This window comes from Pseudomonas sp. WS 5078, assembly GCF_012985745.1.
Taxonomy (GTDB): domain Bacteria; phylum Pseudomonadota; class Gammaproteobacteria; order Pseudomonadales; family Pseudomonadaceae; genus Aquipseudomonas; species Aquipseudomonas lundensis_A.
Window position 1 is genome coordinate 1 of record NZ_JAAQWX010000010.1, and the last position, 57,671, is coordinate 57,671.

At 59.2% G+C, this 57,671-nt stretch carries 49 protein-coding genes and 1 pseudogene (1 of these 50 running past the window's edge); 29 read left to right on the forward strand and 21 right to left on the reverse strand.

Translation table 11 applies throughout. The features are described from left to right. From HBN68_RS22260 to moaC, 4 genes and pseudogenes are all read right to left on the reverse strand, one after another. Positions 1–161, reverse strand: a pseudogene (locus HBN68_RS22260) (hypothetical protein); the annotation flags it as partial. Between the two features lie 106 nt (positions 162–267). Continuing rightward, on the reverse strand, positions 268–738 hold the full coding sequence (gene moaE / locus HBN68_RS14360) for a molybdopterin synthase catalytic subunit MoaE (protein WP_094992634.1): 471 nt from the start codon (positions 736–738) through the stop codon (positions 268–270). A 2-nt stretch (positions 739–740) separates the two neighbouring features. Beyond that, complete coding sequence (locus HBN68_RS14365) at positions 741–986, reverse strand: MoaD/ThiS family protein (RefSeq protein ID WP_094992635.1); 246 nt, start codon at positions 984–986, stop codon at positions 741–743. Continuing rightward, positions 983–1,456, reverse strand: a complete 474-nt coding sequence (gene moaC, locus HBN68_RS14370; RefSeq protein WP_094992636.1) for a cyclic pyranopterin monophosphate synthase MoaC — start codon at positions 1,454–1,456, stop codon at positions 983–985. Before moaC ends, HBN68_RS14365 begins: the two co-directional genes overlap by 4 nt. A gap of 200 nt (positions 1,457–1,656) precedes the next feature. On the opposite strand from moaC, the gene HBN68_RS14375 reads away from it, so the two are divergent. From HBN68_RS14375 to ribD, 6 genes are all read left to right on the forward strand, one after another. Beyond that, positions 1,657–2,103, forward strand: coding sequence for a DMT family transporter (locus tag HBN68_RS14375; protein WP_094992637.1), 447 nt, complete (start codon positions 1,657–1,659; stop codon positions 2,101–2,103). A gap of 91 nt (positions 2,104–2,194) precedes the next feature. Beyond that, positions 2,195–2,932: a class I SAM-dependent methyltransferase gene (locus HBN68_RS14380; protein WP_094992638.1), complete on the forward strand. Its 738-nt coding sequence runs from the start codon at positions 2,195–2,197 to the stop codon at positions 2,930–2,932. A gap of 92 nt (positions 2,933–3,024) precedes the next feature. Next, a complete protein-coding gene (locus tag HBN68_RS14385) occupies positions 3,025–3,975 on the forward strand; it encodes an SUMF1/EgtB/PvdO family nonheme iron enzyme (protein ID WP_094992741.1) in 951 nt (316 codons plus the stop codon). A gap of 39 nt (positions 3,976–4,014) precedes the next feature. Further along, complete coding sequence (gene ribA, locus HBN68_RS14390) at positions 4,015–4,614, forward strand: GTP cyclohydrolase II (protein ID WP_169965108.1); 600 nt, start codon at positions 4,015–4,017, stop codon at positions 4,612–4,614. A gap of 136 nt (positions 4,615–4,750) precedes the next feature. After that, entirely contained in the window at positions 4,751–6,451 is a 1,701-nt protein-coding gene (locus HBN68_RS14395; protein ID WP_094992640.1) for a WD40 repeat domain-containing protein, read from the forward strand. Further along, positions 6,448–7,554 carry a bifunctional diaminohydroxyphosphoribosylaminopyrimidine deaminase/5-amino-6-(5-phosphoribosylamino)uracil reductase RibD gene (ribD, locus tag HBN68_RS14400; RefSeq protein WP_169965106.1) on the forward strand — a complete coding sequence of 369 codons (1,107 nt, stop codon included), beginning with the start codon at positions 6,448–6,450 and terminating at the stop codon, positions 7,552–7,554. The genes HBN68_RS14395 and ribD overlap by 4 nt, the downstream gene beginning before the upstream one ends. Here the strand turns inward: ribD and HBN68_RS14405 are convergent. Continuing rightward, entirely contained in the window at positions 7,533–8,459 is a 927-nt protein-coding gene (locus HBN68_RS14405) for a LysR family transcriptional regulator (RefSeq protein ID WP_094992642.1), read from the reverse strand. The two genes, ribD and HBN68_RS14405, sit on opposite strands and share 22 nt — an antisense overlap. Positions 8,460–8,506: 47 nt before the next feature. Between HBN68_RS14405 and HBN68_RS14410 the strand changes: the two genes are divergently transcribed. Genes HBN68_RS14410 through HBN68_RS14420 form a run of 3 tightly spaced genes read left to right on the forward strand, consistent with a single transcriptional unit; the run spans position 8,507 to position 13,145 of the window. Continuing rightward, complete coding sequence (locus HBN68_RS14410; RefSeq protein WP_094992643.1) at positions 8,507–8,920, forward strand: VOC family protein; 414 nt, start codon at positions 8,507–8,509, stop codon at positions 8,918–8,920. A gap of 23 nt (positions 8,921–8,943) precedes the next feature. After that, positions 8,944–10,071 carry an efflux RND transporter periplasmic adaptor subunit gene (locus HBN68_RS14415; RefSeq protein ID WP_094992644.1) on the forward strand — a complete coding sequence of 376 codons (1,128 nt, stop codon included), beginning with the start codon at positions 8,944–8,946 and terminating at the stop codon, positions 10,069–10,071. Then, complete coding sequence (locus HBN68_RS14420) at positions 10,068–13,145, forward strand: MexW/MexI family multidrug efflux RND transporter permease subunit (RefSeq protein ID WP_169965104.1); 3,078 nt, start codon at positions 10,068–10,070, stop codon at positions 13,143–13,145. The genes HBN68_RS14415 and HBN68_RS14420 overlap by 4 nt, the downstream gene beginning before the upstream one ends. A gap of 55 nt (positions 13,146–13,200) precedes the next feature. Here the strand turns inward: HBN68_RS14420 and HBN68_RS14425 are convergent, their stop codons facing one another. From HBN68_RS14425 to HBN68_RS14460, 8 genes are all read right to left on the reverse strand, one after another. After that, the gene (locus tag HBN68_RS14425) at positions 13,201–15,831 is read right to left on the reverse strand and encodes a DUF2235 domain-containing protein (protein WP_169965102.1); all 2,631 of its coding nucleotides are present in this window, start codon (positions 15,829–15,831) and stop codon (positions 13,201–13,203) included. After that, positions 15,816–16,349: a DUF3304 domain-containing protein gene (locus tag HBN68_RS14430; RefSeq protein WP_169965100.1), complete on the reverse strand. Its 534-nt coding sequence runs from the start codon at positions 16,347–16,349 to the stop codon at positions 15,816–15,818. The genes HBN68_RS14425 and HBN68_RS14430 overlap by 16 nt, the downstream gene beginning before the upstream one ends. Beyond that, entirely contained in the window at positions 16,334–16,867 is a 534-nt protein-coding gene (locus HBN68_RS14435; protein WP_169965098.1) for a DUF3304 domain-containing protein, read from the reverse strand. The genes HBN68_RS14430 and HBN68_RS14435 overlap by 16 nt, the downstream gene beginning before the upstream one ends. Then, complete coding sequence (locus HBN68_RS14440) at positions 16,852–17,373, reverse strand: DUF3304 domain-containing protein (protein WP_169965096.1); 522 nt, start codon at positions 17,371–17,373, stop codon at positions 16,852–16,854. Before HBN68_RS14440 ends, HBN68_RS14435 begins: the two co-directional genes overlap by 16 nt. After that, the gene (locus tag HBN68_RS14445) at positions 17,370–18,179 is read right to left on the reverse strand and encodes a DUF4123 domain-containing protein (protein ID WP_169965094.1); all 810 of its coding nucleotides are present in this window, start codon (positions 18,177–18,179) and stop codon (positions 17,370–17,372) included. The genes HBN68_RS14440 and HBN68_RS14445 overlap by 4 nt, the downstream gene beginning before the upstream one ends. A 37-nt stretch (positions 18,180–18,216) precedes the next feature. After that, complete coding sequence (locus HBN68_RS14450; RefSeq protein ID WP_169965092.1) at positions 18,217–20,292, reverse strand: type VI secretion system tip protein VgrG; 2,076 nt, start codon at positions 20,290–20,292, stop codon at positions 18,217–18,219. 657 nt (positions 20,293–20,949) lie between these two features. Then, positions 20,950–22,344, reverse strand: coding sequence for a PhoH family protein (locus HBN68_RS14455; protein ID WP_094992650.1), 1,395 nt, complete (start codon positions 22,342–22,344; stop codon positions 20,950–20,952). A 473-nt stretch (positions 22,345–22,817) separates the two neighbouring features. Then, entirely contained in the window at positions 22,818–23,942 is a 1,125-nt protein-coding gene (locus HBN68_RS14460; protein WP_169965090.1) for a polysaccharide deacetylase family protein, read from the reverse strand. A gap of 207 nt (positions 23,943–24,149) precedes the next feature. Here HBN68_RS14460 and yaaA point away from each other — a divergent pair, with 207 nt between their 5' ends. The 15 genes from yaaA (at position 24,150) to HBN68_RS14535 (ending at position 43,407) form a co-directional block, all read left to right on the forward strand. After that, the gene (gene yaaA, locus HBN68_RS14465) at positions 24,150–24,929 is read left to right on the forward strand and encodes a peroxide stress protein YaaA (RefSeq protein ID WP_094992652.1); all 780 of its coding nucleotides are present in this window, start codon (positions 24,150–24,152) and stop codon (positions 24,927–24,929) included. A gap of 702 nt (positions 24,930–25,631) precedes the next feature. Beyond that, on the forward strand, positions 25,632–26,948 hold the full coding sequence (locus tag HBN68_RS14470; RefSeq protein WP_094992653.1) for a UDP-glucose/GDP-mannose dehydrogenase family protein: 1,317 nt from the start codon (positions 25,632–25,634) through the stop codon (positions 26,946–26,948). A 123-nt stretch (positions 26,949–27,071) separates the two neighbouring features. Then, positions 27,072–28,556, forward strand: a complete 1,485-nt coding sequence (gene alg8, locus HBN68_RS14475) for a mannuronan synthase (protein WP_169965120.1) — start codon at positions 27,072–27,074, stop codon at positions 28,554–28,556. A 35-nt stretch (positions 28,557–28,591) separates the two neighbouring features. Beyond that, complete coding sequence (locus HBN68_RS14480; protein ID WP_169965088.1) at positions 28,592–29,761, forward strand: alginate biosynthesis protein Alg44; 1,170 nt, start codon at positions 28,592–28,594, stop codon at positions 29,759–29,761. A 2-nt stretch (positions 29,762–29,763) separates the two neighbouring features. Next, complete coding sequence (gene algK / locus HBN68_RS14485) at positions 29,764–31,149, forward strand: alginate biosynthesis TPR repeat lipoprotein AlgK (RefSeq protein ID WP_169965086.1); 1,386 nt, start codon at positions 29,764–29,766, stop codon at positions 31,147–31,149. Further along, positions 31,146–32,618: an alginate export family protein gene (locus HBN68_RS14490; RefSeq protein ID WP_169965084.1), complete on the forward strand. Its 1,473-nt coding sequence runs from the start codon at positions 31,146–31,148 to the stop codon at positions 32,616–32,618. The genes algK and HBN68_RS14490 overlap by 4 nt, the downstream gene beginning before the upstream one ends. Positions 32,619–32,644: 26 nt before the next feature. Then, on the forward strand, positions 32,645–34,216 hold the full coding sequence (gene algG / locus HBN68_RS14495; protein WP_169965082.1) for a mannuronan 5-epimerase AlgG: 1,572 nt from the start codon (positions 32,645–32,647) through the stop codon (positions 34,214–34,216). An 11-nt stretch (positions 34,217–34,227) separates the two neighbouring features. After that, on the forward strand, positions 34,228–35,661 hold the full coding sequence (locus tag HBN68_RS14500) for an alginate O-acetyltransferase (RefSeq protein WP_169965080.1): 1,434 nt from the start codon (positions 34,228–34,230) through the stop codon (positions 35,659–35,661). Positions 35,662–35,669: 8 nt separating this feature from the next. Continuing rightward, the gene (locus tag HBN68_RS14505; RefSeq protein ID WP_169965078.1) at positions 35,670–36,788 is read left to right on the forward strand and encodes a mannuronate-specific alginate lyase; all 1,119 of its coding nucleotides are present in this window, start codon (positions 35,670–35,672) and stop codon (positions 36,786–36,788) included. Positions 36,789–36,941: 153 nt separating this feature from the next. After that, a complete protein-coding gene (locus HBN68_RS14510; protein ID WP_094992660.1) occupies positions 36,942–38,492 on the forward strand; it encodes an MBOAT family protein in 1,551 nt (516 codons plus the stop codon). A 12-nt stretch (positions 38,493–38,504) separates the two neighbouring features. Then, complete coding sequence (locus HBN68_RS14515; protein WP_169965076.1) at positions 38,505–39,683, forward strand: alginate O-acetyltransferase; 1,179 nt, start codon at positions 38,505–38,507, stop codon at positions 39,681–39,683. Positions 39,684–39,714: 31 nt separating this feature from the next. Then, positions 39,715–40,371 carry an alginate O-acetyltransferase AlgF gene (locus HBN68_RS14520; RefSeq protein WP_094992742.1) on the forward strand — a complete coding sequence of 219 codons (657 nt, stop codon included), beginning with the start codon at positions 39,715–39,717 and terminating at the stop codon, positions 40,369–40,371. 78 nt (positions 40,372–40,449) lie between these two features. After that, a complete protein-coding gene (locus tag HBN68_RS14525; RefSeq protein WP_094992662.1) occupies positions 40,450–41,901 on the forward strand; it encodes a mannose-1-phosphate guanylyltransferase/mannose-6-phosphate isomerase in 1,452 nt (483 codons plus the stop codon). A 177-nt stretch (positions 41,902–42,078) separates the two neighbouring features. Continuing rightward, a complete protein-coding gene (locus tag HBN68_RS14530) occupies positions 42,079–42,543 on the forward strand; it encodes a multidrug transporter (protein ID WP_094992663.1) in 465 nt (154 codons plus the stop codon). A 30-nt stretch (positions 42,544–42,573) separates the two neighbouring features. After that, the gene (locus HBN68_RS14535; protein ID WP_169965074.1) at positions 42,574–43,407 is read left to right on the forward strand and encodes an SDR family oxidoreductase; all 834 of its coding nucleotides are present in this window, start codon (positions 42,574–42,576) and stop codon (positions 43,405–43,407) included. Here the strand turns inward: HBN68_RS14535 and HBN68_RS14540 are convergent. Next, entirely contained in the window at positions 43,364–44,272 is a 909-nt protein-coding gene (locus HBN68_RS14540; protein WP_169965071.1) for a LysR family transcriptional regulator, read from the reverse strand. The two genes, HBN68_RS14535 and HBN68_RS14540, sit on opposite strands and share 44 nt — an antisense overlap. Positions 44,273–44,381: 109 nt before the next feature. Between HBN68_RS14540 and HBN68_RS14545 the strand changes: the two genes are divergently transcribed. Together HBN68_RS14545 and HBN68_RS14550 are read left to right on the forward strand one after the other, a co-directional pair. Next, positions 44,382–45,584, forward strand: coding sequence for an MFS transporter (locus HBN68_RS14545; protein WP_169965069.1), 1,203 nt, complete (start codon positions 44,382–44,384; stop codon positions 45,582–45,584). A gap of 14 nt (positions 45,585–45,598) precedes the next feature. Continuing rightward, positions 45,599–45,994: a DUF4440 domain-containing protein gene (locus HBN68_RS14550; protein ID WP_169965067.1), complete on the forward strand. Its 396-nt coding sequence runs from the start codon at positions 45,599–45,601 to the stop codon at positions 45,992–45,994. A gap of 4 nt (positions 45,995–45,998) precedes the next feature. On the opposite strand, the gene HBN68_RS14555 is transcribed toward HBN68_RS14550, so the two are convergent. The 4 genes from HBN68_RS14555 to HBN68_RS14570 are packed head-to-tail and all read right to left on the reverse strand — an operon-like array spanning position 45,999 to position 50,834. Then, positions 45,999–46,877 carry an HlyD family secretion protein gene (locus tag HBN68_RS14555; protein WP_094992666.1) on the reverse strand — a complete coding sequence of 293 codons (879 nt, stop codon included), beginning with the start codon at positions 46,875–46,877 and terminating at the stop codon, positions 45,999–46,001. Between the two features lie 10 nt (positions 46,878–46,887). Further along, positions 46,888–47,088, reverse strand: a complete 201-nt coding sequence (locus tag HBN68_RS14560; protein WP_016781859.1) for a DUF1656 domain-containing protein — start codon at positions 47,086–47,088, stop codon at positions 46,888–46,890. Next, positions 47,078–49,264 (reverse strand): FUSC family protein, encoded by a 2,187-nt coding sequence (locus HBN68_RS14565; RefSeq protein WP_094992667.1) that lies wholly within the window; start codon positions 49,262–49,264, stop codon positions 47,078–47,080. The genes HBN68_RS14560 and HBN68_RS14565 overlap by 11 nt, the downstream gene beginning before the upstream one ends. Before the next feature lie 58 nt (positions 49,265–49,322). Next, positions 49,323–50,834, reverse strand: a complete 1,512-nt coding sequence (locus tag HBN68_RS14570; protein WP_169965065.1) for an efflux transporter outer membrane subunit — start codon at positions 50,832–50,834, stop codon at positions 49,323–49,325. A 222-nt stretch (positions 50,835–51,056) separates the two neighbouring features. Between HBN68_RS14570 and HBN68_RS14575 the strand changes: the two genes are divergently transcribed. Beyond that, positions 51,057–51,989, forward strand: a complete 933-nt coding sequence (locus HBN68_RS14575; RefSeq protein WP_048363216.1) for a LysR family transcriptional regulator — start codon at positions 51,057–51,059, stop codon at positions 51,987–51,989. A gap of 125 nt (positions 51,990–52,114) precedes the next feature. Continuing rightward, the gene (locus HBN68_RS14580) at positions 52,115–53,104 is read left to right on the forward strand and encodes a D-glycerate dehydrogenase (RefSeq protein ID WP_094992668.1); all 990 of its coding nucleotides are present in this window, start codon (positions 52,115–52,117) and stop codon (positions 53,102–53,104) included. 12 nt (positions 53,105–53,116) lie between these two features. Here HBN68_RS14580 and HBN68_RS14585 read toward each other — a convergent pair whose 3' ends face one another. Next, a complete protein-coding gene (locus tag HBN68_RS14585; RefSeq protein WP_094992669.1) occupies positions 53,117–54,013 on the reverse strand; it encodes a DMT family transporter in 897 nt (298 codons plus the stop codon). 134 nt (positions 54,014–54,147) lie between these two features. Between HBN68_RS14585 and HBN68_RS14590 the strand changes: the two genes are divergently transcribed. Continuing rightward, positions 54,148–55,023: an AraC family transcriptional regulator gene (locus HBN68_RS14590; protein WP_169965063.1), complete on the forward strand. Its 876-nt coding sequence runs from the start codon at positions 54,148–54,150 to the stop codon at positions 55,021–55,023. 4 nt (positions 55,024–55,027) lie between these two features. On the opposite strand, the gene HBN68_RS14595 is transcribed toward HBN68_RS14590, so the two are convergent. Next, on the reverse strand, positions 55,028–57,463 hold the full coding sequence (locus HBN68_RS14595) for a TonB-dependent receptor (RefSeq protein WP_169965118.1): 2,436 nt from the start codon (positions 57,461–57,463) through the stop codon (positions 55,028–55,030). 132 nt (positions 57,464–57,595) lie between these two features. Continuing rightward, positions 57,596–57,671, reverse strand: the final stretch of a protein-coding gene (locus HBN68_RS14600; RefSeq protein ID WP_169965061.1) for a FecR family protein. The gene runs 911 nt beyond the window's last position; only the last 76 of its 987 coding nucleotides appear in the window; its start codon lies beyond the right edge, outside the window; its stop codon occupies positions 57,596–57,598.

The following is a 57,671-nucleotide window of genomic DNA, read 5'->3' on the forward strand; positions in this document are numbered from 1 at the left end:
AGGGCGTCAAGGTCAAGACTGGCCCGCTCACTGACCAGTTCAATGTCGAATGAAAACGGCTCGCTGATGGCCTCTTCACCTTTGAAGGCCAGCACCGAGAAGGGCTGGTCGTTGCCCATGAGGGTGAGCTCGAAGCGGGTTTGGCGGGTAAAGGTGGACATCCGAGGCTCCTCTGAAACAGAGGGCTGAACGCTACCGGATTAATCCAAGGATCACGTGTAGGACGATTCTGACTGTCTTAAAAGAAAAGGATCACCGTGTGGCTGGTTATTGTTCGCCGCGCTCCTGCGACGTCCAGCGATCAGCCGCCGCATGATCGCTGGCACGGCCCTCGACCCAACGCGGGCCTTCGGCCGTGTGTTCTTTTTTCCAGAACGGTGCACGGGTTTTCAGGTAGTCCATCACAAAAGCACATGCATCGAACGCCGCTTGACGATGGGCGCTGGCCACCCCGACAAACACAATGGGTTCTGCGGGTTGCAGTGCGCCTATGCGGTGCAGTACTTCGAGTTTGAGCAACGGCCAGCGTTGCCCGGCCTCAAGGACAATCTTGCCCAGCGCTTTTTCGGTCATGCCGGGGTAATGCTCCAGAAACATGCCCGCCACGTCGTGCCCGTCATTGAAGTCGCGCACATAGCCAACAAAGCTCACCACGGCGCCCACACCCGCGTTGGCGGCATGCAGGGCGTTGACCTCAGCCCCTGGATCGAATGCCGCAGACTGGACTCGAATAGCCATGTTCAGCCTCCCGTAACCGGCGGAAAGAACGCCACTGTGTCGCCGTCTGTCAAAGGTTCATCGAGCCTGCACAAATCTTCATTACGTGCACACATCAGGTTCGACTCAGCCAGAACACCCCACACGCTGCCGCGCTGCAACAGGTGCGAACGCAGCGCTTCAATGGACGAAAAAACACCCTCGATCTGTTCACGGTCCAGCCCCAAGGCTTCACGGTAACGGGCAAAATACATGACGTTGAGCTTCATGACGCATCGGCCTTGAAGTGCCCGCTCTTGCCGCCACGTTTCTCCAGCACCTGCACACTTTCAATGGTCATGCCGCGGTCCACGGCCTTGCACATGTCATACACGGTCAATGCCGCGACACTGGCGGCCGTCAACGCTTCCATCTCGACGCCGGTCTGCCCCGAAAGCTTGCAGCGCGCCACAATCAACACCGCATCATTGCCTTGTGCGCTGAGTTCAACCTTGACCCCGGTCAGCATCAACGGATGGCACAGAGGAATCAGGTCAGAGGTTTTCTTGGCCGCTTGAATACCCGCGATTCGGGCTACGGCGAATACGTCGCCTTTGGGGTGGCCGCCACTGACGATCATCTCCAGGGTTTCGGCACGCATGCGCACCACGGCTTGCGCCACCGCCTCGCGAAAGGTCACGGCTTTATCGGTGACATCCACCATGTGGGCGCGGCCTTGTGAATCCAAATGAGTCAGCACTGGGTTACTCCCTTCAAGTGCGCTGATTGTAAACCTGCCTCCACACGATGCGCACGCTCGATTGCCCGGCGGCCTGTAGGCCATAGGGTCCGAGGGCTACAGCCAGGCAATCGACCTCACGAATATCGCGCATTAGAACAAAGAATTGGCCCTGTTTTTATATTCGCCGTACAAGATTAAAAAAAAGGACGGCACGCACCATGAGTTTACTTGTATCCATTGCCTTAAGTTTGCTGGCGGGTTTTGCAGTGCCCTTGCAAGCCGGCACGAACGCCAAACTGGGCGTGTTATTAGGTCACCCTTTGTGGGCCACGGCCGTTTCATTGGTGGTCAGTTGCATTGCTGTAATGGTGGTCATGCTGATTTTCAAAGTGCCCCGCCCCACGATTGGCGCATTGCAAGAAGGGCCATGGTGGATTTGGTTTGGCGGTATTGCCGGTGTCTTGTATATCACCGCCGCCCTGATATTAGTGCCAAAGCTCGGTGCACTTAACTTCATCATGGCCGTCATTATCGGCCAGTTGACCATTTCTGTGATCATTGATTACTTCGGATTAGTGGGCTTACCCAAACAACCGCTCAATGTGCAAAAGATGATTGGCATCAGCGTTGTACTGGCCGGCTTTTTAATTGCGGTACGCAGTTAATTACCAACACGTGAAAACAGAAAAAGTTTATCCACCGGCCTCCCTCAGGGGTCGGCATTTAATAACAGTAATCACATTTAATAGGTGAGCAATGAGTTCTTTTACCGCGTATGACGCCATTGGCGATCGTTTTGAAGCGTTTACTGACACCGCCTCCCAACGTTCGGTGGAAACCGAAACGTTCTTTCATATGGTGGGCGATGTAAAAGGCAAGTCCGTTTTGGACCTGGCGTGCGGGTACGGTTATTTTGGCCGCGAGCTGTATCGCCAGGGCGCCTCTCGAGTGGTGGGTGTTGATATCTCGCCCTCAATGATCGAGCTGGCCCGCAAGGAGTCTGCGCGCAACAACGAAGCCATTGAATTTCACGTGGCCAACGTCTGCGAGATGCCGGTGATGGGGCAATTTGAGCGTGTCACCGCCGCCTGGCTATTCAACTACGCCCAGTCACCCGCCGAACTGGAAGCGATGTTCAAAGCCGTAGCTCGGAACATGCAGCCCGGCGGCAAGCTGATCGCCTACACCGTCGACCCGAGTTTCCGCCTTGAAGACGGTAACTTCACCCAGTACGGCGTCCATGTCAAAAGCGAAAACCCGCACGAAGGCGGATTTCGTTGCCCCTCTGAATTTGTGACCACACCACCGAGCGAATTCACTTTTTACCGTTGGAGCCACGAGGACTACGAACGGGCCATTCGCAAAGCAGGGTTCAGCGACTACCACTGGCAACGCCCGTTGATCTCCAAAACCAATCGCCAGAAATTCCCTGAAGGTTACTGGGGTGACTTTGAGCGCAACTGCTTGCAAACCGGTCTGGTCTGCACCCTCTGACACCCTTTTCATTTGTATTGGAGTTCCACGTGGCTAACACATCCAAGGCGTTCCCTCACTGGCCGGTGTTTGACGGCCCGTTGACAGCGCAAATGACTGATCGCCAATTAATGGGGCTGGGAACGCACTTCCAGTCCGGCCTCAATCTGGCCTTGCCCCTGGCCGAGTGGCAACAATTGACCCAGGCGCCAGCCAGTGTGCTGTGCCGTCGCGTGGAAGACCCACAATCGCCGTTGCCACTGCGATTGGCGGCCGGCCGCTACCTGGCCGAGACGATAGACCCGCGCCTGGATGTGCTTAACCCGCCGATGATCCGCATTGAAGGCGGCTGGATTGACACCGGGCTTGATGAAGCCAAGGTCGACAGCGTCATGGACAGAATGCAGGGGCTAGGCCTGGATCGCAGCTGGATTGAAAAGGAAGTGCCGCGCCACACCGTGCAGTTGCAGCCCTACGCCATCGGCAAATACCCGGTCACCAACCTGGAATACAAAGCCTTTCTCGAAGATTCGCTGGAGCCGCGCATACCGGGTAACTGGGCGTTTGGCCAATTCCCGGTGGAGCGGTCGAATCACCCGGTATACGGCCTCAGTGCACAAGACGCGGACGCTTATGTGGCGTGGCTGAGCTTGCGTTCAGGTCGCACCTTCCGCCTGCCCACCGAAGCGGAATGGGAATTCGCTGGCGCCGGACCGGAGAACCTTGAGTTTCCATGGGGTGAGCAGTTTCTGCCGGAACACGCCAATACCGCCGAAATGGGCATTTTCAACACCACGCCAGTCGGCATGTTCCCGTTGGGCGCATCGCCATTCGGCTGCCTGGACATGGCAGGCAACGTTGAAGAATACGTGGCCGATGACTACGCGCCCTACCCTGGCGGCCAAGCCATCAGCGATGACCTGGTCACCGTGGTAGGCGCACATCGCATCGCGCGCGGCGGCAGCTTTACACGGTTTCGCGACTTGGCACGCAATTGCCGTCGGCATGGCAAATACCCGCGCGAGATTTATGTCATGGGCTTCAGGCTCGCTGAAACGCTGTAACCATAACTAATAAAAAACCGTTAATTAGAAAGGAACTCTATGAACCCGCTGCGCGTTAGAAACCAGGTCGATATTCACCTGAATGAATCAGGTATCCCCGGTACGTTTTACAGCTTTACGGGGCTTGAGGCCGATAAGGAACATATCGTTATCAAATTGGGCCCGGCGTCGATCAACAGCCCACTGGTGCGTTTGCACTCTGAATGCCTGACCGGGGACGTCTTCAGTTCTCAGCGCTGCGATTGCGGCCCGCAATTATCCGAATCCATCGAACGCATGCACGAAGAAGGCGGTTATTTGATTTATCTGCGCCAGGAAGGCCGAGGAATTGGTTTATACGCCAAACTCGATGCCTATCGCCTGCAAGACACGGGCATGGACACGTTTGAAGCCAACCAACATTTGAACTTTGGTGAAGATGATCGCGACTTCACGGAAGCGGCCAATATGTTGAAAGCGCTAGGAGTGCAACATTGTCGGGTCATCACCAATAACCCGGAGAAAGTGATTGCCCTGCAAAACAATGGTGTGCAGGTGGATGACGTTATCCCCACGGGTGTATTTCTGACCCAACACAACCGGCCTTATTTACAAGCCAAGATCAATAAAAAGAATCACCACATCAACTTGTTCAAATAAGTCCGCGCCTTAAAACACCCTCGATTTCTACCGCATGGGCATCGACGCGCGGAACTTGCTGTGCTCGCCAGCCCCGGTAAACGGTCTGTTTTACATGAGTGGATGACGCACCTCTAAATAGTCAGGATGAATAAACATGAAACACTTCGGCCCGATCAGCGGTATCGCCACGTTTAAAGATTTTTATGTCGCCACTGCCGGTTATGACAACCAAGTCATCCTCTGGGACGCCAAGACCAAAACCCCGATTCAGCGTGTGGTGCATGACCACCTCGCCAACCAGTGCGCGTTCAACCCCACCGGCACCCTGTTGGTCAGCGCCAGCAGTGACTACACGGCCCGCGTCTGGGAAGTACCGAGCCTGCGCATGAAAGCGGTGCTGATCGGCCACGATGACGACATCGAAATGGCCGCGTTCTCGCCGGACGGGCAAACCATAGCCACTTGCTCACGCGACCATACGCTGCGCATTTTCGACCTCAATGGCCGCACCTTGCGCATCCTCAAAGGCCACACCGCCGATGTCATTTCGGTGTGCTGGGCCGCTGACGGCGCCACGCTGGTCTCAAGCAGCGACGACGGCTCGATCCGCCGCTGGGACGCCATGACTGGCGCTCAACTGGAAATCATCGACCTGGGCGGGGTTGAAACCGACACCGTGGCCCTGTCGCGCGACGGCATCATTTTCGCTGGCGACGATGAAGGCAAAATCTCGTTGATCAGCGCGCAAGGCACGTTCCTGCAACCGGCCCACACCGCCGGTATCAAGCGCATCATCTGGGATGACACCCAGCGCCTGTTGATCAGTCTTAGCTATGACCGTTCCGTGATGCTCTGGCACCTGAACAGCCAGAACCGGCTGGAAAAAACCGCCGAAACCTCCCTGCCCAGCATTATCTGGCCGCGCAGCTGCGCCCTGCTCGGTACAGACCGTATTGCGTTCGTGACCTTCGGCTCAAGCTATGCGACCTGGAACTTCCGCACTCAGGTCTGGGATCTGGACGGCATCGAACCGGCCATCAGCCTAAACGCCGTGGCACTGGTCAACGATGACATCTTCAGCATCGGTGACGCGGGCATCCTGCACGTCAACGGTGTGGCCAACACCAAGGCTGGCAGCTTGTGCAACTTCCTGCTGCCGTTCGGCGACAGCGTGCTCACTGGCGGCCAGATGGGCACGGTATTCGACGCCCGCACCGGTCAAGCAATTTACCAGCACCGCTCGCCCCTGAACTGCGGCACCACGTTCATCAAAGACGGTCAGTTGCACGCGGCCATCGGCACGTACACCGGTGAAGCGCTGATATTCAAACTGGATAATCAGCAGCCCGTCTTCCTCACAGAAGTGGCCATGCACGACAACGCCATCAAAGGCATTGCGGCCGACGAAACCTACATCTTCAGCGTCTGCGCCACCGCGGCAGCGGCGTTCTTCAACATAGATGACTTCACTGAACACACGTACCTGGACAAGGCGCACGACCGTATCTCCAACGGCTGTACGCAAATTGAGGGTGGATTCGCCAGCATCGGCCGCGACCTCAAACTGCGCCTGTGGCGCAATGGCGAGAGCGAAGTGTTCGAAACCCCGCACAACCATTCGATCAAGTGCATTGCAGTTTCCAAGGACCAGAACCTGATCGCCACCGGCAGCTACGGCGGCACCGTCGCCCTGTTTGATGTGCGCAGCGGCCAGTGGGAGAAGTTTGAAAAACCGACCGCCAGCGGGATCTCCTGCCTGACCCAGGCTGCTAACGGCAATGGCTTTCTGGCCAGCGCCTACGACGGCCGCATTTACCCGATCACGGCCAATGCAGGCAGGCCGCTGCTGTCATGACCTATTTCACCGAAGTCGACTTTCAGCACATGCAACACGCGCTGTCGTTGGCTGAGCGTGGCAGCCACTCCACATGGCCCAACCCCCGGGTGGGCTGTGTGATCGCTCACGGCAGTTGTGTGGTGGGTGAAGGTTGGCATCGGCGGGCCGGTGGCCCGCATGCCGAAGTGTTTGCGTTGCGTCAGGCGGGAGCCCTGAGCAAAGGGGCGACTGCCTACGTCACGCTGGAGCCGTGCAGCCACATTGGCCGCACGGGGGCCTGCCATCAGGCGTTGATCGAAAGCGGTGTCAGCAAAGTGATCGTCGCCCTTGAAGACCCGTTCAAACAGGTCAACGGTCAGGGGATTGCCGCGCTGAAAGCCGCCGGTATTGAGGTCAGGGTGGGGCTGATGCGCGAGGCCGCGAGTGAGTTAAACCGCGGCTTCCTGTCCAGCATCGAGCGCCAGCGTCCTTGGGTGCAGCTCAAAATGGGCATGAGCCTGGACGGACGCACAGCGCTGGGCAATGGCCGTTCGCAGTGGATCACGGGGCCCAAGTCGCGTGCCGATGTGCAGCAGTGGCGGGCCCGCAGTGCCGCCATCATCACTGGCAGCGGCACCGTGCTGGGGGATGATCCGCTGCTCACGGTACGCCAGCTCTCATCGCCCGAAGCCGTTGCGCCGCTGCGCGTGGTGCTCGACAGCGCCGCACGTGTACCGGCCAGTGCGCAGGTGTTTAACGGCAACGCACCGAGCCTGCGTGTGGTACGCCACGACACGCCCCTGCCCGTGACTCAGCCCCCTGACGTGCTGCGCCTCCACGGCGATAGCGAAGGGCTCGACCTGCATGAACTGTTGAGTCAGCTCAGCCAGCGCGGGTTACACGACGTCATGGTCGAAGCAGGTCCGAGGCTGGCCGGGGCATTTCTCAACGCTGGTCTGGTGGACGAAGTATTGCTCTACATGGCACCCAAGCTGCTGGGCAATCTGGCACGGCCGTTGGTGCACATGCCGGAGCTGGTGCACCTTGAGCAAGCGCTGAACTTTACCCTGTTCGATGTCACGCAATTGGGTCAGGACCTGCGCCTGCGCTTGCGCCCGGCTCAGGTCGCGGGGGCCACATGAGCAACCACGTGCCGCACTTGCTCGCGCAGCCACATGTGCGCTGGGTCTTCGCCGAAGCGGTTGTGCCAGATCTGCACAAACGGAAACGGCGGAATCGGCAACGGCGGGCTGAGGCTAACCAGCTCTTCGTCCAGCAGCGCGTTATGCAAGGTACGGGTGGCCACCGTGAGGATCAGATCGGTATTACTGATCATGCTCGGCGCCGTGCGCCAGTGCGGCACACTGACCGCGATGCGGCGCTGCAAGCCCTCGTCGCGCAGCAGGCGATCGATTTCACCGTTCGAACAGCCGTCCACCGAGACCGAGATATGCGGGCGCAGCAAGTAATTGTCCAAATCCAGCAAACCGCTGGCCGGCAACGTGCTGCGATCCAGCAGGCAGGAAAAGGTTTCTTCAAACAGCACTTCACTGGAGATGTCGGCACTGAGGTTAGGAAACACCCCCAGCGCCAGGTCGATCTTGCCTTGGGCAATTTGTTCGAACATGCCGTGGCGGCTGTCCTGGGTCACGACCAGCGTGGTGTTCGGCGCTTCGGCGCGCAGTTGCCGCAACAGCTTGGGCAATACAATCGCCGCGCCGTAATCGGACATCGCCAGGCGAAAGGTGCGATGAGAGTTGGCAGGCACAAAGTCAATCGACTTGCCGAGCAGGATTTCGATCTGGCTGAGGATTTCCTTGAGCGGTGCCTGAAGGTTTTGCGCCAGTGCACTGAGTACCACTTCGCTGCCCTGGCGGATCAGGATCGGGTCGTCGAGCAACACCCGCAGTTTACTCAGCGAGTGGCTGATGGCTGGCTGGCTCAAGTGCAGCCGTGCCCCGGTGCGGGTCACATGCTTTTCGGTCAGCAATGCGTCGAGCACCACTAACAAGTTCAAATCAATATTGCGCAGTAAAACCATGACCATCCTGTCATTCACAAATCCGGGAATACCTTCCCGATAGGGAGCGCCCCATGCTTCAACTCAAACGGATTATTGAAACCGCTCTTTACGTGAAAGATCTTACAGCAGCAAAAGATTTTTACTACAAAACCCTCCATTTGGAGGTGATGGTTGAGAGCGACGTGTTGATCGCGTTTAACGTAGGCGATCTCAACACGCTGCTGCTGTTTAAGCGCGGGGCGTCACTTGAGACCAAATACCTGAGCGGCGGCGAAATCCCCCCGCACGATGCCCACGGCAGAATTCACGTGTGCTTCGCCATCGACGCCGACGACATGCCTCGCTGGAAACAAAACCTGGCCGACAGCGACGTGGCCATCGAAGGCCGCACGCAATGGCCCAAGGGCGGTTCGAGCATTTATTTCCGCGACCCGGACCATAACCTCGTCGAATTGCTCACGCCGGGCTGTTGGCCGATTTACTGATTGCATCTTTAAGGAAAAAGACCATGCCTCACGTCGTTGCAAAAACCCGTCCGCTGATCCGGCACAAAACCCTCTGGGCCCTGATTGCTCTGGTGCTTGCGGGCGTGGCATGGGCGGTGTGGCGTTGGCAACAACCTGCGGCGGCGGGGTATGTCGCGGCACCGGTAAAAGTGGCAGTGGCGCCGGTCAGTCGCCAGCCCTTCACCCGCTATCTGGAAGCCATCGGCGAGCTGGAAGCCGTGGAACAAGTCAGTGTCCCGGCCGAAATCGGCGGCCGTATCGTTGACCTGCCGATTGAGTCCGGGCAACGGGTTGAGCGCGGCCAGGTGCTGGTACGCCTCAACGATGCGCCGGAACGCGGGCAACAGGTGCGCCTGCAAGGTCAGGTGGACAACACCCGTGTGCGCCTTGATCGCCTGAAACAACTCATTCACTCCAACGCGGTGTCGCGCGAAGCCCTGGACGATGCCCAGGCCGAATACACCACCGCACGCGGGGCCTTGCAGGAACTCATGGCCCAGATTGAACAGCGCACCATTCGCGCGCCATTTGCCGGAACGCTGGGTATTCGCAAAGTGCACGTGGGCCAATATGTGAACCCCGGCGATACCCTGATTAACCTAATCGGTAACAAGGGGCTGTTCGTCAACTTCAGCGTGCCCGAACAAGCCTTGGCGCATTTCAAAACCGGCAGCCCCTTGCAGATTGAACTCGATGCCTTGCCCGGCCAAGCGGTCACGGCAGTGGTCAGCAGCGTCGACCCGTTTCTGGACCGCACCCGCACATTGAGTGTTCAAGCGCGCCTGCAAGCCCCCCCCGCGTCAGCACTGCCGCGCATGTTTGCGCGGGTGCGCCTGCCCCAGGCCATGCCGGAAAACACCTTGAGCCTGCCAGAAACCGCCGTCACCTACAGCGCCTATGGCGAAGACGTCTACGTGGTGCAACCGGCACATGATGAAAAAAGTGCGCCGACGGTACGCCGCGTGTCGGTCAAGACCGGCGAGCGCCGCGATGGATGGGTGGTGATCGAAAAAGGCCTGTCGGCCGATGATCAGGTCGTGACGTCGGGCCAGATCAAGCTCAGTGATGGCGTGAGCATCGAACCGGTAACCAGCACCGCTCTGGCCGCCGAACCAGGAGCGCAGAAGTGAAATTCACTGACATATTCGTCCACCGCCCGGTGCTCGCCCTGGTGGTCAGCCTGATGATCCTGCTGGCCGGACTCAAAGCCTGGATGGGCCTGCCCGTGCGCCAGTACCCGCTGCTGGAAAGCTCGGTGATTACCGTCAGCACCGATTACCCCGGTGCGCCCGCCGAGTTGATGCAAGGCTTCATCACCCAACCGATCAACCAGTCGCTGGCATCAGTGGAAGGCGTCGATTACGTCAGTTCATCGTCGGTGCAGGGCCACAGCGTGATTACCCTGCGCATGGCGCTCAACGAAGATTCGGCCAAGGCGCTCAGCGAAGTGATTGCCAAGGTCAATCAGGTCAAGTACCGCCTGCCCGAGCAAGCCTATGACCCGGTCATCGAGCGCTCGGCCGGGGACTCCACGGCTGTGGCCTATGTCGGTTTTTCCAGCGACACCCTGTCCGCCGCGGCCTTGACCGACTACCTCAGCCGCGTGGTGCAGCCGTTGTTTTCCACCATTGAAGGGGTGGCCAAGGTCGACACCTTTGGCGGCCAGCGCCTGGCCATGCGCCTGTGGCTCGACCCGCAGCGCATGGCGGGCCACGGCATCAATGCCGAACAGGTGGAACAGGCGATTCGTGCCAACAACTTCCAGGCCGCACCGGGGCAGATCAAAGGCCACTACGTGGTGTCCTCGATTCAGGTCAACAGCGACCTCAACACCCTCGATGAATTTCGCGACATGGTAATCAGCAACCGTGGCGACCACCTGCTGCGCCTGCGCGACATTGCCGAGATCGAACTGGGCTCCGCCGCCTATGAAACCAGCGCCCTGATGGACGCCAAACCCGCGGTTCATCTGGGCCTGTACGCCACGCCCAAAGGCAACCCGCTGCTGATCGTCGACGGCATCAAGCGCCTGCTCCCCGACATCCAGAAAACCCTGCCGCCCGGTGTCGACGTGGCGCTGGCGTTCGAGACGGCGCACTTTATCGAAGCCTCGATTCTGGAGGTGATCGAGACCTTGCTTGAGGCGATTCTGATCGTGGTGGTGATCATCTTTCTGTGCCTGGGCTCATGGCGCACGGTACTGATCCCGATCCTCAGCATCCCGTTGTCGATGCTCGGCGCGCTGGCACTGATGGCCATGTTCGGGTTCAGCATCAACCTGCTGACCTTGCTGGCCATGGTGCTGGCCATCGGTCTGGTGGTGGACGACGCCATTGTGGTGACCGAGAACATCCATCGCCACATCAAGGAAGGCCGGGCGCCGCTTGACGCTGCGTTGGTCGGTGCACGGGAAATCGCCTCGCCGGTCATCGCCATGACCATTACCCTGGCCGCGGTGTACATGCCCATTGGCTTGATGAACGGCCTCACCGGCGCGCTGTTCAAGGAGTTTGCCCTGACGCTCGCCGGAGCGGTGCTGGTCTCCGGCGTGATCGCCCTGACCCTGACCCCCGTGATGTGCGCCAAACTCCTGCCCCCCGGTCAGAGTGAAGGCCGCATGAGCCTGTTGGCCGAGCACTTCTTTCATCGTCTGTCGCGGCTCTATCAACGTGGGCTGGTGCACTCGCTGCGCGCCCGCGGCGCGGTACTTGCGTTCGGCCTGCTGGTGCTGCTCAGCCTGCCGCTGCTGTACGGCCACGCGGACAAGGAACTGGCGCCCAATGAAGATCAGGGCAACCTGCTGCTGGCGATCAAATCCCCGCAGCACGCCAACCTCGACTTCGTCGAGCGCTACGCTTACCAACTGAGCGACCTGCTGGCCAACATTCCGGAAACCACCAGCACCTGGATCATCAACGGCACCGACGGCGTTGCAGCAAGCTTCGCCGGGATCAACTTCAGCGAATGGGGCCAGCGCGACCGCAGTGCGGCGCAGATCCAGAACGAGTTACAACAACAGGTGGACGCCGTGGAAGGCAACTCGATCTTTGTCTTCCAGATGCCGCCCCTGCCCGCCTCCACCGGTGGTTTGCCGGTGCAACTGGTGATTCGCAGCACCGAGGATTACCGCGCGCTGTATCAAACCATGCAGGACATCAAGCAACAGGCGCGGGCCAGCGGCCTGTTCGCGGTGGTCGACAGTGATCTGGATTTCAACAACCCGGTGACTGAAGTGCGCATCGACCGCAGCAAAGCCAACAGCCTCGGCATTCGTCTGCAAGACATCGCCAGCACACTGGCGGTGCTGGTGGGCGAAAACTACACCAACCGCTTTGGTTTGCAGGGCCGCTCCTACGACGTGATCCCGCAGACGCAAGCCGAACACCGCCTGACCCCGGACGCTCTCAACGGCTTCTACGTCAGCACCGACAGCGGCGTGCAAGTGCCACTCTCGACCGTGGTCAGCCTGCACAGTGACATCCAGCCCAACCGCCTCAAACAGTTCAACCAGCAAAACTCGGCCACCTTTCAGGGCATCCCGGCCCCGGGCGTGAGCCTTGGCGAAGCAGTGGCTTTTCTGGCCAATCAGAGCGCGCAATTGCCCGCCAGCTTCAGCCACGACTGGCAATCGGACTCGCGGCAATTCATTCACGAAGGCAACGCGCTGATGCTGACCTTTGTGTTCGCCATCATCGTCATTTATATGGTGCTGGCCGCACAGTATGAGAGCCTGCGCGACCCGCTGATCATCCTGATTACCGTGCCCCTGTCGATCTGCGGCGCCCTGATCCCGCTGGCGCTGGGTTGGGCGACGCTCAACATCTACACACAAATCGGCCTGGTGACGCTGATCGGTCTGATCAGCAAGCACGGGATTCTGATGGTCGAGTTTGCGAACGAACTGCAACAGGCCAGCGGCTGCTCCCCAGCCCATGCCATCATCCGCTCGGCACGCATCCGCTTGCGCCCGATCCTGATGACCACCGCCGCCATGGTCGTGGGCCTGGTGCCGCTCCTGTTTGCCAGCGGCGCAGGGGCCAGCAGCCGATTCGGGTTGGGGATCGTCATTGTGGTGGGGATGGTCGTGGGCACGTTGTTCACGCTGTTTGTATTGCCGTCGATCTACACCCTGATCTCAAAACGGCACACGGCACCGGAGCCCCACGGGATATCGCTGGAAAAAGCCCCCCTACGGCAGGCCTGAAACCCTGTAAAAAGCCTGCGAACCAAGGCCAGCCCGCGCTGGCCCACCACCGCCGCTACACAATCGACTCGATATCAAAATCGTAGGGCTTGCCGATGACGTAGCCGCCGACCAGTGCTGCGATGGCCTGATCATTAGGGTCGATCTCCGCGACGCCGCGCCGGGTGGCTGGGTAGGCCGACCGTTTCGCGACCTCCGCTTTACTTGGGACGGGGAGCTCGGCGGGTTCGCCTTTGAGGATGGCGATCAGGTCTTCGGTCGTGGCAGTGGCTTCGCTCAGCAGGGGCGCCAGCGGCAAGGCCTGGGCGGCTTTGACGGCGCTGGCCGTGTCTTTGCTGAAGGCGCGGATTGAGGTCAGCCCTTCAACCATGGGCAGGGCGCGGCGCGTCACGGTGTCAAACGCGCTGATGCTCGGGAAGCCCACTTTGCCGCGAAACACCGGGGTGCCGAGGGTCGGGATCATCAGCCCCATCAGAAAGCGCGGGTCATGGCGTTTGACGCTCAGGCCGATGCTGGCCACGGCCACCGCCACGCCCACCACGCGCTCAGTGGTCACCAGCAGCGTCAATTCATTGTTGGACTCGTTGTCGAAAAAGATGCCGCGGTAACGGAAGTAATCACTGAACAGCTCGCGTTCATTCAACTGCGCGTTCATGAACCAGGCGCGGGAGTCATGCACATGCTCATCAAACAGGCGGATGATCGGCAACACACGGTCGTTCAACGCCTTACCATCATGGCCAAACAGTTGCCCATAACTGATCTCCCCATCCCTGCGCATATCGGCATAGTGCTGCGCTTCATCCTGCTCATTGGTCATGTAGACCAACCCGCCGAAAAACGTGTTGCCAAGCGTTCCAAAGCTGATTATCTCGCTGAGGTTCAGGTTCCACTCCGGCACGTAGTCGCGTCGAAAATCGGCCATGGCATTGCGCAATTGCCGGTAATCAAGGGACGGTTCGTACACCTTGCTGGTGTTGAACCTCTGCACGGGCGTGGTCTTGCTGCGTTCCTCGTACTGCTTTTTGATGGCTTCGTTGGCTTTTTTTTCGGCCTGCTGGACCTCGGTCCAAACGGGAGCAGGCGCGCCCGCCAGCGCGGCAACATCTTCCTTGAGTTGCATGGCGTGCAACGCGTTGAAAGCATCGGCCTCGTCAGGGTTCATGTCTTTGGTCGGGCCATCCCTCATCACATCGCTGTAAGACTGCGTATCCGTGGCCCGGCCCTTGGCATAACGGCTGATCCGCCAACCGGTGATCAACCCCGCCTCGCGCCTCATCACCTCCTCCAGCGGACCATTGTCCATGGCATTGAGCCAGGTGTTGAAACGGGTGATGACGGTGGGGCCAACGGCGAATTCAAGGGACGTTGATTCACTCATCACTAGCCAAGGGCGCTCATTTATTAACGCTTCATTAAACGCTTCAGGGGGAGCTTGCAATGGCGCGCCGACTTTGTACGCTTCGTCATACATGTGGTGCAAAGCGAGCTGCGACACCACCTCTTCCCCACCCTCTGACGCCCTCCCCTGATCGCCGGGCGGGTAACCGCCGCCCACATCGGAGTGCATGCCGGGGTAGATGTACTCCGCCGTGCCTGCGCGGTAAGTGGACGGGCACATCGGATCGTCCGGGTCGGCTTTACGCCGAATGGAATCCACCGGGAAGCAACTGCGCTGTTCATGGGCCGCCACCATGTGCACGCAATGCTTAAGGAAGGCCTCGTCATCGCTCAGGCGCAGGCTGCCGTAGGCCCAGCCCATGTGCCCGGCGGCAAAGGGCACCATATACGGTATCCCCACCGACGCCACGGTATCGAACAGGCCCATGAACACGATCTTGATAGGCAGGCCAGCGAACAGGTAACACGTGCTGCCCTCCACCTCGACCTTGGTCAGGGCTTCCAGCCAATTGGCAAACGTCCGCGCCTGGGCTGCGCCACGGGAAAAGCCATAGACGAACAGGCGCACGGCTTTGATTTCAGGAATGGTTTTAGACGTGTGTGCAGCGGCAATCTGGCTTTTTAGTTCGGCCAGCGGGGCGGCCAGTACTTCCTGGCGGCGGGTATAACTGTTTTTGAAAAGCGAAACGCCGAGTAAGTCTTCGGTGAGGCTGGTGTCCATATCTTTAACAAGGTTGTAGGCATCTCCATTTTCAAGACGCGATAAACCTGTTGCTCTTCGAAGGGCATCGATCAAACGGGTAATACCCCAGTTGATTCGATTCTCACCGCCAACCGCCGTTTTCAGGCCGTCACTGTTGGGTTCAAATTCACCTATTTCCTTGTACTCGGTGCCAACACCTTGCATGTAATACCGGTAGAACCCCTCCCTCTCTTCTGCTTCGAAACCAGAGCCCCCCAAACTCGCGTGGTAGAGACGCGCTACGTTGGTTGTGGTTGAAGGCGTGGCCAAACTGTCGGACGGTTCATGGTTGTTCGTACCGTCAAAACACAGGCTGATCGTCACAATTTTCATGCACGGAGCGCCCGCATATGCGTGCCCCGCGGCCCAGGCAGCACTCATCGCCGCTTGCTCAAACCCATGAAAGGCCGCTTGTTGCTTTCGATAATTGCGCAACACATCACCCGGCTTTTTGGGCAGCAACCCGTCTTCCTTGAAATAAGGCGTAGGGCTCATAAATTCCGGAGCCGGTTTTTTCGAAGATGAATTCATGGTTGTGGACATGTGGCGGGCTCCTGCATTTTTTGAGGAAAGTTGAACGGGTAGCCGGGTTGCCCTGGCAACATCGCCACGGCTGAAACGGCAACCTGATTGCATGGAAGAAAATGCACATCGATTGCGCCCACTCGCTCATAAGGTGCTACCGGCACAACCGCACGATGATGGGTGTAACGCGCTTTGTGTTCTTCCATGCGTTTACTCCACGCATCAGAAAATATCCGTTCAGGCCAGCGTCCATAGGCATACGGATCAGGATCCTTCTCCCACTCCACCACCACCGTCAGCCCGGGGTGCCATTTCACCGGCAGCGATGCGCAGCACATTTGGCCGCCCCCGTAGCCATACGGCGCCAGATTCGGCCCGCCCGCCCCATTCACAGAAAACCGGTTAATCGCCGCCGAGGTATGGCTGTACCCCTCGATTGGGGCTCCCAAGCGCACGGGTTCAGGCTGCGCGCAGCCCTGCAACGAAAGACCGCTGACCAACGTCAGCCACAAGACTCGGATCACGATTCTGGACATGTGGCGGGCTCCTGCATTTTTTGAGGGAAGTTGAACGGATAGCCGGGTTGCCCTGGCAACATCGCCACGGCTGAAACGGCAACCTGATTGCATGGAAGAAAGTGCACATCGATTGCGCCCACTCGCTCATACGGTGCAACCGGCACAACGGCACGATGATGGGTGTACTTCGCTTCATGCTCTCTGGCTGCTTTGCTCCAAGCATCAGAAAACGGTGGATCAGGCCAATTGACTGAGTCATATGGATTGGAATCCTTCTCCCACTCAACCACCACCGTCAGCCCGGGGTGCCATTTCACCGGCAGCGACGCGCAGCACATTTGGCCGCCCCCGTAGCCATACGGCGCCAGATTCGGCCCGCCCGCCCCATTCACAGAAAACCGGTTAATCGCCGCCGAGGTATGGCTGTATCCCTCGATGGGTGCGCCCAGACGCACGGGCTTTGGCGGGGTGCAGCCTTGCAGCGAAAGACCGCTGATCAACGTCAGCCACAGGACTCGGATCAGGATTCTGGACATGTGGCGGGCTCCTGCATTTTTTGAGGGAAGTGAAACGGATAATCAGGACGACCCGGATAAGTCGCCCCAGCAGAAACGGCTACTTGGTTACAAGGCAGGAAATGCACATTTACAATTCCTAAATCCTCATACTGCGCAACAGGCACAACGGCCCGATGATGGGTGTACTTCGCTTCATGCGCTCTGGCTGCCTTGCTCCAAGCATCTGAATAGCGGGGTTTTGGCCAATTTCTTGAATCATACGGATTCGGATCTTTCACCCACTCAACCACCACCGTCAGCCCGGGGTGCCATTTCACCGGCAGCGACGCGCAGCAATTCTGTTTGCCGCCGCCGCTATAAGGGCTGATGTTCGGCCCGCCCGCCCCATTCACAGAAAACCGGTTAATCGCCGCCGAGGTATGGCTATACCCCTCAATGGGTGCACCCAGACGCACGGGCTTTGGCGGGGTGCAGCCTTGCAGCGTCAGGTAGGTGATCGCCAGGATCCAGGCTGTGCGTGTCATGAGGTGGCCTCGTTGTCGCTGAGGCTCAGGGGACGCAGCTCACTCAGTGCACTGACGATGAAGGTTTCATGCTGCGGCTTTTCCAACTGCTGACGACTGAGGTCCAGGTGGATGCCCGTCAGACAACGAATCAGGGATTCATGGGAGGTGAACCCATAGTGAGGCGGCGTGCAGTCATTGTTTTTGATCCATTGGAGGGCCGCGCTCACGGCGTGCAGGTGCTCGATCTGCGCGTTGCTCAGGGTCAGGCAGGTCAGGCCGTTGTGGCCTCTGGGGTTGATATCCAGGCCTGAGAGCGAGGCTTTTTTGCCATCGTGGTCGATCCAGTGCCAGCGGCACACAGGCCCGTGGAATGGCTTGAGTTGCTCAGGATCAAGTTGCTCACAAAAAGGCCTGAACAGGCGCGTGTCGTAGTAGCGCAACACACCGCTGTGGGTGCCTTTATTCCAGGTCGCTTGGGTGGCGCCACGCAAGTGCGCGGTCAGCTTGTCGAAGGGCCAGCGGCTGATCAGGGCCAGCACACCGAAGTGCGCGTGCACGGCAGTGAGCAAGTCAACCGCCGCCGCATACTGCGCTTGATTGCCCAGGGTAATGCGGACTAATGCAGGCCCCTGGTGGGCCAACGCCTGCTCCGGCGTGTGCTCAAATAGCCAGGCAAATTCCGGCTCAGGGGCCTGTTCCAGTAGCGGCAGTAACAGCGAGTCAGGCAGGACGGCACCGTTTAGCAGCAGATCCAGATGCTGGATGCCCGTCGTGCGCGCCTCGTCCATCAAGTAATGCAGCCAGTCTTTTGCGGTCAATATCATGGCTTTCTCTTCTCTTATTGTTTTTGCTACAGACGACTTAACGCGCGACCAACACCTCGGCCCTGGCCTGCGCGGCGAGCAAACAGTCGTGGCAGACCGGTTTAGGGGGAAAAGGCGTTTCAGGTTGCCCTGCCGCACGCGCTGCCGGATCACGCGACTGTTCTGGCAACGAAGGGGCCGCCGATAACCCGAGCAGCCCTGGCAGCAAAGGGGCGGCAGCCGTGCCGCTGGCAGGGGCTCCGCCGATTTGGATCGGTGTGCTGCTCAATATCCCCCCGCCGCCAATGACAATGTGTTCCCCGCCCGCTTTCAGGGTGAGGCTCGAGCCTGCGTCGAGAATCAGGTTGGCCCCGGCCTTGATGTGCACTTGCTGCCCGGCTTCGGCCACCAGCACTTGCCCCACACGGGTGTGGCTGCTGTTGGCGACGTGCAAGTAATCGTTGGCTTTGAGTTCGACTTTACGGTCGGCGGCCACCGTGCGGTGGTCTTCGCCCTCCAGCACCACGATGTTGTTGCCCATGATGGTTTCATGCCGCTCGTTACCGACCTCAAGGCGGCTGTCATGCTCGATCTTTTGTTGCATGTCGCGCTGGGCACGCAGGTAGATCAGCTCCCGGCCCGCCCGGTCTTCGAGGTGCAGTTCATTGAACCCGGTGCTGTTCGGTGAACTGCGACTGCGCAATACGGTGCGGGTTTTGTTGGCGGGCAAGGGATAAGGCACCGGGTTAAGGCTGTTGGCCAGGCAACCGCTCACCACAGGCTGATCCGGGTCGCCCTCAAGGAACGTGACCAGCACTTCCATGCCGACACGCGGGATCGTGACGCCGCCGTGGCTGCTGCCCGCCCAGCTGGAGGCTACGCGCAGCCAGTAGCTGGCCTTGTCATCCGCCTTGCCTTCGCGGTCCCAATGGAACTTGACCTTGATGCGCCCATGGGCATCGCAATAGATCTCTTCACCTGCCGGCCCGGTCACCAATGCGGTCTGGCTGCCCAGCACCCGGGGTTTGGGGTAAGCCTGTTTGGGGCGATAAAACACATCCCAAGGGGTGGCCAAAAAGGTGTTGCGATAGCCCTGTTCGAACGCGTCGGGTTCTGGGGCGCTGTCTTGGGTCATGTTTTCTTCCAGCACGTGCGGCTGATAACCCTGATGGTGAATTTCAGTGAGCAACCACAGGTCGTTCCACTCTTTGCGCGGGTGCTCGGTAAGGGAGAGGAAGTGCCCCGTGACCAGCGTCGGCTGATCGCTTTTGCCCTCGGCCTGACGGTAGTCGGCGCGATGGCGCTCAAGGGCGCGCTGGGTCAAGGGCTTGCCACGTTTTTGCTTTACGAACAGCCCTGGGTAGTCGTAGTCCTCCAGATCGGGCTGCGGGGTTTGCGCTTGCGGACGGTGGTCGGCTTCAATCAGAAAACCGGCTTTTTCGAAGTCGTAATCCCGGCGAGTAACGCGGCTGGGGCGGGTTTCAAAACGCACCTTGAACTGTTTGATCACAGGCTCATCCGCCACCATGCCGCTGCCCTGCACGTAGGCCGTGGGCTTGGGCAGTCGGGGGAAGACGGTCTGATTGTCACCGAACACCAGCAAGTGGGACTGTTCGCAATGCTGAAAGTGGTAGTGAATACCTTCTTCGTGACAGAGCCGCTGAATGAAGTGCAAGTCTGACTCGTCGTATTGAACGCAGTACTCACGCGGCGGGTAGCTGGCATTCAATTGAAACTGATAGGTATCGCTTTGAATACCGTGCTCTTCAAGTACGCTGGCAATGATCTGAGCCACGGTGCGCTGCTGAAAGATCCGCTGATTGGTGCGATGGCGCAGGTATGCCAAGTGGGGCACCAGCGTCAGGCTGTAACGGGTAAGGCGCTTGCCCGACTCGCCTTGTTCAATGCGATAAATCTGCCCGTGAATGCCGTTTCCATGGCGGTTGAACGCCAGAAATGCCTGCTGGTGGAGCAAGCGTTCAAGGTCAAGATCGGCGCGTTCGCTGACGAGCTCAACAATGATTGCAAAGGGTGAGCTGATCGTCTCCTGCCCATGAAATTTGAGGACACGCAGATCCTGATTGAGCCCTTTGATGGTGAGCGTAAATTGCGTTTCGTTGGCTGGGCTGAACATCCATTACTCCTCGGGTGAACACCTTAACGTTAGGAACGGCCACCCTCGTGTTGAACGAGGGTGGCCTTCAGGCAGCAGGTCGGTAGCAACCGACAGGCGAACACCCGGCATCGGAACCCAAACATCCCGACACTTTTTGGCTGAAGCCCAGCCCCGAGGACTGGTTTTCATCAGCGTCCTGACAGGTCGCGCCCAATGAATCTGCGGCACACGCAACGGCAGTCATTCGTCTGAGTCGCAGGCCCCGTGAAGGACGTGAAATCCGACTTCGCCATGAACGTTCTCCTTGCTGAAAACAGGCACTTGAAAGGCCACAATGCCGGACAAGCGCTGAATCGATTAATCAAGGTTCGTGCCAGCTTTTAAGAATTCCTTTTAAAGCAAATACATAGCGAAACAGGTTTTTTGAGAGGGTGTTTTGGGGGCCAAAAACAGGGAAAAAGTGCGCAAGAAGTTGCGCAGTGCTGTGCAACTTCTTGCGCACTCCTCTACAGACCAATGGGAATGTGGGCCGTAGCAATGTATGCACAGGGTTATCCACAAAACAGTGCGCAACTTCTTGCGCACTTGACCATTTATCGCTAGCGGATTGGAGGGGTAGTTTTGAAACAAAACGGGCGGCCCATGGCCGCCCGATTCAGGGGTGAAAAGACAGGTTTACAGGTGCGATTCTGCGTACTCGGCAAGTATCGAACGAGGCACCCCTTGCAGGGCAATGTGAACACCGTTAGGGAAGTCTTTGAAACGCTCCGTCAGGTAGGTCAAGCCCGAACTGGTGGCCGACAGGTAGGGCGTATCAATCTGTGCCAGGTTGCCCAGGCACACCACTTTCGATCCCGCGCCTGCACGGGTAATGATGGTTTTCATCTGATGTGGCGTCAGGTTTTGACATTCGTCGATCAAGATCAGGCTTTGCTGGAAGCTACGGCCCCGGATGTAGTTCAGGGATTTGAACTGCAATGGCACCTTGCTCAGGATGTAGTCCACGCTGCCGTGGGTGCTTTCATCGTCCATGTGCAGCGCTTCCAGGTTGTCGGTGATCGCCCCCAGCCAAGGCTCCATTTTCTCGGCCTCGGTGCCGGGCAAGAAGCCGATCTCCTGATCCAGCCCTTGCACGCTGCGGGTACAAATGATCCGCCGATACCGCTTGCTGACCATGGTTTGCTCAATCGCTGCGGCCAGCGCAAGGATGGTTTTACCCGAACCCGCCGCGCCCGAAAGGTTGACCAGGTGGATGTCAGGGTCAAGCAGTGCATACAACGCCAGCCCCTGGTAAATGTCACGCGGCTTGAGGCCCCAGGCCTCCTGATGAAGCAGGGGCTCCTGGTGCATGTCGAGAATCAGCAGGTGGTCCTTGCGCACCTCCTTGATCCAACCCACGAAGCCTTGTTCGTCGATGATGAATTCGTTGATATGGACCGAAGGCAGGTTTTCGATCAGTTGCACCTGATGCCACGTGCTGCCGTGCCCCTGACGGGTTTCCACTTTGCTGACGCGGTCCCAGAACGAGCCGGTCATGGTGTGATAGCCGCGTGACAGCATCGACACGTCGTCCACCAACTGATCGGTGCTGTAATCTTCGGATTCAATCCCGCAGGCCCGGGCCTTGAGGCGCATGTTGATGTCTTTGGTGACCAGCACCACCTGAATCTCGGGCGAGCGGGCGTGCAAATCAATCAACTGGTTGATGATGATGTTGTCGTTAAGAGTTTCAGGCAGCAGCGCGTTGGGTTCTCGGCGCTTGTTCATCAGGATCGACAGAAAGCCTTTGGGGCCACTTTTGCCGCGCTGAATAGGCACGCCCTTTTCAACGTCTTCGGGCGATGCCACACCCAGTACCTGATCAATCAAACGAATGGCCTGACGGCATTCCGCTGCCACCAGTAATTTGCCGGTTTTGAGTTTGTCGAGCTCTTCGAGCACCGTCATCGGGATCGCGACGTGGTGCTCCTCGAAATTCAGCAACGCGTTGGGATCGTGAATCAGAACATTGGTATCGAGTACATAAAGGATTGGCTGGTTGGAGGAAGGCGTACGTCCGTGATCATCCATACTCGGTCACCTTTGTGGGAGCCATTCGACGCAATACCTCAACAGTGCTGCGCCTCGATATGACGGCCTGATCACCTGCCCGATGGTGTCCTGAAAAGACGCCACCTGTGTGGCAGGTTTCGGCGGTCTGTCTTCGTAATACTCCAAAACGTGTGACAAGAAAAAGTCTTTTTAGCGCGCAGGCATTATTTTTTCCTGAATGACGAATAGCCCTTGGCGCAATGCTAAACCGCTACTAGGCTTAGGAATTACCTGATATAGCGCCACCCTTTTCAGGCATCCAAATGGATGCCGCCCTGCACGTGCTGCAGCTCTCTGTGATCGACGCCAAACACGCCAAATCGACTATTGAGGCCATCGTCAAAGACGCTCTGGTTGCGCAGGTTGAATACTTACGCGTGGGCAGCGACGTCGCACTTCGCCTTTTGCAAGCTCACCGCCCGCCTGTAGAGGCCGGCCTTTGCTGGCGTCTGCTACTTGCCGAAAGCTGTGCAATCTTCCCACCCGATGCCGCTCTGTGCCGTGGCTTTCATGAGCCAGGGCAAGGCGGTACGCACCTTGTTCTGTGTGTCATGGAAGGCAATCACACCGTGACGCCAGAGCAGCATCAGGCTTAACACCCGCTGCGCGGACTGCTCGGCACTCAAACTGGACGCCATGTCCTGCGAATCGATATCCCACAGCGCCACACGCAACCCCTGGGATTGAAAGAAAGGCCCGCTGTCTTCACGACGCTGCCCATAAGGCGGTCGAAACAAAGGCACATAACTGTCGGGCACTGCCCGCTTGACCAGCGCAGTGCTGCGCAGGATTGAATCTTGCCAATCGTTCCAATGGCTGTGCGAACGGTACTCCCACCCCTGAACGCCAACGCACTGCCCTTTATAGAGCGCTTGCAACTGCTGCTCGGACTGTTTGTTCAACCGTGCCTGCACGCTGTTGCCCAAGACAAAAAATGTCGCGCTGAGGGACTGTTTACGCAGGTAGTCGGTGAGCCAGTCCGTGCTGCCGGGCAGCTGGGTTGGGCCGCTGTCGAAGGACAACATGAACAGCCGGTCATTCATTGCCTGGCCATTGAGTTCATGCTCGCCGTAGAAGGCAATCTCACTGCCGGTCTGCGGGAACAGCGCGGCAAGACGCAACTGCTCGTCCAGGTAGTTGCGATGAAACTCGGCACTCGGCTCAGCCCATTTCACGTAGAACGAGTCATCAGCGATTTCAAATTTGCCCGCTTGCTCGCGCAGGCTGTCCATGCCGTCAACGTAATAACAGAACGATGCGTCCTGATCGCAGCTTTGCTGGGCCAGGTTGTAGTTGGCCAACAACCGTTGCCACATGCGCTGACGGACGGTATCAATCGCATCCATGTTGATGATCTTCAACCCCAGGCGCTGGCTGAGCGCACGTTCATCCAGTGCTTCACTGGTTAACAGCGCATGGGCGAAGGTGAGTATTTCTGCCCGCGAAGCCACATCGAACAGTGCCGGGCTGATTAACGACTCTGGCCACGTGCTGCGATCCAGCGTTGCTGGCTCATTGGGCGCCGCCACCGTGCTCAGGCACACCAGCCAGGCCGACAAAAAAAGAGCAATACGCACGAATCAATCCCCCTGTAAAAACTGTGCGCACTATAACCTGCTGCCCAACAAATGCCTGTTGATACTCGGCCACTGTCGTCGCTGCCAAGCCCTGCACGATTGCACCACTGCCCCTTCCTCTGTGGCATGCGCGTTCTATCGGCGTCATAGGTGGAGTCAAATCGCCCAACCCCCTAGAATCCCCCGACGCTTAAAGGAGACGACCCCATGCTGATGGTGATTTCACCCGCTAAAACCCTCGACTACGAGACGCCGCCGGCCACCCAGCGCTTTACCCAGCCGCACTACCTGGATCATTCACAGGCGTTGATCGGCCAACTGCGCGAACTGAGCCCGCAGCAGATTGGCGAGCTGATGCACCTGTCCGACAAGCTGTCCGGCCTGAATGCCGCGCGCTTCGGCAGCTGGACACCTGCTTTCACCCCTGAAAACGCCAAACAAGCGTTGCTGGCATTCAAGGGCGATGTGTACACCGGCCTGAATGCCGTGGATTTCAGCGAGGCGGATTTTGATTACGCGCAAACCCATTTGCGCATGCTTTCAGGGCTATACGGGCTGCTGCGCCCGCTGGACCTGATGATGCCGTATCGCCTGGAGATGGGCACCAAACTGGCCAACGCCCGGGGCAAAGACCTGTACGCCTTCTGGGGCACGCGTATCAGCGAATGGCTCAATGAGGCGCTGGCTGCCCAAGGCGATGATGTGCTGCTCAACCTGGCGTCCAATGAGTACTTTTCGGCGGTCAAGAAATCAGCCCTGAACGCGCGCATCATCAACACCGAATTCAAAGATTTGAAAAACGGACAGCACAAAATCATCAGTTTTTATGCCAAAAAAGCCCGCGGCATGATGAGCCGTTTCGTGATCAAGGAACGCATTAACACCCCCGAGCAGCTCAAGCAGTTCGATGCTCAGGGTTACTATTACAGCGCCGAACAATCCAAACCCGATCTGCTGGTTTTTTTACGCGACCACGCCCCCGAATAAATCCCGCCTTTTTGACGTTCCCCGGGCTAACCGGGGAGCGCACTGCGATGTGAACCCCTTCACACTCCGGCGCAAATAGCCAAATATTTGACGCCAAAAATACGTCTTGAAATCTCTATGAACATAAATTCACTCGACAGATGTGACTTTTTTTCATAGTGGCACCTAATTTATTTACCCATAGTGGCAATTAACTATCCCCGCCGATGAACGCCTTGTAACTAAAGGGTGAAACCTTAAGTGCTATCAATATGGAACCAGTGCCATCACTTTTCATTTTGTTAAATTTCGTTGAAAACGGGATGAACGGCCCGGAACTATGTCCGAGAGCACTGCTCATACAACCCGTAACGATTCTTACAGATTTGTGAGATATCACTTACACAGATAAAACCAACTTTCTGGTGTTATCCGTATTAACAAAGCCCAGGCAAAGGTGACTGAAGCAGAGCTATAACCCTTTGTTTTAAAAGGCTAAAAACAAGAGAGAGCGCGGCGCCAGGCGCCCACCCAAGGCCGTCCCCATCATCTGACAGGCCTTACTGATAGTGATGAGTTGCACTTTAAATGTGCAACTTCCAACAACTTAAAACTTAACGATGCCTGCACACGGCATTACGGCTTTTATGTGCCGTAGTTCCGAGTGCGCCCACACTTTAAGTCCGGCTATTAAATGGCCTATACAAGACAGAGGTAATTGCGATGCGCATCAGCATATTTGGTTTGGGTTACGTTGGCGCAGTGTGCGCCGGTTGTTTGTCCGCCCGTGGTCACGAAGTGATCGGCGTAGATATATCTCAGGACAAGATCGATCTGATCAACCTCGGCAAGTCGCCTATCGTGGAACCGGGCTTGGGCGAATTGCTTGCCCAGGGTATCCAGAATGGCCGCCTGCGAGGCACCACCAACTTTGCTTCGGCAATCCGCGAAAGCGACCTGTCGATGATCTGTGTCGGCACCCCGAGCAAGAAAAACGGCGACCTGGAACTCAACTACATCGAAGCCGTGTGCCGCGAAATCGGCGCCGTGTTGCGTGACAAGACCTCGCGTCACACCATCGTGGTTCGCAGCACCGTGCTGCCGGGCACCGTGAAGAACGTGGTCATTCCGATCCTTGAGGAGTGCTCGGGCAAGAAAGCCGGTGTCGATTTCGGCGTCGCGGTCAACCCGGAGTTCCTGCGAGAAAGCACCGCCATTGCCGACTACGATCAACCGCCTATGACCGTAATTGGCGAGTTCGATAAAGCCTCCGGTGACGTGTTGCAATCACTGTACGAAGAACTCGACGCACCGATCATCCGCAAGGACATCGAAGTCGCTGAGATGATCAAGTACACCTGCAACGTGTGGCATGCCACCAAAGTCACCTTCGCCAACGAAATCGGCAACATCGCCAAAGCCGTCGGCGTCGATGGCCGCGAAGTGATGGACGTGGTGTGCCAGGACAAAACCCTGAACCTGTCGCAGTACTACATGCGTCCGGGTTTTGCGTTCGGTGGCTCGTGCCTGCCTAAAGACGTGCGCGCACTGACCTACCGTGCCAGCTCGCTGGACGTAGAAGCGCCGCTGCTCAACTCGCTGATGCGCAGCAACGTGTCGCAAGTGCAAAACGCTTTCGACATCGTCGCCAGCCACGACAAACGCAAAGTCGCCCTGCTCGGTTTGAGCTTCAAGGCCGGCACCGACGACCTGCGCGAAAGCCCTCTGGTGGAACTGGCCGAAATGCTGATCGGCAAGGGTTTTGACCTGAGCATTTACGACACTAACGTCGAATACGCCCGTGTCCATGGTTCGAACAAAGACTACATCGAATCCAAAATCCCCCACGTGTCGTCCCTGCTCAACTCGGACTTCGACGCCGTGATTAACAACAGCGACGTCATCATCCTGGGCAACCGCGATGAGAAGTTCCGCGCGCTGGCCGAAACCGCGCCACATGGCAAACAGGTCATCGACCTGGTGGGCTTCATGTCCAAAGCCACCTGCACCGTCGGCCGTACCGAAGGCATTTGCTGGTAACAACAGCGCTATAGCCGCTGACGATTGAAACGGGCTGCGATCTTTGACACTTCGAAAGATCGCAGTCTGCGCCAGCGACTACACGCTCTGCGCATCACAGCCTCCATGCTCAAACGGAACCTCATTATGCTCAGGCTAAAACACGGCCTTCTCCAAGCCGCCGGTTGGCTGTTTTACCTCACGCTGTTGATGGGCCTCGCGCTGGCGTTGCCGACATCGACCTTCGACTCCGAGTCGAAAAACTTTATTTTCCTGATTGGCGCCGTGGGTATCTGGCGCTATTCAATGGGTGCCACGCACTTCCTGCGCGGCATGCTGTTTTTGTATGTGGTGTACCCGCACCTGCGACGCAAAGTTCACAAGCTGGGCAAAGCAGCAGACCCGTCCCATGTGTTTTTGATGGTGACCAGTTTCCGTATCGACGCGCTGACAACGGCGCAGGTCTACAGCTCGGTCATTCGCGAAGCCATTGAATGCGGCTTGCCGACCACGGTCGTGTGCTCGCTGGTGGAGATGTCCGACGAGTTGCTGGTCAAGAGCATGTGGGAGCGTCTTAACCCGCCTGACCGCGTCAAACTCGACTTCGTGCGCATCGCCGGTACCGGCAAGCGTGACGGTCTGGCCTTTGGTTTCCGCGCCATCTCGCGGCACATGCCGGACAGCCGTGCCGTGGTGGCCGTGATCGACGGCGACACCGTGCTCGCCCCCGGCGTCGTGCGCAAAACCGTGCCCTGGTTCCAGCTGTTCGGCAATGTCGGCGGCCTGACCACCAACGAGTTCTGCGAAGTGCGCGGCGGTTACATCATGAGCGAGTGGCACAAGCTGCGCTTCGCCCAGCGCCACATCAACATGTGCTCCATGGCCTTGTCCAAGCGCGTGCTGACCATGACCGGGCGGATGTCGGTGTTCCGCGCCAACGTGGTCACTGACCCGGACTTCATTGCCGATGTGGAAAGCGATTCGTTGCAGCACTGGCGTCTGGGCCGCTTCAAGTTTTTGACCGGTGATGACAAGTCCAGCTGGTTCAGCCTGATGCGCCTGGGGTACGACACGTTCTACGTGCCGGACGCGGCCATTCACACCGTGGAACACCCGCCGGAAAAGAGCTTCATCAAGGCCAGCCGCAAACTGATGTTCCGCTGGTACGGCAACAACCTGCGGCAGAACGCCCGGGCGCTGGGGCTGGGTGTCAAGCGCCTCGGCCTGTTCACCAGCGTGGTGCTGTTTGACCAGCGTGTGTCGATGTGGACCTCGTTGCTGGGCCTGACCGTCGCGCTGATTGCCAGCTTCAAATACGGCATTACGTTCCTCATCGCCTACCTGCTGTGGATCGGTATTACGCGCCTGATTCTGACCCTGCTGCTGGCCTGCTCCGGCCACAGCATCGGCCCGGCCTACCCGCTGATTCTTTATTACAACCAGATTGTGGGTGCGCTGGTGAAGATCTACGTGTTCTTCCGCCTCGACCAACAATCCTGGACCCGTCAGGACACCAAATTGACCCGTGATCTGGCCAGCTTTCAACGTTGGTTCAACACCTGGTCGTCTCGAACCATGACCTTCTCGGCCGCCAGCATCTTTGTTGCCGTGCTGCTGACGATGGTCTGACCCGACTCGATCGAATTAACCAGGAACAAGACCTTATGAACTCTCAAATAAACACCAACGTTGTCCACGAATCCGAAGCCCAGCGTCAGCACGCACGGGTCAAAATCCCGGCCAAGCTGCGTTTTCTCGGCAAAGACCGCACACCGATGGACGTCAGCATCATTGACCTGTCGGCCGGTGGCCTGAGCTTTTACGCCGCCAATCAAACACTCGCCGTGGGCGAAGTGCACAAGGGCCGCCTGCAGTTTGTGATCGACAACCTTGAGCTGGCGATGGACGTGGAGCTGCTGGTACGTAACGTTGACCGCCAGAGCGGACGCGTCGGCTGCCAATTCCAGAACCTCGATCAACAGGACATTTCCACCCTGCGCCACCTGATCACTTCGCACCTGAGCGGTGACATTGTGACCATGGGCGAAGTGCTCGCCACCCTGCAGCGCGACAACTTCACCAAAGCGCGTAAGGTAAAGGATGGCGGCAGCGGCATGACCCCGTTCGCACGCATGAAAGCCGTGGTGCTGAGTGCGGGCGTGTTTGTCGTCGGGCTGGTGGCCTTCGGTTTTATCGTCAAATCGGTCTACGGCCTGTACTTCGTCACCCACGCTCAGTCGGCGCTGGTCAGCGTGCCAAGCATGAACATCACCATGCCCCGCGATGGCACCGTACAAAGCCTGGTTAAAGACGACAACCTGGCGGCCAATGGCGCGCCGATTGCGACGTTCAGCACCAGCATGCTGGATGTGCTCAAAGGCCATCTGGACGAAAACCAGTTGCAACCGGCCAATATCGAAACCCTGTTTGGCAAGCAAATGACCGGCACCCTGACCTCGCCGTGTGATTGCGTGGTGGCCGAGCAAGTGGTTGCCAATGGTCAATACGCCAGCAAGGGCGACGTGATCTTCAAATTGGTGCCGCGCACCAGCGAGGCCAACATTGCCGCACGCTTCAGCTATCGCCAGTTTGGCGATGTGCTGCCGGGTACCCGCGTGAACTTCCAAGTGGCGGGCGAAGACTATCAGCGCACCGGCAAGATCATCAGCAGCACCAGCCTGAACAGCGACGACCTGTCCTCCGACATCCGCGTCCAGATCAAACCCGATGCCCCGCTGGACAGCGCCCTCGCCGGTCGCCCGGTTGAAGTGCGCAGCGATCGCGGTCCGTCGATGGACTGGCTGATCAGCAAAGCGTCGGCAGCAGGTCTGTAACCATGAAGAACGCCTTCCCTACGCTTTGCCTGCTGACCCTCGCCCTCGCTGGCTGCTCCGGCCTGCCCGATCAGCGTCTGGCCAATGAAGCGCTGAAAAATGGCGATACCGCCACCGCCCAGCGCAACTACCAGGCGCTGGCAGACTTGGGTTACACCGAGGCGCAGGTCGGCCTGGCCGATATCTGGATGGAAAGCCGCGACGCCGAACAGCTGAAAAAGGCCGAAGCCACCTACCGCGAAGCGGCGAAGACCTCGCCCCGCGCTCAAGCTCGTCTGGGTCGTCTGCTGGCCGCTAAACCCGGCGCCAGCGACGCCGAGTTGCACGAGGCGCAAGCCTTGCTGCAACAAGCGTTTGCCAGTGGCGACGCGAATAGCCTGACGCCGTTAGCGATGCTTTACCTGCAGCACCCGCAGAGCTTCCCCCAGATCAATGCCCAACAGCAGATCAGTCAGTGGCGCGCCGAAGGCTACCCGCAAGCCGGTCTGGCCCAAGTGGCGCTGTACCGCATCGAAGGCACCTACGATCAGCACCTGGGTGAAGTCGAGTCCATCTGCCGAAATGCTTTGGCCACCACCGACAGTTGCTACGTCGAGCTGGCCACGGTGTACCAGAAACAAGGCAAAACCGAGCAACAGGCCGCGCTGATCCAACAACTGCAAAGCGCTTACAACCGAGGCACGGCCTCCGCGCAAAAAGTCGACGGCGTGGCCCGTGTTCTGGCCGACGCCAGCGTCGGCACGCCGGATCCCGAGACGGCCCGTTCGCTGCTGGAAAACATTGCCCCGGCCTACCCTGCCGCTTGGGTCAGCCTGGCGCAGTTGCTCTACGACTTCCCCGATCAGGGCGACGTAGCACAGTTGCAGCAATACCTGGACAACGGCCGCGCAGCCGACCAGCCCCGCGCCGAACTGTTGCTGGGCAAGCTGTATTACGACGGTAAATGGGTGACCCCCGACGCGCAAAAAGCTGAAGCGCATTTCCAGCGCGCCGTGGACAAGGAAGTGGCCGCTGACTACTACCTCGGCCAGCTTTACCGTCGCGGTTATCTGGGGCAGGTGTACCCGCAAAAAGCCCTCGACCATCTGCTTAAGGCGGCTCGTAACGGCCAGAACAGCGCCGACTTCGCCATCGCCCAGTTGTTCTCCCAGGGCAAGGGCACGCAGCCCAACGCCGTGAACGCCTATGTGTTCAGCCAACTGGCCAAGCTGCAAAACACCCCGCAAGCCAATGAACTGGCGGCCCAGCTCGACGAGCAACTGCCCGCCGATCAACGCGCTGCGGCTCAGCGCCTGCTGCAAAAAGAAAACGCCTTGCGCGCCACCCTGAGCCAGAACGCTCTGGCGGTACAGACGCTGGCCGACGAAAACGGCGAGGAAGCCCTATGACCCTGAATCCTTTTGTAAAAGCCGGGATCGGCCTGACCTTCGCCCTGTTGTGGTCATGCCCGACCCTGGCGGCGCTGACCGATGAGAAAAACTTCGGCCTTGAAACCAAGATCACCGCGCAATCGGAAGACGACCGCGACCTGGGTACCCGCAGCGGCGGCGACGTCAACGGCATCGGCCTTGACCTGCGCCCGTGGGTATACGGCGAACGCGGCAACTGGAGTGCGTACGCCATGGGGCAGGCAGTGACCTCCAGCGACATCATCGAAACCGACACCCTGCAACAGTCGGATACCGAACAAAACAGCAGCAGCGACGCTCGCAAACAGGACAAAAGCTACCTGGCCCTGCGCGAATTCTGGGTCGGCTACAAAGGCTTCACGGCCTACCCCGGCGAACAGCTCAAATTCGGTCGTCAACGCCTGCGCAATGACGATGGCACCTGGCGCGACACCAACATCGAAGCGCTGGCCTGGACATTTGATACCACCTTGCTCAAGGCCAACCTCGGCGCGGCCGAACGTTTCAGCGAATACCGCACCGACCTGACCGAGCTGGCACCGCAAGACAAGGACCGCCTGCACCTGTTCGGTGATATTTCGGCGCAGTGGACGCCCGGTCAATGGGTCGGCCTGCGCGCCCATCACACCCATGACGATGGTTCACTCAAGCATCAGGGCGAAGAAGTCGACGCGCTGGATAAAACCCAGAACGGTGACCTGACCTGGCTCGGCCTCGAAGCCAACAGCGACGCCTACAACTACCGCAACACCAACACTGTGAATTACTGGGCCAGCGTCACCGGTATGAGCGGCAAGCGCGACAAACTGGCCACCTCAAGCGTGGACGGTCGCAACATTGCCGGCGCCAAAGCCAGTGACGACGTGGACGGCTGGGCCACTGATCTGGGGGTGCGTTTGCGCCTGGACCCGAATTGGCAAGTGGGCGCCGCCTATTCCCGCGCCAGCGCCAACTACCAGCAGACCGGGCTTGAAAGCAACCGCTCCAACTTCACCGGCACCCGCTCCCGGGTGCATCGCTTTGGTGAAGCGTTCCGGGGTGAGATGCAAAACATCCAGAGCGCCAGCCTGTTCGGTTCGTGGCAACTGCGCGACGAGTACGACGCCTCGCTGGTCTACCACAAATTCTGGCGCGTCGACGGCAACAAGCCGATCGGTGCCAGTGGCATCAATGCCGTGGAGAACAACGAAGACCCGACGGGCGGCCTGATTGCCAGCACCGCGCTGCCGATGATGGACGGTAAAAAAGACCTGGGTCAGGAAATGGACCTGGTGGTTACCAAGTACTTCAAGCAAGGCCTGTTGCCCGCCGCGCTGAGCCAGTCCATCGATGAACCTTCGGCACTGGTGCGCTTTCGCGGCGGCGTATTCAAGCCGGGCGATGCCTACGGCAAAGGGGTGGATTCGTACATGCACCGCGCGTTCGTTGACGTGATCTGGCGCTTTTAATGACAACGCCAACGGGAGTGCGTGACATGAATCATCCTGCTTATATCAGCGCGATCAGCCTGCTGGCCGGCGCTCTGCTGCTGGCCAGTTCCACTGCGTTTGCCGCTGGCGAAGCGGTCAAGCCGACCGTGGCCAAAGAGCTGCAACACGCCAAAACCTATACCGTCAGCACGGCACCTGTCGCACCGCTGAACATCCCGAAACCGGCATTGCCCGACCTTTCGGGCTACACCGCCGAAGCCGCTGCGGCCAAGATCGTGCGCAGCACCGCGGGTAAAGTCAGCGTGCGGCGCATGATGCAAGAAGACGCGTTGAAGGACTTCATCGGCGGCGATAACAAAATGGCCGAGTGGGTGGTACGTCAGGGCGGCATCCCGCAGGCGATTTTCATCGACGACGGCTATGTGAACCTCAAAGACCTGACCAAGCGCCTGCCCAAGCAGTACTTCAGCGAGACCGCGCCAGGCGTGTACCTGGCGCGCTTGCCGATTGTCGTCGGGCACAAGGGCATTCTGGAAATCGACCACAGCACCCAAGAGCTGCGCCTGTCCCAGGAAGCCGGTTCGTTTCTAGTCAACGACGGCCAACTGTTCGTGCGTGACACCCAGGTCACCGGCTGGCGCGAAAAGACCAATGGCCCCGCGACCTTTCGCGATGCCAAGGAATTCCGCCCGTTCCTGCTGTCCTGGGGCGGCACCGAGACGTACATCATCAACACCAAAATGGCGAGCTTCGGCTACGCCAACAGCAAGTCGTACGGGGTGAGCATTTCCCAGTACACGCCCAACATGGCCAAAGTCATCAAGCGTGACGAGCCCACAGGCTGGATTGTCGGCTCCGAGTTTTCGGACATGTGGTACGGCTTCTACTGCTATGAAACCCGCGACTTCGTGGTCAAGGGCAACACCTACCGCGACAACGTCGTCTACGGCATCGACCCCCATGACCGATCTCACGGGCTGATCATTGCCGAGAACGATGTATTCGGCACCCAGCGCAAACACGGGATCATCATTTCCCGTGAAGTGAACGACAGCTTCATCTTCAACAACCGCAGCCATGACAACAAGCTGTCGGGGCTGGTGATTGACCGTAACAGCGTCAACAACCTGATTGCCGACAACGAGATTTTTCAGAACCACACCGACGGCATCACCCTCTACGAGAGCGGCGACAACCTGCTGTGGGGCAACAAAGTCATCAACAACCGCCGTCACGGCATCCGCGTTCGCAACAGCGTGAACATCCGCCTGTACGAAAACATCGCCATGGCCAATGGCCTGACCGGCGTGTACGGCCACATCAAAGACCTGACCGACACCGACCGTGACATCGACCTCGACCCGTTCGACGCCGAAGTGTCTCTGATCATGGTCGGCGGCGAGCTGGCCGGTAATGGCAGCGGCCCGCTAGCGATCGATTCGCCGCTGAGCATCGAGCTGTACCGGGTGTCGATGCTGGCCCCGACCAAATCCAGCGGCATCAGCTTCAACGGCATTTTGGGTGAGCGCCAGGACGAAATACTCGACCTGATGGTGCGCCAGCAAAAAGCCGTGTTGATCGACCCCGTTGAACGCCAGACCGAATTGCGCAACTGAGGATGACTGTTATGCCCCCCCATCTGATCAAGATTTTGAGCCTGTCGGGCCTGACTGCTGCCATCCTCGGCGCAGCAGCCGGTGTGCAGGCGGACGAGATTCAGGCGCCTGCCTTCACGGCCCAAGCGTGCTGCAACCTGTGCCCGGCTGCCCACGACGCGAAAAACTACACCACGCGCTATCAGCAGAACTTCACCACACTGGTGCAGGCCCAGGGCGACTGGCTGTTCCGCACCCAGGAAGACCTGCGTACTGAATTCGACACCACGCCTGCCGGCTACAAGCGCATGCAGCAGTTGCACGACGCCTTCAAAAGCAAGGGCGTGGAGCTGGTAGTGGTGTATCAGCCGACCCGCGGACTGGTCAATCGCAACAAATTGATGCCCGCCGAGCGCGACACATTCGACTACGACACGGCGCTGAAAAACTACCAGGCCATGCTCGGGCGCTTCGCCAAAATGGGCTATTACGTGCCCGATTTGTCCCCCCTGACCAATGAGCAGCAAGCCCACGACTTCTACTTCCGTGGTGACCAGCACTGGACCCCGTACGGGGCCGAGCGCACGGCGAAAATCGTGGCTGATACGGTGAAAAAAATCCCCGGTTTTGCCGACATCCCGCAGCGAGAATTCGAAACCAAAATCACCGGGCGCATGGGCAAGACCGGCACCCTGCACAACATGGCCGGGCAACTGTGTGGCACCAGTTACGCCGTGCAGTACATGGACCAGTTCAGCACCGAGCCCAAGGGCGAAGCCGCTGACGGCGACCTGTTCAGCGACGAGGCCAACCCGCAAATCACCCTGGTGGGCACCAGCCACAGCGGCAAGAACTACAACTTTGCCGGGTTCCTGGAGCAATACATCGGTGCCGACGTGCTGAACGTCGCCTTCCCTGGCGGTGGCCTGGAGGGCTCGATGTTGCAGTACCTGGGCAGCGATGAATTCCAGAAAACCCCGCCCAAGGTGCTGATCTGGGAATTTTCGCCGCTGTATCGCCTGGATCAGGAAACCATCTACCGCCAGATGATGGCCCTGCTCGACAACGGTTGCGAAGGCAAACCCGCGTTGATGAGCAGCAGCGCCACCCTCAAGCCGGGCAAGAACCAGATGCTGGTCAACAGCACCAACAAAGACCTGCGTAACGCCAACCACCAAATCGACATTCGCTTCGCCGACCCGTCGGTGAAAACCCTGCAAGCCACGCTCTGGTACATGAACGGTCGCCATGAAGATCTGAAGATCGACAAACCGACCACGTCCGACACAGACGGGCGTTTCGCCTTTGAACTGCGTACCGATGAAGACTGGGCCAGCCAGAACCTGCTGGCCATTGAGATTCAGGGCCCGGAAGACGCGGGTGACGCACAGAAAGTCGAAGCCAAAATCTGCAAACGCAACGTTTTCTCCCACCCTGCGCCGCTGAACGCGCAGGCCGGACGATGAGGTTTCTGATGCCCACTGCACCGATCAACCTGCGCACCTTGCTGGCGCCGACCCTCCTAGGGCTGGCGATGTTTGCCAGCACCGCCCACGCCGCCGCGCCCTTGCGCCCGCCCCAGGGCTATTACGCCCCGGTCGAAGCGTTCAAGACCGGCGATTTCAAAAACGACTGCGGTGCGATGCCCAAGCCGTACACCGACAAGCTGGAATTTCGCAGCAAGTACGAAGGCTCGGACAAAGCCCGCTCGACGCTGAACGTGGTTTCGGAAAAAGCATTTCGCGATGCGACCTCCGGCATCACCACCCTTGAGCGCGGCACCAGCAAGCGGGTGATGCAGTTCATGCGTGATGGCCGCCCCGAGCAACTCGAATGCACGCTCAGTTGGCTGACGGCCTGGGCGCAAGCCGATGCGCTAATGAGCAAGGACTTCAACCACACCGGCAAATCGATGCGCAAATGGGCGTTGGGCAGCATGGCCTCCTCGTACCTGCGCCTGAAATTCTCCGAGTCGCAGCCACTGGCCAAACATCCGCAGCAAGCCAAAGCGATCGAAGCCTGGTTCAGCAAAATGGCCGAACAGGTGGTCAGCGACTGGGACAACCTGCCGCTGGCTAAAACCAACAACCATTCGTACTGGGCCGCATGGTCAGTGATGGCCACGTCCATCGTCACCAATCGCCGTGATCTGTTCGACTGGTCGGTCAAAGAGTTCAAGGTCGGCGCCAACCAGGTCGACGCCCAGGGCTTTTTGCCCAACGAACTCAAGCGCCAGCAACGCGCCCTCGCCTATCACAACTACGCCCTGCCACCACTGGCGATGATCGCCAGTTTTGCGCTGGTCAATGGCGTGGACCTGCGCAACGAAAACAACGCGGCCCTCAAACGCTTGGGCGAGCGTGTGCTCAACGGCGTGAAAGACCCGCAAACGTTTGAAGCCAAAAACGGCAAAGCGCCGGACATGACCGATTTGAAAATCGACGCCAAATTCGCCTGGCTGGAGCCGTTTTGCACGCTCTACACCTGTACGCCCGAGGTGATCGACATGAAACGCGGGATGCAGCCGTTCAAGACCTTTCGTTTGGGCGGGGACCTGACCAAGGTCTACGACCCGGCGCACGAAAAAGGCTGAACGCGGCCCTCTCCTTCAGGCAGAGGGTTGGGGTGAGTGTCGATAGAACGGCACCCACGCTGGAATGAAACATATGCACCCTCCCCATTTTTTTCACGGGGGGGGGTTGGGGGGGCTAAGCCCTTTATTGCTGGTCCACACGGAGAGGTCAGGATGGTTTTTTCATCCAATGTGTTCCTGTTTTTATTTTTGCCGGTGTTCCTCGGCTTGTATTACTTGAGCGGGCAACGCTATCGCAACCTGTTGCTGCTGGTTGCCAGCTACGTGTTCTATGCCTGGTGGCGCGTGGACTTTCTGGCCCTGTTCATCGGGGTCACGGTCTGGAACTACTGGATCGGTCTCAAGGTCGGTGCGGCCGGGGTTCGTACCAAGCCCGCGCAACGCTGGTTGCTGCTGGGCGTGGTGATTGACCTGGGGATTCTGGGCTACTTCAAGTACGCCAATTTCGGCGTCGACAGCATCAACGCGATGATGGGCTCGGTGGGTCTGGACCCGTTTATCCTGACCCACGTGCTGTTGCCGATCGGGATCTCGTTCTACATCTTCGAGTCCATCAGCTACATCATCGACGTGTACCGCGGCGACACCCCGGCCACCCGTAACCTGATCGACTTCGCGGCATTCGTCGCCATCTTCCCGCACTTGATCGCCGGGCCCGTGCTGCGTTTTCGCGACCTGGCCGACCAGTTCAACAACCGCACACACACCCTCGACAAGTTCAGCGAGGGCGCCACACGGTTCATGCAGGGTTTCATCAAAAAAGTCTTCATCGCTGACACCCTGGCAGTGGTGGCCGATCATTGTTTTGCCTTGCAGAACCCGACCACAGGCGATGCCTGGCTCGGAGCGCTGGCCTACACCGCGCAACTGTATTTCGACTTCTCGGGGTACAGCGACATGGCCATCGGCCTGGGCTTGATGATGGGTTTCCGCTTCATGGAAAACTTCAAACAGCCGTACATCAGCCAGTCGATCACCGAGTTCTGGCGTCGCTGGCACATCAGCCTTTCCACCTGGCTGCGTGACTACCTCTACATCACCTTGGGCGGCAACCGCAAAGGCACGCTCATCACTTACCGCAACCTGTTTCTGACCATGTTGCTGGGCGGTCTGTGGCATGGCGCGAACATCACCTACATCGTGTGGGGCGCCTGGCACGGCATGTGGCTGGCGATTGAAAAAGCGCTGGGCATCAACACCACGCCGCGTGCGCTGAACCCGATCCGCTGGGCACTGACCTTCCTGCTGGTGGTCATGGGCTGGGTGATCTTCCGTGCCGAAAATCTGCACGTGGCCGGTCGCATGTACGGCGCCATGTTCAGTTTCGGGGAATGGTCGCTGTCGGAACTCAACCGCGCCAACCTCACCGGCCTGCAAGTGGCCACGCTGGTGGTGGCGTACCTGACGCTGGCGTTCTTTGGCCTGCGCGATCTGTACAGCACGCCCAAATCCACGCGCAAAACCGAGGCCGATGGCCCGGCGACCGCGCAACCGGGGCTGATCAAAGCCGTACCGGGCGACGCGCCGGACAGCCTGCACCTGCCGGGCTACACAGTGGGTGCGCAAGCCAGCGTGCAACCGGCGTACTGGGTAGCCGATTGGCCGCGCTACGCGATGCGCACCTTGATCGTGCTGCTGTTCATCGCCTCGATTCTCAAACTTTCGGCGCAAAGCTTCTCGCCGTTCCTGTACTTCCAGTTCTAAGGGGAGCCGACCATGAATCGAACATTACGCATCGTCTACGTCGCCTTTTTCTGCGCCTTGCTGCTGGGCCTGGGGCTGATTTCATTGCGCAGCTTTATGGGCTTCAACACCACGGACGACGCCACCGTGCTAAACGGGCGCTGGAGCAAAGCCGTCGAGACGCATTATGACGACGAGTTCCCGATCAAGCGTTTGGGCACCAACCTCTGGGCTGCGCTGGATTTCACCCTGTTCAACGAAGGCCGTCCCGGCGTGGTGCTGGGCCGCAACCACTGGCTGTTCAGCGATGAAGAGTTCAAGCCCTGGCCCAACGCCGAGCAAAACGTGGCCGGTAACTACGCGCTGGTCGAAGGCGTGCGCCAAACCTTGAAGGCACACGGAGTGAAGTTGGTGATGGCGGTGGTGCCGTCCAAAGTGCGCCTGTACCCCGAGCACATGGGTGACGCACGTCCTGCCAGCATTCACGCCGATCTGTACCGCGACTTTCACGCGCAATTGGCCGCCAGCCAGATCATCGCTCCCGACTTGCTCGGCCCGCTGCAACAGGCCAAGCAAGGCGGTGCGCAAGTCTTCCTGCGTACTGACACGCACTGGACACCCGACGGCGCGCAGGTTGCGGCCCAGCAACTGGCGGCCGCGATTGGCAGCCAGTTCCCCCTGAGCGGTGAACCGCAACAGTTCGTAACCGAGGCCGAGAAAACCGAACAGCACAATGGCGACCTGGAGCGCTTCCTGCCCATGGACCCGCTGTTCAGCAACCTGATGCCGCCTTCCGAACCGCTGGAAAAACGCAGCACCCGGGCGGCCAATGATCAGGCAGACAGTGAAGACGCCTTGTTCGCTGACAGTGAAGTGCCCGTCACGCTGGTGGGCACCAGCTACAGCGCCAACCCGAACTGGAACTTCGTCGGTGCCCTGAAACAGGCCCTGCGCAGCGACGTGATCAACGATTCCAAAGACGGCCACGGGCCGATCCTGCCGATGCTCGCTTACCTCAAAAGCGATGCCTTCAAGAACACCCCGCCCCAAGTGCTGATCTGGGAGTTCCCCGAGCGTTACCTGCCGGTGGACAACGAGATCGGTGACGCCGATCCACAGTGGGTCGCGACCTTGAAAGAAGCGGGCGCACGCCAACCGCAACTTGCACAAAACACTGCGAAATCCGAGACGCCCAACCGGGCGCAACACTGAAAGAGAGGTTCGACTGATGACTATCAAAACCATGCCGTTCACACCTGCTCCACGTCGTCTCGCCAAATCACTCGCATTGATCGCGGGCATGAGCCTGCTGTCGCTGCAAGCCTGGGCCGGCGGTGATGCCGCGCTCTACGGCCCGACCGCACCGAAGGGCTCCAGCTTTGTGCGCATGTTCAACGCCAGCAACCAGCCCGTCAGCGCCACCGTTGGCAACACGGCCCTCAACGACGTTGCGGCGCAGGGCAGCAGTGATTTCAGCTTCCTGCCCCAGGGCGACTACAGCGCCAAAGTCGGTAGCCACAACCTGCCGGTCAAACTGAGCGCCGACCACTACTACACCTTGGTCAACACCAGCAGCGGCCAACCGCAACTGATCGAAGAGCCGCCGTTCAAGAACAAACAGAAATCCCTGGTACGGGTCCAGAACCTGACAGACAAGGCGCTGACGCTGAAAACCGCTGACGGCAAGACAGACGTGGTCAAGGCTGTGGCGGCCAAGGGCCGTGGCGAGCGTGAGATCAACCCGGTGAAAGTCAGCTTTGCGCTGTTCGAGGGCGACAAGAAGGTCAGCGACCTCAAGCCGGTTGCACTGGAACGCGGTGAAGCCGCAGTGCTGTACGTCACCGGCAGCGGTAGCAGCGTGTCACCGACGTGGGTCAAGCGCCCGGTTTCTACCCGTTAATTCGATTTTTTGCTCTGTGCAGGCGCGAGCGAGCCTCGCGCCATCAGACACACCTATTTCAGTTTTTGGAGAGACAACATGATTCCGGTAATTCTTTCAGGTGGTAGCGGTTCCCGTCTGTGGCCTTTGTCGCGCAAGCAGTTCCCCAAACAGTTCCTGGCACTGACCGGCGAGCAGACCCTGTTTCAGCAAACCCTGGAACGCCTGGTGTTTGACGGCATGGATGCACCGATTGTGGTGTGTAACAAAGAGCACCGTTTCATCGTCAACGAACAGTTGGCGAGCCGTCACCTGGACACCCAGCGCATCCTGATGGAACCGTTCGGCCGCAACACCGCGCCCGCCGTGGCCCTGACCGCAATGATGCTGATTAACGAAGGCCGCGACGAGTTGATGCTGGTGCTGCCGGCCGACCACGTGCTGGAAGATCAAAAAGCCCTGCAACGTGCCCTGGCGCTGGCCACCGTGGCCGCTGAACGCGGCGAAATGGTGCTGTTTGGTGTCCCTGCGCTCAAACCCGAGACCGGCTATGGCTACATCAAGTCCACCGCCGATGCCCTGCTGCCCGAAGGCGTGAGCCGTGTTGCCTCCTTTGTCGAAAAACCCGACGCCAAACGTGCTGCGGAATTCGTCAAAAGTGGCGGCTACTTCTGGAACAGCGGCATGTTCATGTTCCGCGCCAGCCGTTTCCTGGAAGAACTGAAAAAACATGATCCGGACATCTACGACACCTGCCTGCTGACCCTGGAACGTAGCCAACAAGACGCTGATACCGTGGACATCGACGACGCCACATTCGCCTGCTGCCCGGACAACTCCATCGACTACGCCGTGATGGAAAAAACCCAGCGCGCCTGCGTCGTGCCGCTGACTGCGGGCTGGAGCGATGTGGGCTGCTGGTCATCGCTATGGGATGTGAACGAGAAAGACGCCAACGGCAACGTCAGCAAAGGCGACGTGGTGATTCAGGACAGCACCAATTGCATGATCCACGGCAACGGCAAACTGGTGTCGGTGATTGGCCTGGATAACATCGTGGTGGTGGAAACCAAAGACGCCATGATGATTGCCCACAAAGACAAGGTTCAGGGCGTTAAACAGATGGTCAACACCTTGAACGCCCAAGGGCGCAGCGAAACCCAGAACCACTGCGAAGTGTACCGCCCGTGGGGTTCCTACGATTCGGTGGACATGGGCGGCCGTTTCCAGGTCAAGCACATCTCAGTCAAGCCCGGCGCCTGCCTGTCGCTGCAAATGCACCATCACCGCGCCGAACACTGGATCGTGGTGTCGGGCACGGCGGAAGTGACCTGTGACGAAAACGTGTTCTTGCTGACCGAAAACCAGTCCACGTATATCCCGATTGCCTCGGTGCACCGCCTGCGCAACCCAGGGAAAATCCCGCTGGAAATCATCGAGGTGCAGTCCGGCAGCTACCTGGGTGAAGACGATATCGAGCGCTTTGAAGATGTGTACGGCCGCTCGACCCCGGTAGAACGCGGGGTTTCGGTCAAGACGATTGCGCAGTAAACCGCTCTCCTGCACCCGTCATCTGTAGCCCGTGCCCAGGGCTCCGTTCAGGCACCGCTGCACTGCCTGACGCAGCCTGTGGCAACGGCTTTGTGAAACGGTCATTTACCTGTCTGATTCGCCATTCCCACCTAAGCTTCAGTAGGATGTCCCTCCACTCTTTGCGAGGCGAGCGTCATGCTTATCGGCGTTCTACTGATCATCACCTGGCTGGTCCTGCTGCTGCGCTACCCGTCCAAAGCCTTGCCGGTTTCACTGGCGGCGGTGGCCGGGCTGGCGATTGTGGCCGCTTCAGTCGCCTGGCTCGATCACCGGGAAGCCCAGCAACTGGCCCGCCTTGAGTTGCGCATGGTCTACGCCCCCGACCAATGCCCACCCGACCGTCCTCTGAGCCTGACCCTGCGCAACAGCAACGATGTGCCCTTGCTGGAACTGGGCTGGCGCGTGGCGGCTTATGCGCCCGGGGATAGCGTCAACCTTGCCGACAACCTGTACACCGCCCCGCGTTACCGTGGGCCGGGGGAACTGCTCGCGGGCGGCGTATGGCAGGACTGCTTGCCGTTACCGCCCCTGCGCGCAGGTTATCGTGCGCAAACCCTGGAGTTTCGGGCCGAGCGCCTGCACGGCAAATTTTCCAACTGATCTTTAATCGTTGCGTTGAAGGACGTCTTGATGCCACTCGTTTTAATCACTGGCTGTTCCAGCGGCATTGGCCGCGCGCTCGCGGATGCCTACCAACACGCCGGTTATGAGGTGTGGGCCACGGCCCGCAAAACGGCCGATGTGACGCAGTTAAAAGCCGACGGTTTTGTCGCCGTACAACTGGATGTCAACGACAGCCTTGACGTTGACCGGCTGAGCAAACGCATCAAACAGCATGGCCGAGGCCTGGATGTGTTGATCAACAACGCTGGTTATGGCGCCATGGGCCCCGTGCTCGACGGTGGTGTGGCGGCACTGCAATTGCAATTTGAAACCAATGTTTTCTCGATGGTGGGCATGACGCAATCCCTGCTGGAGCCGCTGCGCAGCAACCGCGGGCTGGTGATCAATATCGGCAGTGTTTCGGGGGTGCTGGTGACGCCGTTTGCCGGGGCCTATTGCGCGTCGAAAGCGGCCGTACACGCCTTGAGCGAAGCCATGCGCATGGAGCTGGCGCCGCTGGGTGTGCAGGTGATGGAAGTGCAGCCCGGTGCCATCGACACACACTTTGCAAAAAACGCCAGCGCCTGCGCCGAAGTGCTGATTACCGAGGACTCACCGTGGTGGCCGATGCGTGAGGGGATTCGCGCCCGCGCCACGGCCTCCCAAGACAACCCGACCCCCGTGAACGAGTTTGCGCAGGTGGTTTTCAGGGCCAGCCAGAAACCCCGACCACCGGCCTTGTTGCGTTACGGTAACGGCAGCCGCGCCTTGCCACTGCTGGCAGCGCTGATCCCGCGCAGGTTGCTGCAAAAAATCCTTATGAAACGCTTCGGCCTGAGCACGCCTCGCGGCCTTTCATAAAGTCGATAAACACCCGCACCTTGAGCGGCAGGTGACGGGTGTCCGGGTACAGCGCATACACGCCTTGGGGGGTGAATTGCCAATCCGGCAACACGTGCACCAACCGGCCGCTTTGCAGGTCGTCTTCAATCAACCAGTCAGGCAAAATCGCCACACCCTGCCCGCTCAATGCAAATGCCCGCAGCACCGATGAGTTGTCCGCCTTGAGGCGCGCCTTGTCGGGGGCGGGTTCGTATGGCCGAACGGCACCGCTGCTGCGCGCCGTCACATGCAACTCCCCCACCCGCCCATGGGCCAGCCACGGGGTTTGCTCAAGCGCACCCACGCTGTCGATGGCCGGCTGAGTGCGCATAAAGCCCGGTGACGCCACTGGCAAAATCTCAAAGCGGCTCAACTGCACGGCACGATGGCTGGAGTCAAGAATGCGGCCCAGGCGCAGGGCTACGTCAAAGCGCTCGGAAATCAAATCAGCGTGGGTCGATGAGGTCGAGAGGTGCACATTGAGTTCGGGGTGCAGCGTGCGGAACGCCTCCAGCGCGGGCACCACTTTGGCCAGCGCATACTCCACCGTGGTGGTGACGCGCAGCGTGCCCTTGAGCTCTGTGTGCTCACTGCGGGCTTCGTCGATGGCCAACTGCGCCGCTTCCAGCATGCTCAGACACCGCACATAAAAGCGTTCACCCGCCTCCGTCAACGCCAGCCGCCGGGTGTTGCGGGTGAGCAACGTGACACCCAGCTCAGCCTCCAGTCGCTTGATAGTGAAGCTCACTACCGCTCGGGTCTGACCCAACAAATCGGCCGCTGCGGTTAGAGAGCCGGCTTCTACCACGGCTTTGAAGGTGTCGAAACGGTCAAGACTGACCACGCGAAATACCACCGATTGTCAAAATAATTTTGACAATCTAGCAGCGCTTACGCCGTTCCTCCAACCACAAAAGACGCCTACTGTGCGGCCTCAAATCAAGGAGCCGGTCATGGCCTATCGCAACAAAATCGCCACCGTGTATTTGCTGGGCTTTGCGCTGGATCTGGTGAACATGTTTGCCGTGTCGATTGCCTACCCGCAAATCGGACTGGAGCTGCGGGCTTCGGTGGCGCAATTGGCCTGGATCGGCAACGCCTACATGCTGGGCCTGACCCTGATTATTCTGCCCAGTGTGTGGCTGGCAACGGTGGTGGGCGAAAAACGCCTGCTGCTGATTTCACTGGGGGTGTTTACGGCTGCGTCGTGGGCTGTGGCGCAAGCGACGTCGATTGAAACGCTGATGGGCTGGCGCCTGTTACAAGGGCTGGGTGGCGGTTTGTTGATCCCGGTGGGGCAAGCAATGGTGTACCGCGAGTTTCGCCCCCACGAACGGGCGCGGTTGACGTCGGTGATCCTGCTGGTGGCCCTGATGGTGCCTGCCCTGTCACCGGTGCTGGGCGGCTGGGTGGTTGAAGCGAAGTCATGGCGCTGGGTGTTTTACGCCAATCTGCCGCTGGCGCTGATTGCATTGGTACTGGCGCAGTGCTGGATCAGGCCCGGGAGTCAATCGGCCCGCACCGCACCGGTCAGGTTGGCGACCTTGGTGCACTTGCTCAAAAGCCCGCTGCTGCGTGTCGCGATGCTGACGTACCTGTGCATTCCGGGGATTTTCATTGGCACGCAGTTGGTGAGCATTCTGTATGTGCATCAGCTGGGTTACAGCCCAGCGCAAACTGGCGCGCTGATGCTGCCCTGGGCGTTGGCGTCCGCACTGGGCATTGCCCTGAGCCGTTACCGGTTCAATCGGTGGGGGCCCAAACCCTTGCTTGTGGCAGGCATGAGCGCGCAGGCACTTGGCATCGCCTTGTTGATCCACATGCAGGACGGCCCACTCTGGTTGCCCATGGCACTTTATGCACTGATGGGGTTTGGCGGCAGCCTGTGCAGCAGCACGGCACAGAACACGGCATTTATTGACGTACCCGCTGAACACATGGCCCACGCCAGCGCGTTATGGAACCTCAACCGGCAGTTGAGCTTCCTGCTCGGCCCGGCGCTGATGATGGCGCTGTTCGGTGCCTTGAGCACACTCACCTCGACGTCCCACGCCTTTGCCCTATGCTTTGGCATCGGTTGTGGATTGACGCTGGTGCCGCTCATTCCCGCTTTACGCCTTGATACCCCACGCGTGCTGGCCTTGCTGGCACCCTGACCCAAGAGAATGTGATGACTGAGTACACGCGCTACTTCAACCTTGTCAAAGAAACCCATGTTGAGATTGAAGGCTGGTTTTCCGGGCTCGAACCGGGGGTACTGCCAACATTGCTGGGACGTTTCTCACCGCAGTTTTCGATGATCACGCCCAGCGGCAATGCGCTCGACGTGAACAGTATGCAAGACCTGTTTGAACCGTTACGTGGTACCCGAGCGGAGCTGAAGATCACCCTCAGCGAATTCGAGGGCATTGCCTGTTACGCAGGCGGGGCGGTCATCCGTTATCGCGAAGTACAAGAAGAACCCAACGGCAAGCGGACCGACCGGCGGGCCACCGCCGTGTTTGAGCAAGACGCCAGCGGCGCTGTGCACTGGCGTCATTTGCATGAGACGTTTTGCGCGGGCTAATTCTTTAGTGCTCGGGATGCTCGTCAACGTCATCCTGTTGCACGATCACCGTGCAGGTGGTGCCGGCGGCGAGCAGGAAACCCTCGGGGATTTCGTCGATGTGGATACGCACCGGCACCCGCTGGGCCAGACGCACCCAGTTGAATGTCGGGTTAACGTCGGCCACCAGCTCGCGGCTTTCGGGGTTATCCCGGTCGTAGATGCCGCGCGAGATGCTTTCGACGTGGCCTTTGAGCACTTCGCCGCTCATCATTTGCAGTTCGGCTTTATCACCCACACGAATGTGCGGCAGTTTGGTTTCTTCGAAGAAGCCATACACCCAGAACGAGTCTTTATCGACCACCGCCATTTTCGGATCGCCGACCCGTGCGTAGTCGCCACGGTGCACATTCAGGTTGGTGACGTAACCATCGACCGTGGCCAGCACTTTGGTGCGCTTGAGGTTGAGCTGCGCGGCATCGAGCTGGGCCAGGGCATGCTGGTAATCGGCCAGGGCCGAATCAGCAATGTTGCTGGCGTCGTCACGGTTTTCCTTTGAGATCACCAGGTTGTCCATGTCCGCCCGGCGATGGGCGTTGAGCTTGCGCATCTCCCAGGTGGCCTTGCGCGAGGCAACGAGCGACTGGGCCTGTTTGACGGCAATTTCGTAATGCTCGGGGTCGATTTCCAACAGCACATCGCCCTTTTTCACCAACTGGTTGTCCTTGACCGGTACGTTGACCACGTACCCGTTAACATCGGCCGCGACGTTGATGATGTCGGCGCGCACCCGGCCATCGCGGGTCCACGGGGTGTTCATGTAATGCACCCACAGGGTTCGGCCAATCCATATCGCAAGGGCCAAAACCAGCAAGGTGGCAAGCAGGCTGAAGAACTTTTTCATCGGATCGGTCTCAACGGTAAACAGTGAGCGCCATGGCGCCAAAAAGACAAGCAAACAGGCTCAGGCGCAACAACGCCGGGTGCCAGAAGAAGCGGTACAAGTCGTAGCCGGAAAACAGTCGGTCAAAGCCCCACGCCAACCCCGCCGCGATAAAAAACATCAGGGTCATGGTGGGCATATAGACGCCGTGGAAGGCGATTTCACGAGGCATGTTCAAGTCCTTGCGGCTGCGCGTATGCAGCCAGCGGCGATTGCGGATCCAGCAGTGAGGTACGAATGAAGTGCAGGTAACTTTGCACCCGGACCAACGCCGAAGTGTCGAAGTTGCGGGCAAATGGTTCATCGGTTGCCTGCACCCGGCCGATGGCATGGTCAACGGCGATCAGGGCGCGTTCCAGGTTGCTTTCGCCGGGGCTGATAAACAGGCGCACCAGCGCTCGGCCCATTACGCGGATCGCCTGTCGCCAGGGCTGAGATTCGGCGTACGCCGGGTGAACCGGCAAAATCGCTTGTTCTTTGCGCAATTCAATAATCGCGTGGCCCACTTCCAGCACCACAAACATCCAGCGCAGCAATGTGCGTTGCACTTGCGGCTGACCGGCGGCCAGGCCGTAGGCCTGATTCATCAGGTCGCGGGTGCGGCTTTCGAGACTGGAACTCAAGCCTTTTAACTTGCCACTGATGGCGTACACCACTTGCTCGCGCAAGTCTTGCTCCAGACGGCTCCATAACCAGCGGCTGTTGGGCGGCAGGATGATTGCGCCCGCTGCGGCGCAGACCAGCATGCCGATGACCATCGCGATGTAGTCGTTGATGAACTGGTACGGGTTATAGACGGTCAGGTTGTCCGGCACCGAGCCGGTACTGAAGAAAATCAGCAAGCCCAGCCCTACACCGGCGTAATTGGCGCGCGAGGTGAGAAAGGAGCCGAGCATGATGACCGGCGTCAACACCAGGCACAGCAACGGAAAACCGTCGACGTGGGGCAATACGAAGAACATTTCGAAAAAGCCCACTATCGCGCCGATGAACGTCCCGCAGGCCATTTGAAATGCCATGCGTTTGGGGTTCGGCGTCGCAGCAGACAGGCCCACCGTGGCTGCGGCAATCAGGGTCATGGTGGCGCCGCTGGGCCAGGCGGTCATCACCCAGTACGTGCCCAGCACCACCAGAATGAACGAGGCGCGGATGCCCGAGGCCGCCGCCGACCACCAGTTGGTTTGCGAGATAAACGGCTGGTCCCAGCGCTCCCGCTCGTGGGTGTGATCGGCCAGCGAGGCGTGGGTCAGCGCATAGCTGAGCATGTCGTCGACAAAGCGGTACAACAGCTCATACGCCGTGTTGAAGTCCAGGAAGTCCGAGGGGCTAGGGTCGGTCTCCAGAAATTTGACCCGCAGATTGCGTACGTGCTCCGGCAAACCGGCCTTGAACGCAGCCAGTTGTTCGGCCAGCACAGCGGCGTCCTTGTCGGTCAGCGAGCGGCCGCTGTAGGTGTCGAGCAACTGCGCCAGCAGCTCCAGCTCCGGCTCGATGGCACCCACCACTTGCACCACGCCACGACTGCGCAGACGGGCCAGCAATTGGTGCAGCGCGTTGAAGCGCGTGGTGATGGCCATGAACTCGCTGTTAAGACGGCTCAGGCGGCCACTGCGACGGCGCATGTGCGGGTCTTCGAACACGGTCACGCTGCGCATGCCTTCAAGCCCGACACTTTCGCCGATGAAGCGCACGTTACTGGCTTCGTAGTCTTCCTGGGTCGACTGGCCGCGCAAGCCCTGCGCCACGAAACCGGCAAATACGCCGAAGCGCTGGTACAAGGCGTTGTGCATCGCCGCGCCTGCGGTTTTGGGCAGGATCGCGGCACTGATTACTGTTGAGCAAAGGATCCCGAGCGAGATTTCCAGTACCCGCCACACCGCGGCCATAAACGCGCCATCAGGGTGCGCCAGCGCGGGCAAGCCCACCATTGCAGCGGTGTAACCGGCCAGGACAAAGCCATAGGCGCGGAAGTTACGGCAGCGTGCGGCACCGGCCGAGCAGATGCCAACCCAGATCGCCATGGCCCCCAGAAACAACGCCGTGTTCTGGGCGAATAAGGCAATCAGCGCGACCATCACCGCCGAGCCGGTCAGGGTGCCTAAAAATCGATAAAAACTTTTGGCGAATACCTGACCACTTTGCGGTTGCATCACGATGAACACGGTGATCATTGCGGTACGCGGCTGCGGCAACTCCAGGCGCATGGCCAGCCACAGGGTCAAAAACGCTGCGACCAGCACTTTGAAAATATGCACCCAGGTCACGCCATCGCTGCGTGCCCAGTCAAAAAAGCCGCGGCGCCATTCCAGCGAATACAGCCAGCGCACCGGGGCGGGCAAATGGTTCATCTACAGGCTCTCAGAATTAGCCATCAGGGGTTTGGACGTCATGGGGTGCTAACGGTCATCAATGGTTGAAGATCGCCATCACCGCAGGCGGTTTGTCCGGGACGTAACGGTCGTCTTTGGGCACGTCGTTACCTGCCCCGAGGCCGCCACCCAACGCAGTCACCAGCTCGGCGTGAGCACTCAGGCGCGCGGCCTGAACCTGCTGCTGGATCTGTTGCTGTTTGAACAGCAGGGTTTGTGCGTTGAGCACGTTGAGGTAGTCGGTCAGGCCGCGCTGGAAAGCGACCATGGCGATGTCGTAGGTTTTCTGCGCCGCTTCAACCGACTCGGCGGCGAATGCTTGCTGTTTGTCCATCGACTCACGTTTGATCAACTGATCCGAAATGTTCTTGAGCGCAGTGACCAGCGTCTGGTTGTACTTGGCCACGGCCATGTCATAGCCGCCAGACGCCACGCCCAGTTCGGAGCGCAATCGGCCGCCATCGAAGATCGGCAGGGTGATGGCCGGGCCCACGTTGTAAGTGAGCTTTTTACCGGTCAGGAACTCCAGAGCCCCACCACCGGTGGCCATGAAACCGATGCTGCCGATCAAATCGACGTTAGGGTAAAAACCGGCATGGGCGACGTCAATACCGCGTGCTTGAGCGGCCACTTCCCAGCGGCTGGCGACCACATCAGGGCGTTGACCCAGCAATTGGGCCGGCAAGGCCGACGGCAATTTGAGTGCGGTGCCCAAGGCCAGTGTCGGGCGTTTCAAACGGGCGCCTTCGCCCGGACCTTTACCCGCCAATGCGGCCAACTGATTTCGGGTCAGGGCGATTTCTTCTTCTTGCGCATCGATCTGACGGTGAATCTCAGGCAATGGTGCTTGCGCCTGACTCACTTCGAAATGCGTGCCGATGCCGCCATCCAGACGCTTTTGCGCCAGATCGAGGATCTGCTCCTGTTGGTGCAGGGTCGATTCAATAATGTCGAGCTGGGCATAGTGCAGCGACAACTGGATATAGGCGCGCACCACGTTGTTCTGCAATTCAAGCTGGGCTTGACGAGCTTCTGCGGCACTCATGTGCGCCATGTCCACGGCCTGTTCGGTGGCATTGCTTTCGCGGCCCCACAAGTCGAGGGCAAAGCTAAAGCCCAGCGCCGCGTTGTTGTCCCAGGTAGTGGAATTGTCCAGCGCGCCCGGCCCATAGAATTGATCAGACGGCCAGTTATGGCGTTTGAGGGTCGACTCGCCATTGATTTGCAGCGACTCGGCAGACTCCGCCACACCCGCCATGGCCTTGGCCTGACGCACGCGAGCGGCCGCCATGGCCATGGTAGGACTGCCCTGCACCGCGAGGCTGATCCAGGCATCCAGTTGGGGGTCGCCATAGGCGTGCCACCATTGAGCCTTGGGCCAGTTTGCGTCTTTTGCGGCGGCTTGAATTGCCTCATCCGTGGCCAACGTATTGGCGGGCATCATTTGGCTTTTGGGGCCGATGCCACCGAAACCGATACAGCCGTTTAATGCTAACGATAAAGCCAGAACACTGAGGGCTTTAAGCTCTCTGCTGATGCGACGCGGCACTGCTGCAAATTCCTGCATGAGGGGGGGAGGAGGCTTGAGTCGGATAAGTCTATGGGTTGGCAGAGGCAACGATAAGCTGGCATAACTGTGAATCTTTATTACCGTTATCAGGATAATCCGTTGGTCGAATGCAGAACCCTCGGTAAACACTGAAACTTCATGTCACAATTTGTTGCTGTCTACGTTGTTGTTGTCCCTTTTATTGCCCTCTGAGAGCACCCCATGGACACCTTGCAAAACATGCGCGCGTTCAGTTGCGTGGCTGAAGCCGGAAGTTTTACGGCTGCAGCCGCCATGCTGGATACCACCACCGCCAACGTGTCGCGCGCGGTCTCGAACCTTGAGGCCCACCTGCAAACCCGACTGTTGAACCGCACCACCCGACGCATCGCCCTGACCGAAGCGGGTAAGCGGTATTTACTGCGTTGCGAGCAGATTCTGGCCTATGTAGAAGAAGCCGAAGCAGAAGCCAGCGACGCCCATTCGCGCCCTGCCGGGCAATTGAAAGTGCACACCATGACCGGCATCGGTCAGCACTTTGTGATCGACGCCATTGCGCGCTACCGCAAGACCCACCCGGACGTGACATTCGACCTGACCCTGGCCAATCGGGTACCGGACTTGCTCAACGAAGGTTATGACGTGTCCATCGTGCTGGCCAGCGAGCTGCCGGACTCGGGTTTTGTGTCCCAGCGTTTGGGCATTACCTACAGCATCGTGTGCGCCTCACCGGGTTACGTGAAAGCCAACGGCACCGCGACCAAGCCCAGCGACCTGCTCAATCACGCCTGCCTGCGGTTGGTTAGCCCGGTCATTCCGCTGGATAAATGGGTGTTCGACGGCCCTGAAGGCCAGGAAATGGTGCTGATTAACACCTCACCGTTTTTGGTCAACTCGGCTGACGCGATGAAAACCGCGATCACCAGCGGCATGGGGGTTGGCGTATTGCCGGTGTACGCGGCTATCGACGGCCTTCGCAACGGCACGTTGGTGCGCATGCTGCCCAAGTACCGCTCGCAGGAACTGAACCTCTACGCCATCTACCCGTCGCGTCAGTACCTGGATGCGAAGATCAAAACCTGGGTCGAATACCTGCGCGGTTCACTGCCTGAAATTCTGACCGCGCATCAGACAGAGCTGGCGACTTATAGCTGAAAAGGGGTCTCCCGCCCCGGCCCTCTCCCCTGCGAGCGGGCCGGGGTGAGGTCTCCAGGCGCTGCAATATTCAGCCATGAATGTTAGCGTGCTCACCTTCCCGACAGCCGATGAGCCTTGTTCCGATGAGCCTTTCCAGCACAAAGAAAACCGTTCTCGCCTTCAGCCGCGTTACCCCCGAGATGATTGAGCGCCTGCAAGAGGATTTCAACGTCATCGCGCCCGATCCCACGCTGGGCGATATCAATGAACAGTTCAATCAGGCCCTGCCCCATGTGCACGGTTTAATCGGCGTCGGCCGCAAATTGGGTCGCAAGCAACTGGAAAACGCCGGGCAACTGGAGGTGGTGTCCAGCGTGTCGGTGGGCTACGACAATTACGACGTCGACTACCTCAATGAGCGTGGAGTCATGCTCACCAACACCCCGGACGTGCTCACCGAAAGCACTGCCGACTTGGGTTTCGCCCTGATCATGAGCAGCGCCCGCCGGGTCGCCGAGCTGGATGCCTGGACCAAGGCCGGCCACTGGAAAGCCAGTGTGCCCCCAGCCTTGTTCGGTTGCGATGTGCATGGCAAAACCCTGGGGATCGTGGGGATGGGCAACATCGGCGCCGCCGTGGCACGCCGAGGTCACTTCGGCTTCAACATGCCGATCATTTACAGCGGCAACAGCCGCAAGCCCGCGCTTGAGCAAGCGCTGGGCGCGCAATATCGCAGCCTGGAGCAGTTGCTGGCCGAAGCCGACTTTGTGTGCCTGGTGGTGCCGTTGAGCGAGAAAACCCACCACCTGATCGGCCAGCGTGAATTGAAGCTCATGAAGCCAAGCGCGGTGTTGGTGAACATTTCCCGCGGCCCGGTGGTGGACGAAGCTGCGCTGGTCGAAGCCTTGCAAAACGGCACGATTCGCGGCGCCGGGCTGGACGTATATGAAAAAGAGCCACTCAGCGACTCGCCGCTGTTCCAGCTCAAAAACGCCGTCACCCTGCCCCATATCGGCTCCGCCACCCACGAAACCCGCGAAGCCATGGCCAATCGTGCAGTGGCCAACTTGCGCAGCGCGCTGCTTGGAGAACGTCCGCAAGATCTGGTCAACCCGCAGGTGTTCAAAGGCTGACGCCTCGCAGCTTCACGCCACTTTGGCCTGCAACACCGACGGTGCGGGCTTGCGGAACACCAGCACGTTGCCGAGCATCACCAGCACCAGGCCCATCAGGGCCGGTGCTGTCCACTGATAGCCTTCGGCAAAGGCCGACACATTCAGCGCCACCAACGGGAACAGCACCGTGCAATAGGCGGCGCGCTCCGGGCCCATGCGCCCTACCAGCGTCAAGTAAGCCGTAAAGCCGATCACCGATCCGGGAATCACCAGGTACAGCAACGAGCCGACATAGCGGGTGTTCCATTCCATGTCGAACGGAATGCCCCGTATCGCGCAGTACAGCGCCAGCATACTTGCCCCATAGAGCATCCCCCAGGCGTTGGTGGTCAGGGGTTTGAGACCCGCCTTTTGTTGCAGGCTCGACAGCAGGTTGCCTGCCGAAAAACACATCGTCCCCAGCAAGGCCAGTCCCAACCCCAGCAAGGTGGCGGGCGTGGCCGTGTGCGCACTCAGCTCGGGCCAGAACAGAAACCCCAAGCCCAGCATGCCCAACCCACCCCCCAGCAACACGTTGCGGGCGATTTTCTGCTTGAAGAAGATCCGCGCGTTTAACGCGTTCCATACCGTGGCCGTGGAAAACACCACCGCGATCAACCCCGTGGTCACCCATTGGCTGGCGGTCAAAAAACACAGGAAGTTCACGCAAAACAGGCACAACCCCTGCGCGAGACAAATCAGGTGCCCGCGCCGGTTCATGACCTGCAATTTACGGCTGAGCAACAACAGCGCAAACAGCACCAACGCCGCCAGCCCAAAGCGATAAACGATGGACACCGGGATCGCCACGACGCCCAGTTGCAGCTTGAGGGCGATCCAGGTGGTGCCCCAGATCAATACGGTCAATAAGTACAGGGACAAGTTCATGGCGCACTCCTGAAAAAGGCGTTCAGTGTGCCGCCGCTTCGGTGGACGCACTTGCAGATTCTTGCGCTTTTGTTGTGCGGGGGCTGGCAGTGCGTACCCGCAGGAGTAGGATGCAAAACGTTGGAGAACTGACCATGCCTGCTTTCGATACCCTGCAAGTGTTTCAATCCATGAGCCGCTCGCCCAATGCTCGCCTTGAGCACAGTGCCGAGCTCGGTGACGGCATGGCCGCAGCCCTATGGACCAACCATCACGACGCCCGTGACTACGAAGCGCCGACCCATCACACGTTGTCGTGCTACATCTCGGGTGGCACCGGTACGTTTCGCCGTGACCAGCCGGGCGCCAAGGGTGCGCCGGGCAAACTCTGCGTGTTGCCCGCCGAGCATGCTTCAGCCTGGGTAATCAACGGCGCAATTCGCCTGGCCCATGTGTACGTCAGTCAGGAGCAATTCGCACTCGGTTGCATGCGTTTACTGGACACGGAACCGCGCACCCTGCAATTGCGCGAGTTCACGTTTCTGGACGATGCTCAGCAGACTCAGCGCTTTCATCAATTGTTGAAACTCAACTGGGCCGAACCGGGGGAGCGCCTGCTGACCAGCAGCCTGGCCAATGAATTGCTCGATCACGCGGTGCTGAGTCAGGTCGGGAGGCGCGACGGCTTGCAACTCAAGGGCGGGCTGGCAGCGTATCAACGTCGCCACCTGGTCGAAATCATCGAGCAGCAATTGGCCGAGCCGTTAAGCATCGGCCAACTGGCAGCGCAGTGCGCGTTGTCGCCCTATCACTTCGCGCGGATGTTTCGCGAAAGCTTCGGTGTCGCGCCGCACCAATACGTCTGCGCGAGACGGCTGAACCGGGCACAGGATTTACTGCGCCACAGCCCCCTGGCGCTGGGCGAGATTGCACTGGCCTGCGGTTTTGCCAGCGCCAGCCACTTCACCCATCGGTTCAAGCAAGCCCTGGGGGCAACGCCGGGGCAATACCGCGCGGCGTTCAGGCCCTGAGGGATTAAAACGCCAGGGTGCTTGCCACCGAGATTTGCCGCGCGTCGCCCATGGAGACAAACGTGCGGCTCGCCGCCGAGGTGTAGTACGTGCGGTCGAAAAGGTTTTTGATGTTGAGTTGGAGTTTGACCTTTTGCCCTTCAACCCGGGTGTCGTAGGTGGCAAACGCGTCAGCCACGGTGTAACCCGGCAGATCAAAATCGTTGAGCGCATCCCCGGCCCGCTCGCCTACATAACGGGCACCGGCCCCCACGCGCAATTTATCGCCGCCCACGATCGTGCCAACGTCATACACCGCCGACAGCGAGCCGCTGTTTTTCGCCACATTTTGCAGGCGCATGCCTTTGTAAACCGGGTCCTTGGTGACTTCGGCATCGGTGTAGGCATAGCTGCCGATCAGGCTCCACTGCTCACTGAGCTGACCACTGACATCCAGTTCCAGCCCCCGCGAGCTAACTTCCCCGGCGGCTGAATACACAGTGTCTTCACCCACGGTGGTCGAAACCAGCACGTTGCGTTTTTTGATGTCATACAACGCCAGCGTGCCAGTGAGGCGCCCCGGCATATCGAGTTTGGCGCCCACTTCCCACGACTTGGCCTGCTCGGGCGCAATGGCCGAGTCCAGCACCACGCCACCGGTCAACGGGGCGATGGTGGAGTTGGGCTTGAATGACTCGGTGTAGCTGCCATAGAACGACAGCTCATCGGTGTAGCGGTATACCAGCCCGGCGCGCGGTATCCATTTTTGGCCGTTGGTGTCGGTGTTGGCCTTAAAGGGGCGGCCTTTGCCTGCCAGTTGGTCGTATTTCTGGAAACGACCGCCTGCGACGAAAATCCATTGGTCGGTGAGGTGAATCGAGTCCTGCAAGAACAGCGAGTCGCTGCGCAGCAGGTCTGTCTGATTGCTATCACTGGCGCTGACCGTGGTGCCAGCCACCTCTTTGCCGTACACCGGGTTGAGGTAGCTGAAGGGGTACTTGCTGTTCTGGCGGATCAGGTCGGCGCGATAAATCTTGCGGTACTCATCGTCCAGCCCGAACACCAGATCGTGCTGCATCCCTGCGGCCTGTACCTTGCCTTGCAGGCTGACCGTGGCAAAACGGTCGGTGGTGATTGCACCCTGGGTGCCATCCATTTTGCGTGTCAGTGTGCCGGTCTTGGGGTCGACTGCCGTGACCCGCACCTGACTGGCGTCGTAGGTCTCTCGGTTCCAGCTGTAGCCGACGTGGGTTTTCCAGTCATCGTTGAGGTCGTGATCGACGTCGAGTCGATACAGGTCCGAGCGCCCTTCCATGTTGTTGAAGGGCTCGTCCAGGCGACGGGTGGCGGGGATGTCCAGCGGGTGATTGGTGGCCGGGTTAATGGCCGTCCCGCGGTCAAAGGGCGAGAGGAATTCGCGGTGTTCATAGGCCAGCAACACCTGGGTGTTATCGCCATACCACGCCAGCGAAGGCGCGATCAGCGTCTCGCGGTGCGTACCAAAATTGCGCCAGTAATCCTCGTCTTCGTGATCAACAATCATGCGATACGCCAGCCCTGACGCGCCCAGCGCGCCGGTACTGTCAAAGCTGCCACCGCTGCCATTCTTGCCCGACCCATAGGTCGAACCGCGCACAGTCAATGCGTTGGAGTGCTCCAGCTGCGGCTTTTTGCTCACCACGTTGACCACACCGCCGGGGTCTTGGATGCCATATAACAATGAGGCCGGGCCTTTGAGCACTTCGACCCGGTCCGCGGTGGCGTTCAGCGCCCGGCCCTGCACGACCGGCATGCCGTCGCGCATGATCGAACCGTCGCGGTTATCACCGAACCCGCGCTTCATCACCGAATCCTGGGTGCTGCCCAGCGTGTTGCCCTGGGTAATGCCGCTGATGTTATTCAGCGCATCATCCAGGTTGCGCGGCGCCTGATCGCGGATCACCTGTGCGGCCACCACGTTGACGGTTTGCGGGATCTCCATGCTGTCGCCCTGCCCGCGCATGACCGAGGTTACGGCTGGCGGCTGGTAGCTGGTGTCGTCCTGGGCCAACGAGGTAATGCTGGTGGCCCCGAGGTTCAAGGCCCCTGCGGTCGGCGCAGGTTCAAGGGCAAACGTGTGGGCATCGGTGCGGCGGGCATGCAAGCCCGAGTTGGCAAGCAGTTGTTGCAGCGCCTGTTCAGCACTCAGATTGCCCTTGATGGCTGGGGCGTGCAGGCCATACGGCGCTTCGTCGGTGTACACCACGCTCAGGCCGGTCAGGCGGCTGAAGTCATTCAAGGCTTGCGGCAGGGGCTCTGCGGGCAGGTTGAACGCAAACTGCGCCTCGCTGCGGGGCGCCGGGGTATCAACCGCCATGGCCACACTCAACGGGCTTATCGCCAGACCAGTCATCAACAGCGCCGATGCGCCCAACCACTGTTTAACCGAACTGCGTTGCGCTGACGTTGCCTTGGACTTCATGTTCATGACCTGTGTGCCGACCTGATACGGAATGCGAATTTTTCGCATTTTCAAGCACTACACGGATGGGAAAAGGGTTTACCTCACCCTGGACTGAAAAAAATGTGCGAACGTTTGCCGCCGAGGACGGTGTTAACGCAATACGATCACTCGCCCAAACACTGTGTGCTGTTCAAACCCCAGCACACCTTGCAGCGAATTAAGTACC

Coding starts and splice junctions, on each gene's coding strand:
- moaE (WP_094992634.1), bottom strand. CDS start 738: ATGGCTATTCGAGTCCAGTCTGCGGCATTCGATCCAGGGGCTGAGGTC.
- HBN68_RS14365 (WP_094992635.1), bottom strand. CDS start 986: ATGAAGCTCAACGTCATGTATTTTGCCCGTTACCGTGAAGCCTTGGGG.
- HBN68_RS14375 (WP_094992637.1), top strand. CDS start 1,657: ATGAGTTTACTTGTATCCATTGCCTTAAGTTTGCTGGCGGGTTTTGCA.
- HBN68_RS14380 (WP_094992638.1), top strand. CDS start 2,195: ATGAGTTCTTTTACCGCGTATGACGCCATTGGCGATCGTTTTGAAGCG.
- HBN68_RS14385 (WP_094992741.1), top strand. CDS start 3,025: ATGACTGATCGCCAATTAATGGGGCTGGGAACGCACTTCCAGTCCGGC.
- ribA (WP_169965108.1), top strand. CDS start 4,015: ATGAACCCGCTGCGCGTTAGAAACCAGGTCGATATTCACCTGAATGAA.
- HBN68_RS14395 (WP_094992640.1), top strand. CDS start 4,751: ATGAAACACTTCGGCCCGATCAGCGGTATCGCCACGTTTAAAGATTTT.
- ribD (WP_169965106.1), top strand. CDS start 6,448: ATGACCTATTTCACCGAAGTCGACTTTCAGCACATGCAACACGCGCTG.
- HBN68_RS14405 (WP_094992642.1), bottom strand. CDS start 8,459: ATGGTCATGGTTTTACTGCGCAATATTGATTTGAACTTGTTAGTGGTG.
- HBN68_RS14410 (WP_094992643.1), top strand. CDS start 8,507: ATGCTTCAACTCAAACGGATTATTGAAACCGCTCTTTACGTGAAAGAT.
- HBN68_RS14415 (WP_094992644.1), top strand. CDS start 8,944: ATGCCTCACGTCGTTGCAAAAACCCGTCCGCTGATCCGGCACAAAACC.
- HBN68_RS14425 (WP_169965102.1), bottom strand. CDS start 15,831: ATGTCCACAACCATGAATTCATCTTCGAAAAAACCGGCTCCGGAATTT.
- HBN68_RS14430 (WP_169965100.1), bottom strand. CDS start 16,349: ATGTCCAGAATCGTGATCCGAGTCTTGTGGCTGACGTTGGTCAGCGGT.
- HBN68_RS14435 (WP_169965098.1), bottom strand. CDS start 16,867: ATGTCCAGAATCCTGATCCGAGTCCTGTGGCTGACGTTGATCAGCGGT.
- HBN68_RS14440 (WP_169965096.1), bottom strand. CDS start 17,373: ATGACACGCACAGCCTGGATCCTGGCGATCACCTACCTGACGCTGCAA.
- HBN68_RS14445 (WP_169965094.1), bottom strand. CDS start 18,179: ATGATATTGACCGCAAAAGACTGGCTGCATTACTTGATGGACGAGGCG.
- HBN68_RS14450 (WP_169965092.1), bottom strand. CDS start 20,292: ATGTTCAGCCCAGCCAACGAAACGCAATTTACGCTCACCATCAAAGGG.
- HBN68_RS14455 (WP_094992650.1), bottom strand. CDS start 22,344: ATGGATGATCACGGACGTACGCCTTCCTCCAACCAGCCAATCCTTTAT.
- yaaA (WP_094992652.1), top strand. CDS start 24,150: ATGCTGATGGTGATTTCACCCGCTAAAACCCTCGACTACGAGACGCCG.
- HBN68_RS14470 (WP_094992653.1), top strand. CDS start 25,632: ATGCGCATCAGCATATTTGGTTTGGGTTACGTTGGCGCAGTGTGCGCC.
- HBN68_RS14480 (WP_169965088.1), top strand. CDS start 28,592: ATGAACTCTCAAATAAACACCAACGTTGTCCACGAATCCGAAGCCCAG.
- algK (WP_169965086.1), top strand. CDS start 29,764: ATGAAGAACGCCTTCCCTACGCTTTGCCTGCTGACCCTCGCCCTCGCT.
- HBN68_RS14490 (WP_169965084.1), top strand. CDS start 31,146: ATGACCCTGAATCCTTTTGTAAAAGCCGGGATCGGCCTGACCTTCGCC.
- algG (WP_169965082.1), top strand. CDS start 32,645: ATGAATCATCCTGCTTATATCAGCGCGATCAGCCTGCTGGCCGGCGCT.
- HBN68_RS14500 (WP_169965080.1), top strand. CDS start 34,228: ATGCCCCCCCATCTGATCAAGATTTTGAGCCTGTCGGGCCTGACTGCT.
- HBN68_RS14505 (WP_169965078.1), top strand. CDS start 35,670: ATGCCCACTGCACCGATCAACCTGCGCACCTTGCTGGCGCCGACCCTC.
- HBN68_RS14510 (WP_094992660.1), top strand. CDS start 36,942: ATGGTTTTTTCATCCAATGTGTTCCTGTTTTTATTTTTGCCGGTGTTC.
- HBN68_RS14515 (WP_169965076.1), top strand. CDS start 38,505: ATGAATCGAACATTACGCATCGTCTACGTCGCCTTTTTCTGCGCCTTG.
- HBN68_RS14520 (WP_094992742.1), top strand. CDS start 39,715: ATGCCGTTCACACCTGCTCCACGTCGTCTCGCCAAATCACTCGCATTG.
- HBN68_RS14525 (WP_094992662.1), top strand. CDS start 40,450: ATGATTCCGGTAATTCTTTCAGGTGGTAGCGGTTCCCGTCTGTGGCCT.
- HBN68_RS14530 (WP_094992663.1), top strand. CDS start 42,079: ATGCTTATCGGCGTTCTACTGATCATCACCTGGCTGGTCCTGCTGCTG.
- HBN68_RS14535 (WP_169965074.1), top strand. CDS start 42,574: ATGCCACTCGTTTTAATCACTGGCTGTTCCAGCGGCATTGGCCGCGCG.
- HBN68_RS14545 (WP_169965069.1), top strand. CDS start 44,382: ATGGCCTATCGCAACAAAATCGCCACCGTGTATTTGCTGGGCTTTGCG.
- HBN68_RS14550 (WP_169965067.1), top strand. CDS start 45,599: ATGACTGAGTACACGCGCTACTTCAACCTTGTCAAAGAAACCCATGTT.
- HBN68_RS14555 (WP_094992666.1), bottom strand. CDS start 46,877: ATGAAAAAGTTCTTCAGCCTGCTTGCCACCTTGCTGGTTTTGGCCCTT.
- HBN68_RS14560 (WP_016781859.1), bottom strand. CDS start 47,088: ATGCCTCGTGAAATCGCCTTCCACGGCGTCTATATGCCCACCATGACC.
- HBN68_RS14565 (WP_094992667.1), bottom strand. CDS start 49,264: ATGAACCATTTGCCCGCCCCGGTGCGCTGGCTGTATTCGCTGGAATGG.
- HBN68_RS14575 (WP_048363216.1), top strand. CDS start 51,057: ATGGACACCTTGCAAAACATGCGCGCGTTCAGTTGCGTGGCTGAAGCC.
- HBN68_RS14580 (WP_094992668.1), top strand. CDS start 52,115: ATGAGCCTTTCCAGCACAAAGAAAACCGTTCTCGCCTTCAGCCGCGTT.
- HBN68_RS14585 (WP_094992669.1), bottom strand. CDS start 54,013: ATGAACTTGTCCCTGTACTTATTGACCGTATTGATCTGGGGCACCACC.
- HBN68_RS14590 (WP_169965063.1), top strand. CDS start 54,148: ATGCCTGCTTTCGATACCCTGCAAGTGTTTCAATCCATGAGCCGCTCG.
- HBN68_RS14595 (WP_169965118.1), bottom strand. CDS start 57,463: ATGAAGTCCAAGGCAACGTCAGCGCAACGCAGTTCGGTTAAACAGTGG.